This is a genomic window from uncultured Mailhella sp. (assembly GCF_944324615.1).
Lineage (GTDB): Bacteria > Desulfobacterota > Desulfovibrionia > Desulfovibrionales > Desulfovibrionaceae > Mailhella.
The window spans coordinates 1-57,501 of the sequence record NZ_CALUWY010000011.1; the positions used below are offsets into that span (position 1 = coordinate 1).

Consider the following 57,501-nt stretch of genomic DNA (forward strand, 5'->3'; position numbering starts at 1 on the left):
CGTCGTCCCTTCCCCAGGTCCGGCATACCGGACGCGCATTTTTTTTGCAGGGCGGGGCGTTTGGGGGAGATGGGGGGGCGGAGCCTGTCTGTTTCCCTCCGTTTTCCGGAGTCGGGCTTTTTTTGAGAAAAAACGGGAGGCGGGGAGCGCGGCCCTGTGTTCCCCTGCCGCACCCATGGAACAGAGCCGGGAAGCCGTTCTGCGGAGGGTGCGGGATACCGCGCGGCCCCGGCGCAGGCCCTTATGCTGCGCGGAGCATGCAGACAGGGCACGGGAGCGGTGCAGAGTGCAGGAAGGGCGGAGGCCTGCCCGGAGGCCCGGCAAAGAGGGCGCGATAGCGTATGCCGGGGCTCCATCAGTCAGGGAAGACTCAGGGGCGCCCGTCGTCCCTTCCCCAGGTCCGGCATACCGGACGCGCATTTTTTTTGCAGGGCGGGGCGTTTGGGGGAGATGGGGGGCGGAGTCTGTCGGATTTTTTCTTCTCTCTTATATAAGGATGGGAACCGGGCTTCTGCAGGACTTTTTTCTGTGCCTGCATTTTTTCCGGCAGGGCCCCCCCACGGGCGGGAGCCTTCCGAACGCTGCTTCTGATGACCTGCGCCTGTCCGGCCCCCAAGGATGCGGGGGCTTTTGTCTCCAGAGCCGTAAGCGGAAGCAGAAGAGGGATCCCACGGGGCGGGAGCCTTCGGCGGCCTGTTCCGTCTGTGCCGGAAGCCGGTCCCAGGGCCGTAAAAACGTCAGGCCGGCGGTATACCGTTTTTTTCCGTGTCTTCCGGGCAAAAGGCGGGCCGTGCAGGGCGCGGACGGCCGCGTTTTCCGGCAGAAAAGGGGGCGGAGCGGGGGAAAAGCAGGGGAAGGGGGATGCGGCCCTGTCCGCAGCGCGGGAAAAAGGCCTGCAAAGGGGAAAAATACCGAGTCCTCGGCGTGCACGGCCCTGTGCGGCCGACAGAGAGGCGGATTTTTCCTCCCTGTTTCATAATAACGCGATAATATCCTGTATCAGCATGAAAAAATATTGGTGATCCGCAAAGAATACGGGTATACCGATGCCGGTATTTTCAGAAAGGGGAAGGTAATTTCATGTATATGTTTATACGCAAAATAATTCAATAATTACAAAATAATAAAATCTAACATCTTTATAATTTACAATGCTCTTAGTAAAATATATAGGTTTATTGATAATAATGGAAAAACGGAATGTTTTTGGGGGTGCTCTTATGGTTCTGAGAGATTTTTCCTTCCTGGTTCAGGACGTGGTGATCAGTGCCCCGTGCGGCATTCAGATGCTTGCCCGTCAGGTGGGCAAGACCTATCCGGCCCTGATGCGGGAGGTGAATCCCTACGACAGGGGCGCGAAGCTGGGCGCGGATACGCTTTTGCGCATCATGGAAGTCAGCCGCGACGTGCGGCCTCTGGAATACATGGCGCGCCTCATGGGCATGCGCCTGGAACGGGCGCAGGGGAAGCCTTCCGGGGAATGAATCAGCGCCGGGCCACGCGGCGGGCCGTCACATAGTAGCGGTCCCAGTAGTTGACCTTCAGCGATTCGATGCGGACGCGGGCCCGGGGTTTGGGGCTGTGCACAAAGTTGCTCTGCCCGATGTAGATGCCGGTGTGGTAGCCGGAGCGGGGGATTTTGAAGACCACGATGTCGCCGGGGCGGAGATTGCTGCGCTTGATGCGCCTGCCTGCGGAGGCCTGATCGCGGCTGATGCGCGGCACGTCGATGCCGTTTCGGGCGCAGACCCAGTAGACGAGGCCCGAGCAGTCAAAACCCCGGGAAGGAGAGGAGCCGCCGGAAACATAGGGCCGCCCGAGCTGACTTTTGGCGGTGGCGGCAATGGCCGCGCCGCTGCCGGTGACTGCGCGGTTCTGAGTATAGGTCGGGCGATAGGTCTGCTTGCCGCAGCCCGTCGCAAGAGTGGCGACAGCCGCGCACAGAAACAGCAGGAAGAATCGCCGGAACAGGGAAAAGGCACGAATCGTCATCATGGCGTGGCAGACCCTCCGAAGGTGAAAGGGTATTCATCCCTTTTAAGCCATGCGAAAAAAAGTTGCAAGTCGGAATGCAATACGGATGATGAAGGCATAAGCGTGAATATATGCGTACTCTGGGGAACGGCGGAGTGAATTATTATTCCGCATTTTTTCTTTCTGTTTCTATAACATTGAAATGTATTATTTTTTATTGTGTTTTTCTTGACGGAAAGTATCAAACATGGAATACACTGATACCGGTGTTTTTGTATCATTTCCTTAGGAAAGCGTCAGAGTGCTGAACAGACAGAAAGGTTTTTGGAACAGCAAGGAGGTTTTTATGGTATCAGAGCTTTCCACACTTATTCATAATCTGGTTCTTGACAATCCCGTGCCTGCCAAAGATCTGGCAAAGGCCATAGGCAAGCCGTACTCCACGCTTCTGCGTGAGGTGAATCCCTATGATACGGGTGCGAAGCTCGGCGCGGAAACGCTGTTGCAGATCATGTTGCAGACGGGCGATACCAAGCCGCTGGAATACATGGCGGGCAAGCTCGGCTATGCGCTGGTGTCGAGCAGAGCGGAAGCGCCGCATGTCACGCCCGGCGCATTCCAGGCGCAGCCTTCGGGCGGACAGATGGGCGTTTCCGTACTGGAAGGCGGTCAGAGCGGCGAGAGGGAACGCAGAATCTGACGGGGCAAGCCTTCTCCGTCTTCCTTCAGGAAGGCCCGCCCTGGAAGCTTTTCTGCCCGCAGACGGAAACATCCGTGCGGACGCGGCGCGTTACGCGGTTTTTCCGGCTCTCTGCGAAAAACAGGGGGGGGCGCGTGGCCTGCTCAGGAGAGGCGCTCCGGGCACGCAGGTCTCACGGAGTGAGGCCGGGCGCCTGTACGCAGAAAAGAAGAGGGCGGGACAAGGTGTTGTGACGTATCCGACACCATGACCCGTGCCGGCGGCCTGCCGGCGCTTTCAGGGAAATGCTTTGAGCCGCGCCGGAGCGGTGCGAAGGGCGACTGGGGGTGAAGACGGATGAGATGCCGTTTCCGCCCCCTGTCCTTTTAAAGGGTTCTGCCTTCAGGGGCGGGCCGCTGTGCCGGGCGGGTCGTCTCAGGCATCGTTTTTCCGGCCCCGGCCGGAACAGCGCGGGAAAGGCGCGCCGCCCTCCGGGAAGCGGGGGCAGGCCCGGCCGGAACTTGACAAGGGGGGCCTTCCGGTATAGAGTCATTGTTCAGCAACGATTTCAGGGAACCGGACGGCGGTCGCGCCGCCAACCCCGCCAGGTCCGAAAGGAAGCAACGGTAACGGTTGTTGCCGGGTGTCCGGTTCCCAAAAGGGCGCAGAGCTTTCTGCGCCCTTTTGTTTTATCCGGATGCCGGGCAGGGGCCCCTGCGGCAGAAGGCGCGGGCCCCGTCGGCAGACGTGGCCGGAAGGCGCTCTGCCCGGGAATTTGGGCCTGGCACGACGTGCCGGGGGGCGTTTCATGCCGCTTTTTCCGGGGTGCGGAAGCGCCTTCGGCAGAAAAATGAAAAAAGTGGTGGAAAAAGACTTGCCAAAGCCCGGCGTTTTTTATAGAAGAACAGCTGTGCCCAGGTGGTGGAATTGGTAGACACACTATCTTGAGGTGGTAGCGCCGAATGGCGTGGGAGTTCGAGTCTCCCCCTGGGCACCAGTCAGCAAGCAGGAGCAGCAGACGTAAGTCTGCGGCTCTTTTGCGTTAATGCGCCTTTTGCGGAGCCGGGCACGGCCCGCATGTCCGGGAAGGGCGGCCGCTTCTCTGTCTGCTCCGGGCATCGCTTCCCTGCGGGGCGTGTCCCGGAGGCAAGGCCGGGCTGTTCCCCGGGCCGGGAGGCGCGCCGAAACGTGCCGGGCCGTTTTCCGGCCGTCAGGGGCGGTATGGGGCCGTGTTTTTTGCCGGAGAAAAGGCGGACCCGGCTCCGGGAAGGAACGTTCCGTGCGAGGGGACGTTTCCCGCCTTTTTCGCGCCTTGTTTTCCCCACCGCCTGTCCATGTTTTTCCGCCTTTCCCGTTCCGGGAGGGCGGCTTTTTTGTACCCGGAAGGGGGAGGCGCCCCGGGGACAAGCGCGCCCGGCGGCGGAAGCCGTTTTTTTACCCTGAAAAAAGTGCAATAAAACATATTGGAATTATTTGTGAAAATTATTATGGCACGCATTTTGCTTAAAGAAAAATGCCAGTTTCACAAGATGTCCGAGGTTGTTTTATGCAGACGCTATTCACCCCTGTTTCCATCGGCGCGCTGACGTTGAAGAATCGTTTCATGATGTCGCCCATGGAAAACGGCATGGCCCATGTGGGGGGCATGGTCAGCGACAGGCTGACGGAGTTTTTTGCCGAACGTGCGCGCCGGGGCGTGGCCCTCATCATGACCGGTTCCGTCGCCGTTTCCCCGGAAGGGGCGGGGCTTCCGGCGCAGATAGGCATTTATGACGACCGCTTCGTGCCCGGTCTGACCAGTCTCTGTGCAAGAATCCATGCCGAAGGCGGCCGCATAGGGGCGCAGCTGTATCATGCCGGCAGGCAGGCCACGGAGGCGACGACGGGCCTTTGCCCCGTGGCGCCCTCGGCGCTGCCCTGTCCTCTTCTCGGCAATCATCCCCGTGCGCTTGAGGCTTCCGAACTGCCGGATCTGGTGCGGAAGTTCGGCGATGGCGCGCGCCGCGCCGTAAAGGCGGGTTTCGATCTGCTGGAAGTGCACTTCGCCCACGGCTATCTGCTGGCGAGTTTTCTTTCCCCGCATTCCAACAGGCGCACCGACGAATACGGGGGCAGCCTCGAAAACCGCTGCCGTTTCCCCCTTGCCGTGCTCCGGGAGGTCATCCGGGCGGCGGAAGGCCGGGTACCCGTGACCATACGCATTTCCGTTTCCGAATTTCTTGAAGACGGACTCACGTTTGAGGAAGTGAAGAAGATATGCCTTCTGGCGCAGGAAGCGGGCGCGCAGGCGGTGAGCGTCACCGCAGGCTGCTATGAATCCATCCATACCAGCATTCAGCCCATGTTCGTGCCGCAGGGCTTTCTCATTCCCTATGCCGCAACGCTGAAGAAGCTGCTTTCCGTGCCCGTCATCGTGGCGGGCAGGCTCAACGACGCGGCGCTGCTGGAACGCTGCGTGGCCGAAGGTCTGGCCGACATGGTGGCCGTGGGGCGCGGCCTCATTGCCGATCCGGGCCTGGTGGAAAAAATACGCGACGGCAGGCCGGAGGATATCCGCTACTGCGTGGCCTGCAATCAGGGCTGCTGCGACGCTCTGTTCCGGGGGGAAAGCGTGGGCTGCATGCTCAACGCCCGGGCCTCCTTTGAGCGGGAACGCCGCATTCTGCCGGCAGAAGTGAAAAAGAACGTGGCCATCGTGGGCGCAGGCCCGGCAGGCATGGAGACCGCCCGCGTGGCCGCCATGCGCGGCCACAACGTCACGCTGTTTGAAAGGGGCGAGACGGGGGGCAAGCTTTCCCTCATCGCAGCTCCGCCGGAAAAGGACAGTTTTCTTCTGTTCTCTTCCTATCTGAAGACGCAGCTCGACAAGGCCGGGGTGCGCATCATCCGGCGCGAGGTGCGTTCGCCCGAAGACATTGCCGAAGTCTCCCCCGACCATGTGGTCATCGCCACCGGCGCGCAGCAGACCATTCCGCCCATCCCCGGCGCGGATCTGCCGTGCGTGATGCCTGCTGAAGACGTGCTGGCAGGGCGGCGTTTCCCCGGGGCTTCCGCCGTCATCATCGGCGGGGGGCTCGTGGGGGTGGAGACCGCGCATTTTCTTGCCGCAAAAGGGGTGAAGGTGACCATTCTGGAAAAGCTCGACGCCGTGGCCCGCGAGGCGGGCGCCACCTGCGTGGAGCATATCCATGACATGCTGAAGAAGTACGCCGTCGATGTGCGGACCGGCGTGAACATCGAGTGCATCACGAAGGAGGGCGTCCGCACGTCGGAAGCCTTCCATGCCGCGGAAGCCGTGGTCATTGCGGCAGGCTATGCTCCCCGCACGGGCCTTGCGGACGCCATGCGTCGGGCCTTCGGTCAGGTTTCCGTCATCGGTGATGCGCGCGGCAGTGCCAACGTGCTTCAGGCCGTGCACGACGGTTTCCTCTGCGCCTCGCAGCTGTAGTTTCACAGTCTTTCCGCCGGGCCTCTTCCGGCCCGGCCGGCAGCGACGCCCCGGCTCCGGCCGTACCGCAGGGCGGGTCGTCGACGTGTTCTTTCATGACGCCGGATGTGCCGTGCACGGTCCGTGCGTCGCCGGGCGCTTCGCGGCGAAGCCGCCCCAACCCTGCCCCGGCAGGTTTTCAACAAGGAGCTGTTCCATGATTATTGATTTCCGTGTGCGTCCTCCGTTCAAGAGCAATCTGAACCTCGCCATCTTCGGCCATGCCTGGGACAAGCCCGAACGCCCCGAGGAGGAAATGTTCAGCACCATGGGCCGCGAAGCCATTCCTTCCGCCGATCAGCATTCCGTGCCGCTGCTCATGGAGGAAATGGCGGAAGTGGGCGTGACAAAGGCCGTGCTCATGGGGCGTATCAGCGAAACGGGCGTATCCCACGGCGGTTCGGTGAATGCCGACTCCCTGGAACTGACGAAGATGTATCCCGATATCTTCCAGGCCTTTGTGGCCATTGAGCCGCGGGATCCCCATGCCGTGGAAACCATTGAGGAATATGTGGGCAGAAAGGGCTTCAAGGGCGTGTGCATCGACCCGAGCTTCAGCACGCCCCCTCTGCATTCCGACGATGCCGAGATCGACCCCGTCTATCGGTACTGCGAAGAACACGGCATCATCGTTTCCATCATGCAGAGCGGCATTTATGTGCCGGACATGAGCTATGCCGATCCGCTGCGCATAGAACGTGTGGCCATACGCTTCCCGCGCCTGACCATCATCGTGCCCCATGCCTGCTGGCCCTTCATCGACGGGCTCATGGGCGTGGCCATGGTGCACCGGAACATTTACCTTCTGCCCGACTGCTACGCCTATCTTCCGGGCATGTGCGGCGTGGACAACATCGTGAACGCAGGCAACCACATCCTCAAGTACCGCATGCTTTACGCCAGCAGCTACCCCGTGCGGGGCATAAAGCAGAGCTACGAACTGTGGACCCGGCTCGGCTTCACGGATGAGGCTCTGCGCCTGAACATGTACGAGAACGCCGCGCGGCTGCTGCAGCTTTAGACTGCCGCACTGTCCGGCATGCCGGAGAGGCGCGGTGCGCACCCCGCGCCTTTTCTCCGGACGGCCATGGACTTTCCCGGCCATGGCCGTCCGGAGACCGGCGGCCGCAGGATAAAGGAAATCTAGCCAGGGGCGCGGCTTTCACGTTATCATCCGGTTTCGTGGGGGGCTTTTCCCCTGCGTTCCGCTCTTTGGAGAAAAGACATGGACGCGATTTTGGAACTTGCCGAATTTATCCGCCGGACCACATTCAGCGACATACCCGGGCGGGTGCTGGAGCACGACAAGCTCATCATCATGGATACGCTGGGCGTGGGTCTTGCCGGTTCTTCCGCCCCCGGCGTGGCGGAACTTGCCCAGTGGGCGAAGGAAATGGGCGGCCCCGCGCGCAGCACCATGCTGGTGTTCGGGGAAAAGGTGCATCCCATGTATGCGGGCATGGTCAATGCGACCATGTTTCAGGCCCTGGACTTCGACGACACCAACGACGACGCCTTCCTGCATTCGCACTGCACCTGCCTTTCCACGGCGCTCGCCGTGGCGGAGAGCCTGGGCGGCTGTTCGGGAGAGAAGCTCCTTGAGGCCGTCATTCTCGGGGCGGAAGTCATGGGCCGCATCGGTCGTTCCTGCACGGGCCTGGCCCGCTTCACCCATACCGGCACCATGGCCTATTTCGGCGCCACGGCCGTGGCGGGCAAGCTTCTGGGGCTTTCGGTAGAGGAGCTTGTGGACGCCTTCGGCATCATGTACGCCCAGGTGTCCACCACGCTTCAGTCCAATATCGACGGCGCGCTGGTGAAAAGAATGCATCCCGCCTTCGGCGTGCGCGGGGCGCTCACCGCATGCATGCTGGTGAAAAAGGGCTTTACCGGCGCGAAAAACGTGCTTGAGGGCCGCTACGGCTACATGAATCTTTACGAATCGGGGCAGTACGACCGCAAGGCCATGCTGGACGGTCTCGGCAGCGACTGGGATGTCATGAACATCGGCATCAAGCCCTTCCCCTGCGCCCGCGACTGCGCCGGAGCCCTGGAATGCGGCATAGCCCTGCGGGAGCAGGGGAAGGCCGATCTTGAGCGTATTCGTTCCATTCACATCGACATGCCGGAAATCACCTGGTCCGTGGCCGGAAAGCCCTATGCGGAAATTTCCGGCAACATCGTGGTGGAAAGCATCCTGAGTTCCGCATGGTGCGGTGCTCTGGGGCTCTGCCGCGGTACGGCCCGCCTGGAGGACTTCACGCCCGAGGGCACGCGCGATGCCGCCGTGGCCGCCGTGGCCGCGAAAACGACCATGAGCGTGGACAGAAGCGCCCCTCCCATGGACATGACCCCCGTGACCATGACCATCACCTATGTCGACGGAACCACGGCCTCCCATACCTGCCGCAGACTGACGGGTATGCCCGACACGCTTCCCGACATGGAGAGCATGCAGCGCAAGTTCCGCGACTGTGCGGAACATGCCCGCATGCCGTTCGGCCGCGAAAGGCAGGACTGCATCATCGACATGGCGCTGAACCTGGAACAGTGCCCCGACGTGGGCAGACTTGTGGAACTCATGTGCGCTGAAAAGCGCTAGAATATGGAGCAGAAGCCCTCCCGCCCGGGCATGGAAATGGCGGAACCGCATCCCTTCCGGAGCGGTCCGCCGGGCGGGGCATATCCTTTCAACCTGCAAGGGAGCACCGCATGGGAATTGAAATCCTTCACGACAGATGTCTGTCCTGCGAATGCTGCGTCAGTGCATGCCGGCGTTATATTTTCAGGATGGGGGGCAAGGGAAAAATAGAAATAGATCAGAACCTGCTTCCGCTGTGCATGCACTGCGGCCACTGCACGGCCGTGTGCCCGGGCGAGGCCATAGTGCTGGACGGCGTGCCCTCCGCCTCCTTGCCGGAACTTCCGGCAAATCTGGGCCTTTCCCCCGACGCGCTCATGCTCTTTCTCAAGAGCAAGCGCTCCGTGGGAGCCTATTCCTCGCGGGAGGTGCCCCGGGAAGTGCTGGAAAAGGCCCTGGACGCGGCCAACTACGCGCCTTCCGCAAGAGGGGCGCATCCCGTGCGCTGGGTGGTCATTACCGAACCTGCGAACAGGGAACGCCTGCTTCAGGAAATGCTTCCCTACTATGAACATGCCGAAGATGTCACTTCGCGCAGTCATTACGAAAATTACCTGAAGGGCGTGGATTCCCTGCTGCGTTACGCGCCCTGCATCGTACTGGCCTGTGCGCCCGAACATGTGTACGGGGAGGCGGACTGTGTTTCGGCCGCCACCTACCTTTCCCTCGCCCTGTATGCGCAGGGCGTGGCCTCGTGCTGGGCGGGCAGCATTCTTGCCCTCACCCGGCAGGGAAGCCTGAAAAGCGTTGCCGTGCCCGAAGGCTGTGAAGCCTATGCCGCGCTCATGGTAGGCTACCCGGACGAGAACTTCCTCAAACTGCCGCACAGGCCCGATCCCGTGGTGACCTTCATGTAGGCACACCCCTGCTGCCGGGCGCAGGGCGGAATACGCCGCCGCGCCCGGAAAGGCATGCTCACGCCCGGCCTTTCCGCCTGCCGGGCGGAAACGCTCCGGCGGACGCGAAGAGATGCGTCCGCCGGAGTATTTTTTATTGTGCGCGGCGCTTTCCCAAGGCTCCGCAGGGCAGAGGCGCTTGTGCCGCATTCCGGCCGGGACCGCCGGAGAAGGGCGCTCCCGGTCTTTTTCACTCCTGGTTGTCGGAAGGCCAGCTCAGGCCGTGCTGCTTCATTTTCCGCAGCACGGTCTTCTGGTCCACGCCGAGCACTCTTGCGGCCTTGCGGGAGGAGCCGCAGCTCCGGATCACTTCCCGGAGCAGCGCCTTTTCGCATTCCTGCACGGCCGCGCGCAGCGTGGGGAATTCCGTCTGGCGCGGGGCCTTGTAGTTCTGCCGTATCTTCGAGGGGAGATAGTTGGGGCTGACGATGGAATACGGGCAGAAGGTCAGCGCCTGTTCCACCGTGTTTTCCAGCTCGCGTATGTTGCCGGGCCAGGGATATTCCATGAGCATGCGTTCCGTCATGCGGGAAAAGTACTTCTTTTCCTTGTACTTTTTTTCAAACTTTTCCGCAAAGTGGCGGCACAGGGGCATAATGTCGGCCTTTCTTCTGCGCAGAGGAGGGATTTCTATTTTTATCACGTTGATGCGGTAGTAGAAATCCTCGCGGAAGCGGCCTTCCTCCACCAGCTTTTCCAGATGCTGATTGGTGGCCGTGATGAAGCGCACGTCCAGATTGATGGCCTTCTTGCTGCCCAGGCGCATGATGGAACGGTTCTGGAGCGTGCGCAGAAGCTTCACCTGTACCGTGGGCGACAGGTCGCCTATCTCGTCCAGAAACACCGTGCCCTTGTTGGCCATTTCCAGAAGCCCCATGCGCGAGGTGGTCGCGCCCGTGAACGCCCCCTTCTCATAGCCGAACAGCTCCGATTCCAGAAGATTTTCCGGGATGGCGGAACAGTTGATGGGCACATACGGCCCGGAACTGCGCGGTGAAAGCTTGTGAATGATGCCGGCTATGCCGTCCTTGCCCACGCCGGATTCGCCGATGAGCAGAACGGTGGCATCCCTGTCGGCCACGCGGGAAACGATTTTCATGACGGCCTTCATTTCCTCGCTCTCCACGATGAATCCGTCCGAATGATAGGAGGACTGCAGAAGATGCGAGGCTATCTGCTGGGCCAGCAGCGCGTCCTGCGCAAACTGCATGGCTCCCTTGTAGATGTTGAAGGCGATGATGAAGGCGATGTCTCCGTTTTCGTCCAGAATGGGATAGGTGGCTATGTCCGCAAGTTCCCCCGTGCGGGTGAGCACGTCCTTCTGACAGATGGGCTTGTGGGTCTTCAGCACCTGTTCCATGTTGCGGCTGGTGGAATAGCCCAGTTCCGACATGGTCACCGTGTTGTTCATGAGCACATCTTCCAGGCGTTCGACGCCGATGGCCTTCATGCCCGAAGGGTTGATGTAGAGCACGTCTCCCCGGGCGTTGAGAATCCAGACGCCGAAATTCTGAGCGTCGAGAAGTGTCCGGAAGCCGGAAGAAAAAACGGTGTTGAACTGCTCTGAGTCCGTCATGGCGACGCTCCTTCCTGAAAATGAGGTATTTCTGCCTCAGAATATTCCCTTGTTCCATTGTTAAGCAAGATGTTGCGGCAGATGGGGAGGGCCGGGGAGAAGGGGGAGAGAAGGCCCGCGGAAGGATATAAAAATAATAAAAGAATAAAGGTACTTTTATAAGGTGGAAACCGCCTTCTCCGGTAGGGTGAAATTAACATGCCCGGAGGGGCTTGTCAAATTTGCCTCATCCAGGAGGAGGACATAAATGCTTCACTTTGAGAGGAAAAATCATTTATTATAAGAATAATAACAGGTTAATAATCACTGACAAGTGAGGCAAAATTGTCCATGCTTAAAAAATTTCCTTAAAAACAGGGACATTTTTTGATTCGTTCAAAAAGTGACAAACGCTTTTTTCCCGGAAGGAAGGCGAATTCTTTCGCAGGTTCCGGGGAAAAGGGGCAGGGAAGGGCGTTTATTGGCACGGAATTTGCACAGTCCAGGGTAAAGCCGCGTGTGGAAGCCCTGCCATAACGAAACTGGCCGGGCGGGCCTCCGCCCGGGGCTGCTGTGCGGGAGTTCAACCGGAACAGGAGGAGACTGCGGAACATTGCTTGTATCGTTCATACCGTCCAAGGTGTTTCTTGTCCGTTTTTTCTGGAGGTAGGCGTGTTACATCTCATCACCAAATATGTGGATCGGTGCGTGATTCTGCTGGGAGTAGCGTCTCTGGGCATACTGGTTTTCGTGGCGTTTCTCCAGGTGGTCATGCGGTATGTGTTCTCCCATGCACTGCCGTGGCCGGAAGAACTGTGCCGGTTCATGTTCATCGCGCTGGCCTATGTCGGCATCGCGCTCACCATGCGCGGTGACAGGCATCTGTGCGTGGATCTGCTGCTCACCTACAGTCCCCGCGGCGTGCAGAAGATTCTCCGTCTGTTTTCCCTGGGCTGCACGGCGGCCTTCATGCTGCTGCTCGGGTATCTCTCCTATCAGATGATATGGGAGGTGAAGGCCATGAACTATATGGCTTCCTCCATGCCCGTGCCCATTTACATAACATGGATACCCATACCGCTTTGTATATGGCTTTCGGCGTTCTATGCGATCCTCAACATGATCGCCGTGCTGAAAAATGAGAAAACAGGAGACTGAGCGACATGGATCCATCCCTCATACTTCTTTTCTGTCTGCTGCTCGGGGGGCTCGCCCTCACGCTGCACATAGGCACGGCCATCGGCGTTGCGGTACTTGCAGCCTGCTGGTACAACGACATTCCCTTCGCTCTGCTCGTGCAGAAATGCTACGATACCTTTGATTCCTTTCCCCTCATGGCTCTGCCGTTCTTCGTACTTGCCGGCGATATCATGCAGCGGGGAAGCATGGCCCGCGCGCTGCTGGATTTTGCAAGCACGCTGGTAAGGCACATCACCGGCGGTCTTTCCCTGGTTTCCGTGCTCACCTGTCTGTTCTACGGAGCGCTCTGCGGTTCTCCGCCCGCCACCACGGCGGCCGTCGGCGGCATACTCATCCCGCCCATGGAAAAGGAAGGCTATTCCAAAACCTTTGCAACTTCGGTGAACAGCGCCTCGGGCTGCCTCGGCGCGCTCATTCCCCCGAGTACTCCCGCCATCATCTTCGGTGCGACGGCAGGCTGTTCCATCAGTGACCTGTTCATCGGCGGCATATTGCCCGGCATCGTCACCGGCGTGGCCTTCATGGTGATTTCCGCCTGGATATCCGCAAGGCATCACTACGGCATCAAGGCTCCCAGGGCCACGGCCCGGGAACGCCTCACCGCGGCGTGGAACGCCAAGTGGGCGCTCATCGTTCCCTTCATCGTGCTCGGCGGCATCTACACGGGCATCACCACCCCCACCGAAGCCGGTGTGGTGGCGGCCGTGTACGCACTCCTGGCAGAAACCTTCATCAACAAGACCATGACGCCCCGGAAGGTGGTGGAAATCTTCACCTCCACCATCAAGACCACGGGCATGATCTTCTACGTCATCATCATGGCCACCGCCATGGGTATTCTTCTGGTCAGCCAGAACGCCGACGCCGTGGTGGCCGACATGTTCGCCTCCATATCCACCAACGCCCATGTGCAGTTCTTCCTGGTGGCCACGCTCATTCTCATTCTGGGCACCTTCATGGAACCCGGTTCCATCATTCTGCTCATGACGCCCATTCTCCTGCCCGTGGTCGCGGCCTGCGGCATGGATCCCGTGCACTTCGGCGTCATCATGGTCTTCGGCACCGTGGTGGGCAACATCACGCCGCCCGTGGGACTCAACCTCTATGTGGGGTGCGGGCTCAGCGACATTCCCTTCGCCGCACTGAGCCGCGCCATTCTGCCCTACGTCTGGGTCATGCTGATCATCTACTATGTGCTGGTGTACATGCCCCAGTTCGCCCTGTTCCTGCTCTGATCCAACCTTATGAGGAGGTCATCGTGAAACATCTTACCCCTTCCCTTATTGTCGGCTGCATGGCGGCCTTCGGCCTGGTTCTGGGATACTCCGCCCCCGCCCTGGCGGCGAAGCACGTCAAGATCACCACCCACGGCAACACCTCGCATCCTCTCGTGGTGGCCATGGAGGAGATGAAGAAGTTCATTGAGGAAAAGACCGGCGGCGAGTATGTGCTCGACATCTACCCGAGCTCCAAGCTCGGCACCATGGAAACCTGCTATCAGGGAATGCGCCTCGGTACCGTCCACATGGTGGTGGAAGGCCCCTCCAACATCTGCAAGTTCGTGCCCGCCTTCAAGATCTTCGATCTGCCGTATCTGTTCCCGAATCAGGACATCGCCGATGAGATACTCTCCGGCCCCGTGGGCAAAAAGCTTCTCGCCGATACCAGCAATCCTTCCGTGACCATGCTCCGCTTCCTGCACTACGGTTCCCGCGTGCTGTTCACCACCACTCCGGTCAACAGTGCAAACGACCTCAAGGGCAAGAAGATACGCGCCTCCGGTTCCCCCGTGCACATCGCCGCGCTCGAGGCCTTCGGCATCAGCTCCGTGCCCATGCCAGTCACGGAAATCTATACCAGCCTTCAGCAGGGCGTCATCGACGGTACGGACGTGGATATTCCCGGCCAGTTCACCAACCGCTGGTATGAAAAGGCCAATCATGCCTTCATGAGCCGCCACATCTATGTGCCGCATCTGCTCATGGTTTCCACCGCATGGTGGAACAAGCTCCCCCAGGACGTGAAGAAGGTGTTCGAGGAAGCGGCGGACATGTACTGCAAGCGTTCGCGTGAGCTGCTCATTGAAAACGATGTCACGAGCCTCGACGCCATGAAGGAAAAGGGCCTCGTGGTCACGGAAATGAAGCCCGAGGAAGTGGCGCTCTGGAAGGAGGAGACCAAGGACCTGTACAAGCAGTTCCCGGATATTCCCGCCGATCTTCTGAACAGCATCCGCGCCGAAGTCGCCAGACTTGAGAAGTAGAAGACACACAGGCATCGGACGGAAACCGGCCCTTTTCCGAAGGGCGGGGCCGATTTCCCCACCGCCTGCCCATGTTTTTCCGCCTTTCCCGTTCCGGGAGGGCGGTTTTTTTTGTACCCGGAAGGGGGAGGCGGCTGTTTTTCCGCTGGTTGCATGTCGACAATATTCATTTTTTTTCCCGGAGGGCCGCATCCGGAAAAAGGCCTTTCTCCACGCGGATTTCGCGGCTTTTGGGGCGCGTTTTTTCCCCCGTGAGCGGGGGGAAGAGGGCGGTTTTTCGTCCAGAGAACTTGGCGGAAGCGTTGACAAGAAGAGGGATGTGTTTTTTAACGACTTATACTAATACTCTAATGAAATAAGGTAATAGGGCCATAAGGCCGTCTTTTTTTCAACCAGGAGAAGGGAAGGCATGACAAGAGAACAGGAACTTGAGATCGCCAGTTATCAGGACGCATGGTCGAAGCTTTACCTGCATCTCGCCACGGCGGCGGACCGGGAATTCGGCATCGACGGGGAACCGCTGCTGCGTGCAGCCGTGCGCCAGTTCGGCATCGACCGCGGCCTCGCCCAGCGCGAAAAGCATAAGAAGGCCGGGCTCAAGCTCAACATGGAAAACCTTTTCGGGCACGGCGATCTGCCCGGCGATCCGCGTTTCCGCCGCAACAAGATACGCCTCACGGCGCAGGAACGCTTTTCCGAAACTCTGGTCTGCCCCATTGCGGAAATGTGGCGCAGCATGGACGGGCTGCGTCTCGGCCGTCTCTACTGCGAGGAATTCCATCACGCCAAGTTCGGCGCCTACGCCCCCCATTCCCAGACGAACCTGAGCCAGACCCTCACGCAGAACGATTCCTTCTGCCGTTTTTCCGTGTATCTGCGCCCCGGCAACCTCACGCCTGAGGAGAGAAAGGAAGCCTTTGCCGAATTCGACCCTGATTTTGATCCCGCCAGGGTGAAGCCTCTGGAACCGGTGACGGCCCATGACGGCTTCACCATGCTCTGCGTGCGCATCGTTCAGAACATCGTGGTGGTGATGCTCGACGCCTACGGCGAACGGGGCGAGGCCTGCATGCGTGCGGCCGTGCGCGAGTTCGCCGCCGACTTTGCCGGCTATCTCAAGGCCCGCGCCGCCGCGCTGGGCAGAAGCTTCGACCGCGCCTTTGCCGTGGCCAACACGCCGCTCGACTTTGCGCCCGACGGCCCCGGCGCCGCCATCTGGGCCTGCTACAGCGACCCGCGGCCGAGAAAGCTCTTTGAAGAAGAATTCTACAGCGCCTTCGGCATTCCCTTCGGCGCGTAGCGTGCACCGGCCTCCTGCGCCCTGAGCGGCGCGGGAGCGCCTGCCCGGGGGGCCCCTCCGGGCGGAAATGCCGCCGGGCCGCAAGATCCGGCCCACCTGTTTCTCGTGCCCGAGGCACGGCCCCGTCAGGGGATGAAGGACCCGGAACGCCCTCTCCGCATGGGGCGGGGAAAAGGGTTCCGGACAGGGAGAACCGCCCCGGAAGGCGTGTTTCTCCATACTGGAGGCTTCCATGTACCTATTTGAGAACAATCGCTTTTCCCGCCGCACCTTCCTTAAAGGCATGGCCGCGGGAGCGGCTGCGGTGACCCTGTGCGGAGTGCCCGGTCTTGCTCTGGCGAACGCCCCCAAACGGGGCGGCACGCTCCGCGTGAGCGTGAGCCGTGAGCTGAAGTCTCTGAACCCCTACCGGCATGTGAACCTTTCGGAATACATGCAGGGCGAACTCATGTACAGCGGGCTTGTCAAGCTCTCCCACGAACTCAAGGCCGTGCCCGATCTGGCCGAAAGCTGGGAAAGCTCCGACGCCGTGACCTGGCGCTTCCGTCTGCGCAAGGGCGTGCGCTTCCAGAACGGCAAGGAAGTCACCGCCGACGACGCCGTGGCCTCCATCCGCAAGGTGCTGGATCCGGAAACCGCCTCCCCCGGCCGCAAGAACATAGGCCCCATCACCTCCGTGGATGTGGAGGACAAGTACACCGTCCGCGTGGTGACGGCCTATCCCTTCTCCTTCCTGCCGCAGTCCATGGCCTACCCCTGCATGAAGATCTGCCCTAAGGAAGTGCTGGAAGGCGACTATGCCTCCCTCGCCACAAAAGGATGCGGCAGCGGCCCCTTCAAGCTGCGTGAATATGTGCCCGGCACGCATGTCATCTTCGACCGCAACCCGGACTACTTCGACGGGGACAAGCCCTACCTCGACGAAGTGCAGATGCTCATCTTCCCCGATTCCGTGGCGGAAACCAACGCGCTGCTCACCGGTCAGAGCGACTGGGTGCTCGAAGCCAACATCAGCCAGCTTGCCAAGCTCAAGGAAGCGGGCATCGTGGTGACGCGCACGGGCAGCGGCCAGTTCCCCAGCGTGGTGTACGGCTGCGACATGAAGCCCTTCACGGATATGCGCGTGCGTCAGGCCATAAGCCTTTCCCTCGACAGGCAGATGGCCCTCGACATGTGCCTTGAGGGCTTCGGCCGCATAGGCAACGACAACCCCGTTTCTCCGGAATATCCCTTCTACCATCAGCTTCCCGAACGCAAGCAGGATCTGGACAAGGCCGCCCGTCTGCTCTCCGAGGCCGGATTCCGCTCTGGCAGCACCATTCCCATGTACATTGCCGCCGTGCCCGCGGTGCGCGGCAAGCTCGGCATCGTGCTGCAGCAGTGCGCGGCCCAGATCGGCGTGAAGATCAGGCTGCAGCATGTGGATTACAGCACCTTCCTCGACCAGTACTGGAAGAAGGCCAATTTCTATGTGGGCTTCTACAACATGCAGTCCTGCGAGGACGCGCTCTTCCAGCTGCTCTACACCTCCGACGCCTCGTGGAACGAAACGCGCTGGAACAACAAGAAGTTCGACCAGCTCGTGCTTCAGGCCCGCCAGCAGCTTGATCCGGAAAAGCAGCGCAAGGCCTTCGCCGACTGCCAGGAACTGCTGTATGAGGAAGTGCCCTCCTGCGTGCCCTTCTTCCTCGACCTTGTCTCCGCCTATCAGAGCAAGGTCAACGGCATCGTGCGCAATCCGAGAAATACCTTCTTCACCATTGAAAACGTCTGGCTGAGCTGACAGCCCAGGCCCGGAGGCGGGCGCATGCGCCCGCCCCCGCCGCGCCCGGCGCCAAGGGCGGAAAAGGGGAGAACATGAGTCCGGTTTATATCCTGAAACGCTTCTGTTTCATGCTTGTCACACTTTTTTGCATTTCCATCATCATTTTCGCCATCACCATGGTTCTTCCCGGCAATCTCGCCCAGGTCATCCTCGGGGAATTCGCCACGGATGACGCGCTGCGCGCTCTTGAGGAACAGATGGGCCTGAACCTGCCCTTCTACGAGCAGTACGGCAGATGGATATGGGGCGTGCTGCACGGCAACTTCGGCCATGCCCTTTCCATGGATCAGCCCATACTGCCCCTGCTGCTGTTCCGTCTGAAGAATTCCGCCATTCTGGCCGCCTTCAGCATCGTGATCGTGACCATCATCGCCATTCCCCTCGGCGTGTTTGCGGCCCTTCGCCGCAACAGCGCCGTGGACCGCATCATACAGGTGAGCTCCTACATCGGCATTTCCGTGCCGGAATTCGCCACGGGCTCGCTGCTCATCATCGCCCTTGCCGGCCCCGTGCTCAACCTCTTCCCCTCCGCAGGCTACGTCCCCTTTTCCGAAGACGTGCCGAAGGCCCTTTCCCACATCGTCCTGCCCGTGATGACGCTGGTCATCGTGCTCATCGCCCACATCATGCGTCAGACCCGTTCGGAAATGATACACGTCATGCAGTCCGACTATGTACGCAGCGCCCGCCTGCGCGGCCTGAGCAACACCATGGTGGTGTTCAAGCACGCGCTGCGCAACGCGCTCATGCCCACCATCACCGTGCTTGCGCTGGATGTGGGCTACCTCATCGGCAGCGTGGTGGTCATCGAGGAAGTCTTCGCCTATCCGGGCATAGGCCGCCTCATCGTCTACGCCGTGACCAGCCGCGACGTGCCGCTGCTTCAGGCCACCGTGCTTACCGTGGCCTGCGTGTACTGCCTGGTCAATTTCCTGGCCGACCTCGCCTACGGTCTGGTCAATCCGCGCATCCGTTATCATTCCTAGGGGAGCAGGAACATGTCGTGCATTCGTACCGTTTTTTCCACGCTGCGGCGCTATCCTTCGGCCATGGTGGGCAGCGTGCTGGTTTCCATTCTTCTCATCGTGGCGATTTTCGCGCCCTTCATCGCGCCCCATGATCCGCTCAAGCTGAACCCCCGGGAACGCTTCGCCCCGCCCAGCGTGGAACACGTCATGGGCACGGATGAATACGGCCGCGACGTGTTCAGCCGCATCATCCTCGGCACGCGCACCTCGCTGGGCATAGGCCTCAGCGTCACCCTGGTCTGCGCCGTGGCCGGCGGGCTCATCGGGCTGACCAGCGGCTACCTCGGCGGCCGCGCCGACGAGCTCATCATGCGCGCCATGGACATACTCATGGCCTTCCCCGGCATTCTCTTTGCGCTGCTCATCCTTTCCATGCTGGGTTCGAGCATCGTCAACGTCATTGTGGCCATCAGCATCACGGGCATACCAAAAACCGCGCGCGTGGCACGAAGTTCGTGCCTCAACGTGCGCGGCGAGGAATTCATCGAGGCGGCTAAGGCGCGGGGTGAACGCACCTGGTACATCCTTCTTGTGGAACTTCTGCCCAACGCCGTGCAGCCCATCATCGTGGAAGCGAGCATCAAGGTGGGCTTCGTCATCCTCACGGCCTCTTCTCTGAGCTTCCTCGGTCTCGGCACGCAGCCGCCCACCCCCGACTGGGGTCTCATCATCGGTTCGGCGCGCGAGTACATCTTCGAGGCGCCCATGCTCATCGTGTGGCCCATACTCGCCATTGCCTTCACCACCATTTCCTTCAACCTCCTGGGTGACGGTCTGCGCGACATTCTCGACCCGCGCGAACTGGGGAGGGTGTGATGGCCGGTCCCATTCTTTCTCTGGACGACGTTTCCATTTCCTTCAAGACCATCAACGGCAAGGTGCGCGCGGTGCGCCATGTCTCTTTGGAGGTGCGGCGCGGGGAATGCTATGCCCTCATCGGCGAATCCGGCTCCGGCAAGAGCACCCTGGCCTTTGCCTCCATGGGCTACCTGCCCGCCAACGGCAGCATTGACAGCGGCCGTATTCTCTTCAACGGCGAGGACATCACAGGCTATAACCACGCCCAGCTGGAGAAACTGCGCGGCAAGCATGTGGGCATGGTGTTCCAGAACCCGCACACGGCCGCCAACCCCTGCTATACCATAGGCGAACAGCTCACCGAAGGCATCATCTATCACGAGGGCATCAGCCGCGCGGAAGCGGAGGAGCGCGCCCTTGCCATGCTTGAGGCCATCAATATCCCGGATCCGAAGCGCATTCTCGAACGCTACCCGCACCAGATTTCCGGCGGGCAGAAGCAGCGCATCACCATTGCGCAGGCCCTGCTCAGTCACCCCGACCTCATCATCATGGACGAGCCCACCACGGCGCTCGACGTGACCACGGAAATCCAGTTCCTGCGCCTTCTGGAAGACATACGCTCCCGCATGGACGTGGCCATTCTCTACATCACCCACGACATGGGCATCGTGGCCCGCCTTGCGGACAGGGTGGGCGTCATCTACGCCGGGTCGCTGGTGGAGGAAGGTTCGCGGGAAACCATGTTCCGTCATCCTGCGCACCCCTATACCCAGGGGCTCATGCACAGCATTCCCAGCATAGAGATGGACAGAAAGCACAAGGGCTATTCCATGCCCGGGCTTCTGCCCAACCTCATTTCCCTGCCTCCGGGATGCGCCTTTGCGCCGCGCTGCTCCGTGGCCGGGGAATGCTGCTCCTCTCTGCCCGAGGTGCGCCTCATTCCTTCGGAAGACGGTGTGGAACACCGCGTCTTCTGCCATCACGCAGGGGCGCCTCTTTCCTTTGCCACGGGCACGGTGGAGGAGTGCGTGTGCCACGACGAGGAGGGCGTGGCCTGTTCCGAGCCGCTTCTCGAAGTGCGGAACCTTAAAAAATACTATGAGCACAGCACCTTCACCGACAGGCTGCTCCGGCGCGCGCCCCGCTGCGTGTACGCGCTGGACGACGTGTCCTTCTCCATCATGCCCGGGGAAACGCTGGGCGTGGTGGGGGAATCGGGCTGCGGCAAGAGCACCCTCGGCAAGACCATCCTGCGCCTCACCGAGGCCACGGGCGGTTCCATTTTCTACAAGGGGGAGGACATCACCCACAAGCACAGCCAGAGCCTGTGCAAGTCCATACAGATCGTGTTTCAGAGCCCGGATTCCTCGCTGAACCCGCGCCACAGCCTCTACACCATCCTTTCGCGTCCGCTGCTTCTGCACGGCATAGCCTCCGGCCGCGCCGAGCTGGAAAAACGCTGCTTCCGGCTGCTCGACATGGTGTCTCTGCCGCGCACCTATCTCTACCGCAAGCCCCATCAGCTGAGCGGCGGCGAAAAGCAGCGCGTGGCCATTGCCCGGGCCTTTGCCGTGCATCCCTCCTTTGTGGTGTGCGACGAGGTGACCTCGGCGCTCGACGTATCGGTGCAGGCTTCCATCATCAACCTGCTTCAGGATCTGCAGCGGGAGTTCCAGACCTCCTATCTGTTCATTTCCCACGACCTTTCCGCCGTGCGCGAGATATCCCAGCGCATTGCGGTGATGTACCTCGGCAGACTCGTGGAAGTGGGGAGCACCGATCAGGTGTTCCAGCCGCCGTATCATCCCTATACCAAGGCTCTTCTGTCCTCCATTTCCCTGCCCTGCATCCCGCAGCCGCATCAGAGCATTCTTCTGGAAGGGCAGATTCCCAGCCCGGCGAATCCGCCTTCGGGCTGCCGCTTCCGCACGCGCTGCTACCGCACCCAGTGCGAAGCGTGCGCCTCCGTGCAGCCTGACATGGTGTTCAGGGACGGGCACGGCCTGGCCTGTCACCTTGACCGCGCCGTGCTTGAGGCCGACACGCCGGTGTTCCCGGAATCGTTTCTGTCCTGACGGAGAGTGCCGGAGGAGAATCCATGGAACAGACCGCAGACTTCATGAAAAGGCATGAAAAGGACATGTTCGAGCTTCTGCGCGTCCTTGTGGACATGCGCACCGGCACGGACAACAAGCACGGCATAGACGCCATGGCCGCCTTCCTTGCGGAGTATCTCTCCGCAAGGGGGCTGAAGACGCATATCGTGGAACAGCAGGACGCGGGCAACATCCTTGTGGCGGATGTTCCCTGTGCGGAAGAGGCGCCGCGCCGCATTCTGCTTTCCGGCCACATGGACACGGTCTTTCCCGCAGACAGCCCCTTCCACCGCCTCAGCGTGGAAGGGGACGTGGCCCGCGGTCCGGGCACCTGCGACATGAAGGGCGGCCTTGTGACGGGCATATTCGCCATGCTGGCCCTGCTGGAGCAGGGCTGCGGCGCCTCCATGCCCATGCGCTTTCTTTTTTCCCCGGACGAGGAGCAGTCCTCCCGCACCATGCGCGCCTTTCTCAGAAAGGAGGCCGCCCGGGCCGCCTTTGCCCTGGTGTTCGAGATGGCCGGGCCCGATGGCGAGCTTGTGCGCACGCGCAAGGGCAAGGTGGCCTTTTCCGCCCGCATACGGGGCAGGGCGGGGCACGCGGCCTTCATCACGAAGGGCAAGGTGAGCGCCCTGCGGGACGCGGCGCGGAAAATCGAGCTTCTGGAAGAGATGAACACCGAAAACGTGGTCGGTGAGGATTCCCTCAGCGTGAACGTGGGGCGCCTTGAAGGGGGACTGGCCTTCAACGTGGTGCCCGAAGAGGCCCGCCTCGACGTGGAGGCGCGCTGCAACAGCCTGCGCCAGCGCGACGAGGTGGAGGCGAAGATGCGGAGCATTCTGCTCACGCCCCAGGTGGAAGGCACGAAAACGGTCATTGAGCGCGAGGTGTTCAGCCCGCCTCTGGAGGCTTCGGCCACAGAGAAGCTGTATGCGCTGGCCCGGGAGGCGGCGCAGCAGGCGGGGCAGAGCGTGGGCGAGGATTTCCGCCCCGGCTGTTCGGAAGCCTCCTTCCTTGCCGAGGCGGGCATTCCCGTGCTGGACGGACTGGGCCCGCGCGGCGGCTGCGACCATTCCACCCGCGAATATCTGCTGCTTTCCTCTTTGAGGGAAAGGGCGCTTCTGAGCGCGCTTCTTCTTAAAAAGGCGTGGGAGCGCGGCGTGTCCGGGCCCCTGCGCTCTGGTGCATGAAAAGGAGAACCCATGCGGGAACAGAGCATGACCGGGGCCGTGGCGGCATACGCCCTTGCCCTTGACGTTGAGGATATCCCCGAAGAGGTCCGCGCCCATGCGCGCATCCTTGCGGCCGATCATCTTGCCTGCGCCTTCGGCGGAAGCGCGACCCCCCTTGCCGCCTCCGTGGCCGCGTATGCCCGTTTCATGGGCACGGAAGGGGATATCCCCGTGCCCGGCATGAAGGAGAAGCTTTCCCCCGCCATGGCGGCCTTTGTGCAGGCGGGCTTTGCCAATGCGCTCGATTACGACGACACGGGCTCGCGCGGGCATCCCGGAGCCAGCATCTTTCCCGCCGTGCTGTCCCTGGCCTCCCGTCTCGGCGCTTCGGGCCGCGAGGTTCTCGCCGCCCTTGTGGCGGGCTACGAGGTGAACGACCGCGTGGCCCGGGCCACGCTGCCTTCCCCTGCCTGCTATGCCAGGGTGCACGCCAACGGAAGCATTCAGGCCATAGGCGTGGCCGTGGCCTGCGGCAGGCTCATGAAACTCGGCATGGATGAGATGCTCAACTGCATGGGCATTGCCGGGGCCACGGCTCCGGTGCCCCATGCCGGAAAGTTCGGCTGGGAAGACAAGTCCATCACCTCGGTGAAGGACAACGTGGCCCTGCCTTCGGAAAACGGCGTGCGCGCCGCCGTGCTTGCGGCAAACGGCTATGAAGGGAGCGAATCCGTGCTGGACGGGGAGGTGGGCTTTGCCGCCATGATCGGGTCGGACCGCTGCGATGCCGGCGTGCTCTGCGATTTTTCCTCCTTTTCCCTGCCGCGCGTCTGCCTCAAGCCCTATCCCTGCTGCCGCTGGATTCACCCCGCGCTGGATGCGCTCTCCCTTCTCATGGCAGAGGAGCCTTTCCGGCCGGAGGATGTGGAATCCCTCCGTGTGGACACCACGCCTCCCGTGGCCGCCCGCTTCGGCAGGGTGCGGGCGCGCACCTTCCTCGACATGGAATTCAGCACGCCCCTCACCCTTGCCCTTGCCCTGCACGGCGTGCCGCGGCAGAGCTGGTTCGAGCGCCGCTTCTGGGATGCTCCTTCCGTGCGGGCCTGCGCCGCAAAGATCACCCTTTCCCCCGACGAGGGGCTGTGGAAGCGTTTTCTGGAACTCGGGCGCAATTCCTCCTGCGTGCCTGCGCGCCTCACGTTGCGCCTGAAGAACGGCCGCTGCCGGCAGGCCCTGTGCGACACGGCCTCAGGTTCGCCCGAAAAGCCCCTTTCCCCCGATGCGCGCAGGGAAAAGTGGGCGGGCCTTCTTGCCCCCATGGGGCAGGAGAGGGCGGCGCGCCTTGTGGAAACGGCCCTGCGTTTTGACGAACTGGAAGACATACGGGAGCTTACGGCGCTTTTTGGCGCGTAAGGCTCCGGGCGGCAGGCTGTGCCGTCTTTTTCGCCGGAGAGCGGCCCGTGCCGCCTGAGGCGAGGCTTCAGCACTGATAAGGATACATCATGACAGAGCAGCTTTTTGACGCCATAGAACGCAGGGCGGAGAAGTTTCAGCGCCTTGCCGACAGGATATGGGACTATGCCGAACTCGGCTTTACGGAAACGCGTTCCTGCCGCGCCGTGACGCAGGCGCTGGAAGAGGAGGGCTTTACCGTGGAAAAGGGCATTGCCGGCATGCCCACGGCCTTCCGGGCGAGCTTCACCCACGGCGAAGGCGGCCCGGTCATCGGCTTTCTTGCGGAATACGACGCTCTGCCCATGCTTTCCCAGCAGGCCGGGGCGGTCACGCCCTCCCCGGTGGTGGAAGGCGGGCCCGGGCACGGCTGCGGCCACAACGCCATGGCCCCCATGCAGGCGCTCACGGTGAGCGCGCTGAAACAGGTGCTGGTGGAGCGGGACATTCCCGCCACCCTCGTGGTGTTCGGCACCCCTGCCGAGGAACTTCTCGCCTGCAAGGGCTTCATGGCCCGCGACGGCGTGTTCGACGGGCTGGATGCCGTCATCGACTGCCACGCCAATTCCTTCCTGGGCACGTCCTTCGGGCTGCAGAACAACGCTCTCTTTTCCTTCCTTGTGGAATTTCACGGCAGAACGGCCCATGCCGGAAGCCGCCCGTGGGAAGGCCGCAGCGCCGCCGACGCGGTGGAACTCATGCACGCGGGCACGGAAAGACTGCGCGAGCACATGCTGCCCGAGCAGCGGGTGCACTGGGCCACGCTGAGCGGCATTTCCGCGCCCAACGTGGTGCCGGACTACGCCCGCACCTGGTACTACATACGCAGTCAGGATCCGGTGATTCAGGATCTTTACGAGCGCATACGCCTCTGCGCGCGCGGGGCCGCCCTCATGACCGGCACCACGGAGAGCATCACCTTCCTTGCCGCCTGCCATCAGCGCTACCCCAGCGAGGCCCTGGCCCGCGCCCTGTACGCGAACATGCTCAAAGTGGGCGTTCCCGAATACAGCGAGGAGGAACAGAATTTCGCCCGCGCCCTGCAGCATTCCCTCGGCGCGCCGGAAGTGGGCATGCAGGTGGAAACCACCCTTGTGGACGCGACCAAGGCTCCCTTCAAGGGCGATTCCAGCGACGTGGGCGACGTGACGCTCAAGGCGCCCACGGCCTCGCTCCAGTTCCCCACCTGGGTGCCCGGGGCCAAGGCCCATACCTGGTCGGTCACGGCCTGCCAGAAGTCCACCATCATGCACAAGGGCCTTGTCACCGGCGCGCGCGTGGCCGGACTCACCGTTCTGGATCTGCTCACCTCTCCCGGCCTTCTGGAAGAGATACGGCGCGAGTTTGCCGCCACGCAGGCCGCGCATCCCTATGTGGATTATCTCGATGCCGGGGCAAGGCCGCCCCTTTCCTGGCATGAGGAGGACATGGCGCAGTTCCGTCCCCTTCTCGACGCGGCCCTCGGTACGGCGGAAAAATAGCGCCTTGCCGAGGCAGGCATGAGATCGCCCCCCTGCCGCGCTTTGTTCTGTGCGGCAGGGGGGCATGTGCCATGGCCTTTCCGTTGCCGGGAAATTTGCGGTATCTGCTTGCTTTTTTGGAAGAAAAGGGCATATTGCCCGCTGTCCGGGCCGTTTTTTGGCCCTTTTTTTCCCTTTTTTCCCGCACGCGCCCGCCCGTCGGGCCGAAAGGAGCACGGTCATGGAAAACAACAGGCACGATTTTGCGTCCTTCAGAAAAATCGACGCGCATTCCCATATCGGTTCCTTCGGAAGCCCCTTCAACGTGGACTTCAACACGGAACTTCTCGCCCGGCAGATGGACGAGTACAACATCGAGAAAACCATACTCTGCCCGGCAGGGGCGCACCTCAACGAGGAACTGAACGCGGCCTGGCACGCCATGCCTGAGCGCATCATTCCCCTGTGCTGGGTGAATGCCAATCTGGGCACGCAGGCGTATGACATGCTTGAGCATTACCTGCGCGACGAAGGCTTTGCCGGGGTGAAGATGCAGCCGCTCTTCGACGCCTTCACCGCCGATTCCCCCATGGTGGACCCCATCATGGACATTGCGCAGGCCTGCCATAAGCCGGTGTTCATCCACTGCGGGCACCCGCCCTTTTCCCTGCCCTGGCAGATAGGCCTGCTTGCGGAACGTCACCCCGAGGTGCCCACGGTGATGATCCACATGGGCCACGGCCACGGCGTGTACATCGAGGGCAGCATCAACATGGCGAAAAAGTACGACAACCTCTTCCTTGAGGTGTCGGGCATGCCCATGGGCTGCCAGATCAGGAACGCCTATGAGACCGTGGGCCGGGAAAGGGTGATGTTCGGCATTGATTCGCCCTTCCATCATCCCAGTGTGGAAATTCAGCGCGTGCTCTCCTGCGGCCTGCCCGACAGCGCGCTGGAGGATGTGTTCTACAATAACGCCGCATCCTTCATGGGCCTGCGCTAGGCCTTTTCCGGCATGGTCGGACAACGAAAAGCCCGCACGGCAGAGTCGTGCGGGCTTTTTTGCTGCCTGTATGCGGCGGAGCGCATTATTTCAGTTTGAACACACGGCGCACCGTGTCCACGGCCTGCATGGTGTATTCGGGGTTGGCGGCCTCGTGGAAACGGTCCTTCATGAAGGATATGGGCTCGTGATTGAAGCGCCGCACCAGCGAGCTTGCCATGATTTCCAGCGCCTCCCGCGTGTTGTCGTCAACGGGGCCTAAGCGGTGCAGGGTCTTTGCCAGTTCCTCCCGCATGATGCTCTCGCCCCGTTCCACCAGCGCCACGATGGTGGGCTGAAGGGTGAGCGATTCCATCCACTGATGGAAGGCGAGGGTTTCCTCGTCCACAATGGCGCGGGCGCGCACGGCTTCCTTGCGCCTTTCGGCGATGTGTTCCTCCACCACTTCCTTGAGGTCGTCGATATCGTAGAGATAGACGTTGTCCAGCGTGTTCACGGAAGGGGCGATGTCGCGCGGCATGGCGATGTCGATGAGGAACATGGGGCGGTGCTTGCGCTTCTTCATCACGTCCTTCATGTCCGTTTCGTGGATGATGGCGTCGGGCGCGCCGGTGGAGCTGATGACGATGTCGGTATCCACGAGATGGGAGAAGAGCTGATCGAAGGGCACGGCCTCGCCGCCGAGGCGGTGGGCCAGTTCCTCGGCCCGGGCAAAGGTGCGGTTGGCCACGCGGATACGCCTGACCCCGGCCTGCCTGAGGTGCAGGGCGGCCAGTTCGGCCATTTCGCCCGCGCCGATGATGAGGGCGTTGTGACTGCCCATGTCGTCGAAGATCTGTTTTGCCAGTTCCACGGCGGCATAGCTTATGGACACGGCGCTGGAGGCCACGCCCGTTTCCGAGCGCACCCTCTTGGCCACGGAAAAGGCCTTGTGCAGCAGGCGGTTGATGATGGTTCCCGCGCTGTGGCTCTGGGTGGCCTTGCGGTAGGCGGCCTTGAGCTGGCCGAGGATCTGCGGTTCGCCGAGCACCAGCGAATCCAGGCTGGAGGCCACGTTGAAGAGGTGGCGGATGGCTTCGTCGTTTCTGTACTGGTAGAGGTAGGGCTCAAGCTCTTCCACGCTTCTGCCCCGGGCCCTGGCCCAGTATTCCAGGGCACGGAGACGGGGCTTGTCCCCGTCGCCCACCACAAGCACTTCCACGCGGTTGCAGGTGGAGAGAATGAGCGATTCGCCGATGTCGCCGCCCGTGGGAATGGCCCAGGTTTCGGGAGAGCAGAAGTTGGTGAGCGCGAATTTTTCGCGCACCTCCACGGCGGCCGTGCGGTGATTGATGCCGATAAGGTGAATGGTGCTGTTCATGATGTTCCTGGCAGAGAGGCTTGTTGGGGGCTAAAAACCGTGTTGTGTGGGGAAGACGGTGTTCACCACGAACATGGAGAACAGCGAGGCGGCAAAAATGACGAGGGCCAGTATGGCGGGCTTGCGTCCGCGCCATCCGAGGGCCTGACGCTGATGGAAGAGCAGTGCGTACACGGCAAGGATGATGAGGGAGATCCATTCCTTGAAGTCGCCGCTCACAAAGGTTCCCCAGCTGATGCGCGCCCAGAGGAAGCCGCAGAGCACGCCCAGGCTGTAGCAGGGGAAGCCGATGAGCGTGGCCATGGCGTTCACCTTGTCGAGGGCTCCCAGAGCGGGCAGATCCTTGCGGAAGCCTTCCAGCGGCGTTTTTCTCTTGATGGCGCCTTCCTGCCACAGAAAGAGCGCTCCGGCTCCTGCGGCCACGGCCATGACGCCCACGCCCACGAAGATGGCGGCAAGGTGCAGCACGAAAAGCGGCCCGGCCATGGTCATGGTGCCCGGCGTGGAGGCAAAGCCCAGGGCGCATGCGCAGAGGAAGAAGGCCCACGGCGCGGCGAAGTGAAGGGCTATGTCCATGTGCTGGCGGCGGGCCATGACAAGCCCGGCGAGTATCAGAAACCAGGAAAGGGGCAGCAGGTAGAAGCCGCGCGACACGGCGCTGAAGGCTCCCGTGGCGAGGGCCGCGGCCAGCCAGAGCGTGTGGGCGGCAAAGCCCGCGGTGCAGAGCAGGCAGGAGAGCTTTTTCACCCGCACGGAGCGGCCGAGCACCCCGGCAAGGGCGGCCACGGTGGCCGGTGCGTACAGGGCGAGGCTGAGATAGGAGAAGATATCAGTCCAGTCCATGGAAGAACTCCTTGGCGGAAAAGGAAAGGGCAGGGGGCAGATGAGGGGCAAGCAGCGCGTCCAGCGCGGAGGCGTCCTTATTAAGGAGTGCCTCCATGAGCTGCCCGCGCAGGGGGCGGGCGCAGAGGGCGCGGAAGATGTCCGCGTCCGCATCGCTTCCGAGGCGCAGGGCGAGCAGCTTCGGGCGCAGGGCCTTCAGCAGCAGGGCCAGCAGCGCGTAGCCGTTTTCCATCCAGAGCTTCAGATCTTCTTTCAGAGCGCGGGCGAGGGCGGGGCTGCAGCCTCCCGTGGAAAGGGCCAGGGTGATGGGTCCGTTTTCCACATGGGCGGGCACGAGAAAGGTGCCGCCTTCGCCGTTTTCCACGGGACCGGCCACGTTGCACGGCACGCCGGAGGCGCGGCACAGGCGGGCGATGGCGGAATTGACGGCCGCCGAGGGCGTGGCCGCAAACACCAGGGTCTTATGTTCCGCATCTTCCGGCCGGAAGACGCGCCTTTCCCACGAAAGCGCTTCGCAGGGCAGACCGGCCACGGCCTTTTCCAGAGCCTTTTCATCAAGCTCCGGGTCCAGCACCAGAAGGGCGGCGGGGCGGCATGCCAGAAGAGAGGCGATTTTGCGCCGCCCTACAGGCCCGGCTCCCACCACCAGACAGCGGGCTTCGGAAAGATCGAGAAACAGGGGATAGTAACGCATGGGCAAAGGTATAGCCTTTACCCGCCCTCCCGTCCAGTGAAGAGGTCACATTTCCGCCGCGGCAGAAAGAGGCGGGCAGGCGCGCCTTCCGCCTGTCCTCTTCCCCCGGGAGGGGCCTTTTGGGCCGCGTTTTTCTTCCGTTTTCCATGCGCGGCCTTCGTTTGCCTTTTCCGGCAGGGCGGAGCGCAGGCACCCTGCCTCCGGGGCGGAGCATGCCTTCTTCCGCGTCTGAGGCAGGGAAAACACTGGACGAACGGCGAAAAAAGAAGTAGGGTTTCCCGTCTTGAATCTCAACGCTGCGGTAAATCGGGCGACTAGGCGACTGTCCGCCTACCAAGGTGGGTATGGGCGAACCCGTGGGTCCGCAAATCATCTGAGGAGTGTACCATGAAAGAAGGCATCCATCCCAAAGTGTACAAGGCCAAGCTTGTCTGCGCCTGCGGCAACGTCGTGGAAGTTCTTTCCACCAAGGGCGAAACCGTGCATGTCGAAATCTGCTCCGCCTGCCATCCGTTCTTCACCGGCAAGCAGCGCTTCGTCGACACCGCCGGCCGTATTGACCGCTTCCGCAAGAAGTACGCCAAATTCGCCAAGTAACGCTGATCCGGCGTGATGTAGCCGGGAACGAGCGGAACCTCCCCAGGCTTTCCTGGGGAGGTTTTTGAGTTTGGGCCATGTCCTGCGGCACAGGCCGCGGGCAGGGCGCCGGGTCGCCTTCCGCACGGGCGCTTTGCCGCAGCGGGGGCGTATGCCGCTCACGGGCCGCCTTTCCTGCCGCGGCCTGAAGGGAGCGCATGTTCTGCATTTTTTTCAGGAAGAGGCATGAAGCACACGTTTTCTTTTCTCCGGCTCCTTGCGCTTGCGGGCGAAAGCTGCGCCCTTCCTCTGGTGGGCGGGCAGGCCGTCATGGAAGGCGTGCTCATGCGCAACGGCGCCTCCTGCGCGCTTGCGGTGCGCCGCCCTTCGGGTTCCATTTCCGTGGAAAGCCGCCGCTGGAGGAGCGTAGGCCCTCAGGGGCTTCGTTCCGTGCGCTTTCTGCGCGGATTTCCCATTCTGGTGGAAAGCCTTGCCAACGGCATCCGCGCCCTGAACCGCTCCGCCGATCTTTCCGGCGGTGAGGACGATTCCGCCCCCATGACGCGCGGCGAGGTGGCCCTCACGCTGCTCATGGCCCTCGGGGCCGCCATTGTGCTTTTCGTGGCCGCGCCGCATCTCATGGCCCTTGTCATGCAGTATGCGGGCCTTGGCGGCGACATGAAGGGCTTTTCCTTCCATGTGTGGGACGGCCTGTTCAAGTTCCTTATTTTTATAGGCTATATCGCGGGCATATCCTTCATGCCCGAGATACGGCGCGTCTTTCAGTACCACGGCGCGGAACACAAGACCATTCATGCCTTCGAGCAGGGCGGCATGGTCACGGTGGAAACGGCCAGGCGGGGCAGCCGCCTGCATCCGCGCTGCGGCACCACCTTTCTGCTTTTCGTGCTCTCCGTGGCCATAGTGCTGCACGCGGTGCTGGTTCCTCTGCTGCTCATGGTGTGGGACCCTTCTTCCGCGATTGTGCGCCATGCGGGCATCGTGCTTTTCAAAATACTGCTCATCGTGCCGGTGAGCGCGCTTGCCTATGAGATCATCCGCTACGCGGCCGCGCTGGAGAACGGCGTATGGGGCCGCGTTCTGCGCGCTCCGGGCTTTTTCCTTCAGCTGCTCACCACGCGGGAACCCGACGACAGGCAGCTTGAGGTGGCCGTTGCCGCGCTCAGGGAAGCGCTCGGGCCGGAAAGCCCCTTTGCCGACCGCTTTGAATCCCCCGACCATACCGTGATGGAGTGACTATGTTTGCGAAACTGGAAAATCTGGAAAAACGCTATGACGAGCTGGAGCAGACTCTGGCCGACCCCGCCGTGCTGTCCGACCCGGAACAGTACCGCAAGACGGCCAAGGCCCGCGCCGACGTGGAACCTGTTGTCCTCGCCTTCCGCGAATACCGCGACCTCCAGAAACAGCTTGAGGAAAACAAGGAACTTCTGAGCGACGAGGATCACGACATCCGCGAGATGGCGCAGGAGGAGATACGCCGCATCGAAAAGGAACTGCCCGACCGCGAGCACAAGCTGCGCCTCATGCTGCTTCCCCCGGATCCGCTGGATGAAAAGAACACCGTGCTGGAAGTGCGCGCAGGTACCGGCGGCGACGAGGCGGCGCTCTTTGCGGCCGACCTTTTCCACATGTACTGCCGTTATGCCGAACTGCAGCACTGGAAGGTGGAAATCATTTCCGAAATGCCCACGGATGCGGGCGGTTACAAGGAAGTCATTGCCCTTGTTTCGGGCAAGCGCGTGTACAGCCGCCTGCGCTATGAATCCGGCACGCACCGCGTGCAGCGCGTGCCCGCCACGGAATCGCAGGGCCGCATCCACACTTCCGCCGCCACCGTGGCCGTCATGCCCGAAGCCGAGGAAGTGGATGTGAACCTCCGTCCCGAGGATCTGCGCATCGACGTGTACCGCGCCTCCGGTGCGGGCGGCCAGCACGTCAACAAGACGGAATCGGCCGTGCGCATCACGCATATTCCCACGGGCATCGTGGTCACCTGCGAAGACGAACGTTCCCAGCACAAGAACAAGGCCCGCGCCATGAAGGTTCTCGCCTCGCGCATTCTTCAGGCGGAGCAGGAAAAGCAGCATGCCTTCGAAGCGGCGGAGCGCCGTTCCCAGGTGGGTTCCGGCGACCGTTCCGAGCGCATCCGCACCTACAACTTCCCTCAGGGCCGCGTGACCGATCACCGCATCAACCTCACCATGTATTCCCTCGACCGCTTCATGGACGGGGAAATCGAAGACATGGTGGAAGCCCTCGCCGCCCAGGCGCAGGCCGACGCCCTGAAGGCCGAGGTGGAATAACACGTTCCGCGGCCGCCCGTGCGGCCCGGCCGGAGGCGCTTTTTTAGCGCCTCCGGGCAACACAGCTCTGTGCGTCTGCGCAGATAAGGAGAACAGGCATGAGTCAGGAGTACGAAGGCGCGCCCGGCGAAGAAGCGGGCGTCACGCTGGAGGAAGAGCTGAAGGAACCGGCCATGTACCGCGTTCTTCTGCACAACGACGATTACACCACCATGGATTTCGTGGTGAACATCCTGCAGGATGTGTTCCACAAGACCCAGCAGGAAGCCGTGGCCATCATGATGTCCGTGCACGAGAAGGGCACGGGCGTGTGCGGCGTGTACCCTAAGGAAATTGCGGAATTTCGTGTGAACCAGGTGGCGGGCCGCGCCAGGGCAGCGGGCTTTCCCCTGCGCTGCACCATGGAAAGGGAATAGGGAAGGCCTTTTTCCCGCACAATCTGCAAAAGCGGGCCTTGTCCGCCCTCATGTTTCATCATCCCGGTTCCGTCCACACGGAGCCGGGTTTTCTTTTTCTGCCTTCCGTTCTTTCCCGTCCGCTCTTGGGCAGGGCTGCTTGCATTCTGCTTTCCGGGCAGGTACAATAGGGGAATGTTTCCAGAAAAAAGGGGTATTCCGCGATGATGGCACGTTCTCTGATGCAGGCACTGGCGCTCGCCGTAATGGAAATGCGGTCGCGCCGTCATGAATGTCTGACGGTGGAACATCTGCTGCTTGCCATGACGCGCGAGCAGCTCGGCCGCGTCATTCTCAAGGGCTGCGGGGCGGATATTCCGGCCCTCCGGCATCAGCTTGAAGAGTATCTTTCGCGCTATCTGCCCGCCACCGGGCCGGAACCTTCCGCAGAGAGCGAAGTCTTGCAGACCGAGGCTCTGGAACGGGTGCTGGAAAGGGCGGTGGCCCATGTGCAGTCTTCCGGCCGCCGCGATGCGGACATAGGCGACGTTCTGGCCGCCATGTTCGAGGAAGAAGACAGCTGGGCGGCGTTCTACCTGCGCCGTCAGGGCGTGGACAGGCTGCGCGTGCTGGAATTTCTGTCCCACGAGCTTCCCGAGATACTGCGGCAGGCCGCGCGCAGGCGCACGCAGGAAACCACGGAACGCCAGGAGGAGGCCCCCCAGGTCTCGGCGCTGGAACGCTATGCCGTGGATCTGGTGGAAAAGGCGAAGCAGGGCCGCATCGACCCCCTGGTGGGGCGCGATGCGGAAGTGGCGCGTCTTCTGGAAATTCTTTCCCGCCGCCGCAAGAACAATCCTCTGCTTGTGGGCGAACCGGGCACGGGCAAGACGGCCATTGCCGAAGGGCTGGCCTGGAAGATAGCGCAGGGCGAGGTGCCGCGCGCCTTCCGCTCCATTGCCATGTATGCGCTGGATCTCGGTTCCCTGCTGGCCGGTTCCAAGTATCGCGGCGATTTCGAGGCCCGCATCAAGGAAGTGGTGAACGAGCTTCGGCAGAAGCCCGGGGCCATTCTCTTCATCGACGAAATCCACACCATCGTGGGCGCAGGCGCCACGAGCGGCGGTTCCATGGACGCCTCGAACCTGCTCAAGCCCGTGCTGGCCGCCGGGGAACTGCGCTGCATAGGTTCCACCACCCATGAGGAATACCGCAATCATTTCGAGAAGGACCGCGCCCTGAGCCGCCGCTTCCAGTGCGTGGACGTGCGCGAGCCTTCGCAGGCGGACTGCCTCGACATTCTGCGCGGTCTTCAGGATCGCTACGAGAAATTTCACGGGGTGAAGTATTCCAGGGGGGCCGTACAGGCCGCCGTGGAACTTTCCGCAAGGCATATTCAGGACAGGCTTCTTCCCGACAAGGCCATCGACGTCATGGACGAAGCCGGGGCCGCGGCCGGGCTCAAGCCGGGGTTCCGCCGGGGCGCGGTGGTGTCCGTGCAGGACATCGAGCGCGTGGTGGCGCGCATGGCGGGCATTCCCGCCCGGAGCGTGAGCCGCGGCGAAAAGGAAAGGCTGCAGACGCTCGGCGCGGATCTTCGTGCCCGCGTGTTCGGGCAGGATCAGGCCGTGGACGCCATTGTCCGGGCCATACTGCGTTCCCGCGCGGGGCTGAGCCGGGAAAACCGCCCGGCGGCCTCCTTCCTGTTCCACGGGCCCACGGGCGTGGGCAAGACGGAACTGGCCAAGGCGCTTGCCGAACTTTTGGACGTGGCCTTTGTGCGCTTCGACATGAGCGAATACATGGAAAAGCACGCCGTGGCGCGGCTCATCGGTTCGCCTCCCGGTTATGTGGGCTTCGAGCAGGGCGGTCTGCTCACCGAGGCCATACGCAAGACGCCCCATGCCGTGCTGCTGCTCGACGAGGTGGAAAAGGCCCATCCCGACGTGTACAACGTGCTTCTGCAGGTCATGGACTACGCCACCCTCACGGACAATACCGGCCGCAAGGCGGATTTCCGCAACGTGGTGCTCATCATGACCACCAACGCCGGAGCGCGGGAAATGGAGCAGTCGCCGGTGGGCTTCTGGTCCACGAGCCGCGCGTCGGACCGCAGCGCCGGAGCCGTGGAACAGACCTTCAGCCCGGAATTCCGCAACAGGCTGGACGCCATCGTTCCCTTCCAGAGCCTGAGCTTCGATCTCATGGCCCGCATTGTGGACAAGACCGTGGCCGCCCTGGCTCCCGGGCTTGCCCAGCACCGCGTCAGTCTCGAACTTGCGGATTCGGCCCGCGAATGGCTGGCGCACAAGGGCTTTGATCCGCGCATGGGCGCGCGTCCGCTGCAGCGCGTGATCCGTTCCGAGCTGGAGGACAGGCTTGCGGAGCTTCTGCTCTTCGGCGGTCTGGAAAAGGGCGGCAGGGTGCGCGTGGAGGCGAAAAGCCCCGAGGATGAGCACCTTACCCTCACGGCAGGAGGGTAGCGTATCCATGGCGGCCCCTCTTGCGTGGATGCCCGAAGGCGGGCCGTTATGGTTTCCCCCTGCGGAACGCGCTCTGGAGGGCGGCCTGCTCATGGCCGGGGGCGATCTTTCCCCCAAAAGGCTGCTCTACGCCTATTCCCGCGGGATTTTTCCCTGGTATGAGGCCGATTCCCCCATTCTCTGGTGGTCGCCCGATCCGCGCTGCGTGCTTTTTCCCGAAAGGCTGCATGTGAGCGCAAGCCTGCGCCGCGTGCTGAACAGCGGGCGCTTCAGCTTCAGCGTGGACAGTGCCTTTTCCCGCATCATACGCGCCTGCGCCGCGGTTCCGCGCCCGGGGCAGGATGGTACCTGGCTTGTGCCCGACATGGTGGAGGCCTATGAGCGCCTGCATGTTCTCGGCCATGCCCATTCCGTGGAGGTGTGGCAGGACGGGGAACTGGCCGGGGGGCTGTACGGCGTGCTGCGGGGCCGGGCCTTTTTCGGAGAATCCATGTTTCATCTGCGGCCGGATGCTTCCAAGGCCGCCGTGGTGCATCTCATTTCCTGGCTTCGGGAACGGGATGTGGCCGTGGTGGACTGCCAGCAGACCACGCCGCACATGCTGCGCCTCGGTGCGGAGGAAATACCGCGCAGGGAATTTCTCGCCCTGCTGCGCGTGCTCTGCCCCCGCTGAGGCGTTCCGCCGCAGGGTCATGCCCCGGCGGCTTTTTTTGCGGCCTTTTTCCGCAGAGGCGTTTCTGCCCGTATCCCGCGCCTTCGTGCCTCTGCGCCGGATTCACGTTTTACCAGCAAGGAGCTTTGTCATGAGCGATGTCGTCACCTTTGAACAGACCCCCCGCGGCTTCACCGTCCATACGGGGCACCCCCTTCTGGGGGACATGCACGCCGATTTTGCCACCGTCGCGCCGGAAAAGCGGCAGGGCACGGCCCGCGCGCTGCTTGTTTCCGCCGCGCTGGACTGCTTCTGCGGCACCCTGAATGCCGCGCTTCTGGCCCGCGACGTGCAGTACCGCAGCATGACGGGCACGGGCCGCGCGGAAAAGGTGCAGCGCGACGGCGTTTCCTACGTCACCCGCATCGACATCGACGTGCGCGTGGATGTGGACGAGGCGGACCGCGAAACGCTGGAACACTGTCTCAGAATCGTGAAGGGCTGCATGATCACCCGTTCCCTCATGCAGGGCATGGAAGTGGAGGTGCACGCTTCCCGCGCGTGAGCGCTCCGGCCTGGGCGTTCCGGGCGGATGCGCGCCGGAGCTTCCGGGCGCCTTCTGCCGGGGAGCCTGTGCGGCGCAGGGCATGCACGATATCCGTGCACTTCTCTTGATTGAAGTGCCGGAGAAAAGAAGGCCGTGCAGCTTTTCCGCAGAGGTTCTGCCGTATCGCATCTTCTCCCTTGCGGAAGCGGGAGCTTTGTTCTAACGTCGCGTTGAAAGACTTCCATTTCGGGAGTCTTTTTCAACCCTGAGGAGGGTATATGAACAGGTTCTTCGCTTTTGCGGCGGCTGGGGCCATGCTTCTGGGTGTGTACGGTCAGGCTCAGGCTCTTCCTGAACCCGACATGTCTCCCAAGTACACCTACGAACTGAAGGATGTCATGAAGGTCGACGGCCGCCAGGGTGTGGCCTGCGACGGCAAGTACATCTATGTCAGCTGCAGCAAGGTGCTCTACAAGTACGACATGGACGGCAAGCTGGTCCTGAAGAACGACAAGCCCTTTGAAACCGGCTACACCAAGGCGGTGAATCACCTCGGCGACATCGACGTGTACAACGGGGAAATCTACTGCGGCGTGGAAAACTTCATGGACGGCGTGGGCAAGGACATTCAGGTTTCCGTGTACGACGCGAACACCCTCAAGTTCAAACGTGCCTTCCCCTTCAACGAAGCCTCCGGTCAGCAGGAAACCTCCGGCATCACGGTGGACCCGGTGAAGGGCACCGTGTGGATGTGCTCCTGGGTGGGCGAGGAATCCGGCCGTTACCTCTATGAATACGACCTGGACGGCAACTATCTGCGCAAGGTGCATCTGCAGCCCGTGCCGCAGTGGGTGCAGGGCATATTCTACTATGACGGTTCCCTCTTCCTCACGGCGGACGACGGCACGGCCGACGACAATGAACCCGACCATCTCTATCGTGTGGACATTTCCTCCGATACCTACGCTCCCGTGATTCTGGAAAAGACCTTTACCGAAACCATCCGTCAGGGTGAAATTGAAGGCCTCTGCGTCGATCCTTCCACCGGCGACCTTCTGGTGCATCAGAACCGCGGCGCGCGCATCGTGCTCGGCATGACCAAGGGCATGTATCCCGGCTACAAGGAAGAAGTACACGAAATTTACCGCTTCAAGATGACCCCTGCAAAGTAAGGTTTTACCCTATGCGTCCCGCCTGTGCGGGGCGGTCATGATCCGAAAGGCTCTGGCTCTGCCAGAGCTTTTTTTTGCGGCCCGGCAGCGCCCTTTTCCTGCTGAGCGCACCTGAACAGGGGGAAAAAGCCTGCGGCGCAGGCCCTGTGCGCGGCGCTGTGCCGCCTGCGTCACGCTTGTGGCTTTTAGGTTTTGCCTTGCTGTTTGTATTATTATGCGATACCATGAGGAATTATTGCTTTTCTCCATAAAGGTACTGCAACATGGAATGGCTTACGCTTGTCAACAACTTCGTCTGGGGCCCGTGCATGCTGGTGCTCCTTTTCGGCACCGGCCTGTATCTTACCATAGGGCTGCGTTTCTTCACCATCCGCAACTTTGCCCGGGGCATGCGCCATGCCTGGGCAGGGCGGCGTCAGGATTCCGAGCACGGGGAAATTTCTCCGTTCAACGCGCTCATGACGGCCCTTGCCGGTGACATAGGCACGGGCAACATCGTGGGCGTGGCCACGGCCATCTATATGGGCGGCCCCGGGGCCTTGTTCTGGATGTGGATGACGGCCCTTGTGGGCATGGCCACCAAGTTCAGCGAAGTGCTGCTCGCCGTGCATTTCAGGGAACGCACCCCTGCGGGCAACTGGGTGGGCGGAGCCATGTTCTTCATTAAAAACGGCCTGGGCCGCCGCTGGATGTGGCTGGGAAGCGCGTTTGCGCTTTTCGGCATCGTGGCCTGCATCGGCACCGGAGCCATGGTGCAGAGCAACGCCATAGGCGGCGTGCTGGAGGCGGGCTTCGGCATTGCTCCCGAACTTTCCGCCGCGGTGCTTCTGCTGCTTTCCGGTCTGGTGCTGCTCGGCGGGGTGAAGCGCATCGCCGCCGTGGCCGGCAAGATCGTGCCCGCCATGGCCCTGTGCTACGCGGCCATGGCGCTGGTGGTCATTGCCATGCACATAGAGGAGGTGCCCGGCATCTTCCTCATGGTGCTGCGCGAAGCCTTCACGCCCACGGCCGCCCAGGGCGGCGCGGCGGGCGCTTCCATCATGATGGCCATACGCATGGGCATGGCCCGCGGCATTTTCTCCAACGAAGCGGGACTCGGCACGGCCCCCATGGCCCATGCCGCCGCGTCCACCCGTTCCCCCATGACGCAGGCCACCATAGGCATGCTTGATACCTTCATCGACACCATCGTGGTGTGCAGCCTCACGGCCTTCGCCCTGCTGGTCACGGGCGAGTGGTGCCATGCCGAAGAGGGCGCGGCCGTAACCTCCGCCGCCTTTGAAAGCGTGCTGCCCGGCGTGGGCGGCATTGTGGTGACGGTGTGCCTTTCCCTGTTCGCCTTTACCACGGCCATGAGCTGGTGCGTGTACGGCGAGCGCTGCGCCATCTACTTCTTCGGCGACAGGGCGCAGCTTCCCTTCCGCGTGGTGTACTGCATTGCCATACCCGTGGGCATACTCATCAAGCTCGACCTTGTCTGGCTCCTGGCCGATACCTGCAACGCGCTCATGGCCATACCCAACCTCATTGCCATCCTGCTGCTCAGTCCCGTGCTCTTCCGGCTGGTGAAGAAGGAGGAGGCCGACTTCCGCTCCGAATGCGCCAGGGACGAATGAGCCTGAACAAAGCCTGACCGCCGGAGGGTTTCCCCCTCCGGTTTTTTGTTTAAAGGGGCATGGCCCTGCGCTTTTCTGCGGAAGGCATGTTTTTGGGGGAAAGAATGCAGGCGGAGAAAGGTGCTGCCTGCAGAAGAAGGGCGGGCTCCGGGCAGAGAACAGGACGGAGCCTGTGCAGGAAGAAAAGATAAAAGAAAAGGCCCGTCAGATGACGGGCCCTTATATCTATATGGAGCGGGAGACGGGATTTGAACCCGCGACTTCAACCTTGGCAAGGTTGCACTCTACCACTGAGTTACTCCCGCACAGTAGGAACAGTGGTCTTTTATAAAAGAAGGCCGGGGCTGTCAACAAAAAAATTTGCAGAACCGATATTTTTTTTGCGGCAGGCTGGAAAAGGCCCTTCGCAGCATACAGAAAGGCCCGGAAAAGGCGGCGGAAGCCCGGGGAAAAGGGGGGGCGGAAGCGTGAAGGCGCAAGGCCCTTTTCTGCCTTGCCGGGCCTTCAGCTGTACGCGGACAGGCGCAGGGGGGAGGAGGGGAACGCCAGCCGCGGGCAAAAAGAAAGGCCGCTCCTTTCGGAGCGGCCGGGGGGGGGGAAGGCGGCCGCAGGGCCGCCCTTCAGGGTTTACTTCCTGGGCTGGTCGTAGTCATAGCCCTTCAGATCGGTGGTAGGAGCGTTTTCCACCTTGGGAGGACGTCCGCCGTTGGGGGAAGCCTTGTATTCAAGCAGACTCTTCCAGTCGGGGCAGGAAGGCGCAAGCTTGCGGATGGGCTTCAGGTCGCGGCCCTTGAGCTGGGGAGAATCGGCCGCATAGCGGAAGGCGCGGTGAATCTGCGTCCAGGGGTTGTTGTCCTTCTTCACGCAGTAGGGTTCGTCTCCGGACATGGGGTTCAGAAATTCCCACACCACTTCGCCTTCGGGGGTGACTTCAAACACATGGCCGTTGTTGGTGGCCGTGATCTGCCAGTTGCCGTTGGGCAGCTTCTGCGCGGCGCTCTGGTAGTCGGAATAGAAGCTGTTGGGATCCTGGGTCTTGAACGACCATACGATCTTGCCGCCGTTGAAGGTGCCGTCGCGTTCTATTTCATAGGCGGCGCTGTGGTTGCCGCTGGGGCGCATGGTGCCGTTGTCGAAGATGCTCAGGTTGCCGTTGGGCAGCCAGTTGCAGTCGTGGGAGCCGAAAAGAATCTGGTCGCCGTTGCGGGCGTAGCCCTGTTCCTTGGTGCCCGCGCCGTAGGCGTAGGGGTTGCCCCAGCGCCAGACCATTTTCTTGGTCTTTCTGTCGATGATGTACATTTCACCCCAGTCGCGGGAGTTCACCAGATACTGGTCCGTCTTGGGGTTGTAGCGCACGGAGTTCCAGTGCGTCCAGTCCGGGCCGGCAAAGTAGGCGGGCATGTAGCCGAAGGGAAGATGATAGTTGGGGTCCCACTGGTCCTTGGCCGTGCCGATGTGATCCTTCACATGGAATTCCCACACGATCTTGCCGCTGGGGTCCACTTCGATGATGGCGTCGGGCCATACGCCTTCGAGCACCTTGCCGTCGGGGTACTTGAAGCCGTCCTTATAGATGGTGGGGTCCTTGGGGTCGCGGCCCTTGGCGATCATTTCATCCCAGTTCATCTTTTCCCAGATGAGCATGGCGGTGTTGCCGTTGGGCAGGCGGTCGAAGCCGTGATGGGCCACCTTGTTCTCGTCGCGGATGGTGTATTCCCACACCACGTTGCCGTCCCAGTCGTATTCACGCAGGGTTCCGTGCCAGCCGCCGAAGGTCACCGGGGAACCGGGGCCCTGTTCGGCGCGCAGCAGGTGGCCGTTGGGCAGAAGCTCGGCCATGAAGGCCTGACGGCCGTGGTTCCATTCGTGCACCACATTGCCTTCGAGGTCGATGAGGTAGGTCTTGGTGCCGCCCAGATGGTTGGTGTAGAGCACATAGCCGCCGTAGGACTTCTCTTTCTGATAGTGAAGAACGCCCAGAGGGCCGCAGATGGCCTCATAGGCCTGAGAAGGGGCGGGGGCGGTGCAGAGCCCCGTGACAAGGGCGGCTCCGGCCAGGAAGGCAACGAGTTTACGCATAGCATTCTCCTCCAGTGTTGAATGTGCGTAGAAAGAGTTAGCTCATTTTTTCACAATTTAAAGCAAAAAGTCAACAATAATTAAAGTAAAACCTATTTAAATGGGGAAACTTTTGTCGAATTCACAGAAAATTCACCCTTTTCCGGCAGTCCCGGGCATAGGCGCGCCTTTTTCCGCACGGCTTCCGCGAAAAGCCGCACAAGGCGGGAAGGCCTGCGGCACAGGGGGTAAGGCCCGCACAGGGGCGGGAAAAGGGGCTTTTGGGGGAAGGGCAGCGCCGTCCGTCAGGGATCTTGTTCCTGAACGGTGCATGCTCCTGCCGCGGCAGGCCTTGCGGGCGCAGGTCACCGGCCCTTTTTCACGGGCAGGCCGCCGGGCGGAAGGGCGGAGAAGCCTTCTGCGCCGGGGCTTCGGGGCGCGCAGGCCGCCTGCGGCCATGCTTTTTGTTACAAAGGCAGTTTTTCCATTGACAGGAGAAGGGGGTGTGCTGAACAATGAAAAAAATTTTCGTTACTTCCTTCAGCAGCTTTCCTCTGGGATGTGAACGCTCCCTCCGGGGAGTGTCTGTCCTCACGGCTCTGCCCGCCGGAGGTGGAATCAGTCGGCGGATGGGCCGGATGCGGATTGAAACATGCCTCAGAAACATAACCTTTTCACCCTGATCTTCCTTGCGCTCCTTCTTTTTTTCTGCCTGCCCGCAGAGTCTTTTGCCGCCAATCCGCCTGACTACGAAAGAGCCAAGGCGCAGCTTGCCCGCCTGAAGGAGTCCCGGCCCGGGGCCAATTCCTGGCAGGCCTGCGCCGATGCCTTCCGCAAGGTGTACGACAACAACCCCAAGTGGAATCTGCGCGTGGCGGCGCTGTTCCGCTGCGGCGTGGCGCTGGAGGAAAAGGCGAAGGTCACCAAGTCGGCGGTGGATGCCAGAAAGGCCGCCTCCGTGTATGAGCAGGCGGCCAGGAAGTTCCCTGCAAGCGCCCTTGCCGACGACGCGCTCTTCCGCGCCGCCGTGGTGTACAACGAGCTTCTGAAGGATCAGAAAAAGGCCATCGTGCACCTTGAGCACATCGCCCGCCGCTATTCCCGGGCGGATCACGCCAAAATAGCGGCGGAATACCGCGAGAAGATGGACGGGGGCAAGGCTTCCTCCTCCGGCCGGAAGACGAAGAGTGAAAAAGCCTCGAACATCAAAAGGCCGGACCGCACGGGTTCGCACATGCTGGCCGCCCAGCTCGGGCTTTCGGTGCGGACCATCATCATCGACCCGGGGCACGGCGGCCGCGACCCGGGGGCCATGCACAACGGCGTGGTGGAACGCGACGTGAACCTCGACGTGGCCCAGCGCCTGAAGAAGATTCTGGAAAAACTGGGCTACAAGGTGTACCTCACGCGAAGCGGCAACAAGGGCATATCCCTGGCGGACCGCGTGAACTTCAGCCGGCGCAACAAGGGCGATCTTTTCGTGTCCATCCATGTGAACGCCTCGGAAAACACCTCCATCCGGGGCCTGGAAACCTATATTCTCGATTTTGCCCGCTCAAGTTCGGCAAGCCGTCTGGCCATGGTGGAAAACGCCGACAGCGGCCGCCTCGGGGACATGGACAAAATCCTCACCGAAATACTCACGGGCGCGCGCACCAGCGAATCGCGCCGCCTTGCCGAACGCATACAGCAGAACACCCTGAGCTATCTGAAGAAGAACGGCGCCTCCACCCGCGACGGCGGGGTGAAGGGCGCGCCCTTCTTCGTGCTGGTGGGTTCCTCCATGCCCAGCGTGCTGGTGGAAATAGGCTACTGCACCAACAAGAGCGAGGCCGCGCGCCTGAAAAGCAGCAAGCACCGGCAGAGGGTGGCGCAGGGCCTGGCCAACGGCATACACGCCTATGCCCGGAGCCTTCTGCAGAAATAGGAAACCGCAGGGACAGTATGGCAACGCCCTGCCGGGGCACAGGGCAGAGCGCATCCCTGAAAGACGCGCCTTTTCCCCGCGAGGCGGGCAATGCCCCATGGTTTTTCCCGGTATGAGCGGGCTGCTTTCCCCGATGTTTTCTGTGTGCGGAGGCGTCGGCATGGTCTGCGCGGCAGGGAAACGGCTTCGGCCATGCAGCATCGCGCCGGAAAGGCGGCAGGTTCCGGCAGAGGGCGTTTTTCCGCGCGGGAAGGCTCTGTATGCTTCCGGGGGACGGCCTTTTCTGAGCGCCGGAGGCGGAAGCGTCCCCGGCCTGTTTTTCCGTCCTGCGCGCCCTGCGGCTTTCCAGAGCACGGAATACGAGAAACGCTGCTTCCTGCGTGGCGGAGGCTCCCCCGCATGAGCGGGCTGCTTTCCCCGATGTTTCTCGCGCGGTAAAGGGGGCCCGGCCTGCCGGGAGAAGGGCCTTGTACGGGCGGAATGCGGCCGGGCTGAGGGGAGTTTTCCCGGCGGGAAAGAAGCGTCGCACATGCGTTTTGGCCGGTATTTCCGCCATGATGCCGTCTTGACAAGTCGTTCGGTCAAGGGGAAGATATGCCATCTTTCCGGGCCCGGAAAGGGGCGCATGATGGCGCTCCGGGCCGTGCGCCCGGCGGAGGTGGGGGAACAGGCCATGGCGTTCATGCGCCTTTTGCCGTGTTCTGCCGGATTTCCGGCGCCTTCCGAAAAGAAAGCGGGGAGACCGGGCGTTCATCCGGGCGCTTCGGCCGCAGTCGGTGCCTGTCTGCAGAACGGGGCATTTTGCCGCCGCTGCAGGGCGCCGAAGGCAGTAAGAATGTGGTCCGTGGAGGAGAATCATGTTTCGCATTGCGGAGATGATTCGCGTCGTTGCGGCAGTCGTGCTGATGCTTGCCTTTTCCCTTTGCGATACGGCGGCCCGGGCGGAAACTGCGGATATGCCGGCGCAGAGCAGGGAGCTTCAGCAGCATGCCGCTTCGGAGCCGGGAAATGCGGATCACATGGTTCTCACCAGAGAGATGCAGCAGGGCTTTGTTTTTGATCCGGAAAATGCGGAGAACAAGGCACTGACCCGGGAACTTCAGCAGCGTTTTTTTTCCGCGCCGGAACCTGAGGACCGCCCTGCGCTGAGGGTGGGCGTGGAGCGTGACTATCCTCCGTTTTCCATGCAGGATGCGCAGGGAAACACCTCCGGTTTCGATTTCGACATTGCCAATGCCATCTGCAGAACCATGAAACGCGAATGCGTCATTGTTCCCATGGCCTTTCATGATATTCTCAGCTCGCTGGAACAGGGGAGCCTGGATCTGGCCGTGGCCGGACTGGCGGTCAAGGCCGACAGAAAGCGCTACATGAATTTCAGCGACAGCTACTACCATTCCCGTTCCCTGTACATCACCGGAAACGGCGTGTCTGTGACCAGGGAATGGATGCAGGGAAAAAGACTCGGCACGCAGAAGGGCACCGCACAGAACGCGCTGGCCGAAAAAATGTGGAAGGGCGTGGCCGAGCTTTACACCTATGCCGATCATCCGGCCATGCTCAACGCGCTGAAGTCCGGGGAAGTGGATGTCGTCATCATCGACGGACTGGCGGCGTACGATTTTCTTCTGAGCAGGGAAGGTTCGGCCTACACCATGCAAGCCCTGCCGCTGGAGCTGGACAGCCCGACGAACAAGGCGTGCATAGGCGTGCGCAAGGACGACGAGCAGCTGCTCAGGGATGTGAATGCAAGCCTTAAGATCATAAGGCTCAGCGGCGAATACAGCCGCATTGCGCGCAAGTATTTCCCCTTCAGCATCTATTGAGCGTACCATGGCCGGAAAATATCGCAGAGTAAGCCTGCACAGGGTCGTATTTCTGACCTTTCTGGTCCTCGTGCTTTCCCTCGCGGGCTCGTTTCTGTATGTGTACAGTACGTTCCATCATATAGAAAACATTTCCGAACTGACGAAGGACAGGTATCTTCCCCAGCTTATCGACAAGCAGCGGATACTCGTCAATATCGAAACGATGCGTCAGCAGCTGGAGCTCATCTACACGTCCGACAGGCCGGATGTGCTGCGGAAGGCCCGTGTCGTTGCGCAGGCGCTCATTGCGGAAGCCGTTTTTGAACAGAGCAGCGAGTTTCATGAGAAGGTGCTGCATCTCAAGCCCGATATCATGCGTCTTCTGGATCTGAAGGAAAAGATTGTTCAGGTCGAAGACGAGCTGCACGAGACGGCACTTCAGCTGGAAAGGACGCTGGGGCGGCTTTCGCTGCGCACGGGGCGGCAGTTCGGGTCCCTGTCCTTCCAGGCGCACGGGCGCATGCCTTCCGACGACGGTTCGGAAGGCGATATGCAGGCATCCGATCTTGATGACATTGCCGGAGTCGACGGCATCTGCAAGGGCAATGCCGCCCGGAAACCCGACTGCATGGCCCTGGAGGAAGGGCGGGAGGCTGTGAGGGCGTACAGGCAGAGCCTCCGCGAGCTGGACGAGCAGGCGTTCGTCATCAAGGAACGCCTGAGGGACGGCCTGCATTCCCTGTTGGATTATGCGGTGACCCGGGAAGTGCTGAAGATAGCTTCGGACATGTCGAAGGTCGAGGACACGGCTTCCCGTGTCCGCATGCGCTTTTTTCTGCTGGGATGCATCGTTTCCGGCCTGCTTCTGGGCATCTGCGTGCTGATCCGCTTCCATATTCTGAATCCTCTGCTCAGCATGGTGGATTTTCTGCGTGACCTGCGGAAGGGCAGAAAACCGGGAGAGCTTTCTCCGGTGCGGATCCGGGAAATGCAGCAGATCATGGACATGCTGCCGGTGCTGCAGAGCGCCATGGAGCGGCTCAACATGCGCACCAGCCTGCTCATGGAGGAGCGCGACGAATACGCCCGCCTTTCCCTGCGGGATGCGCTGACCGGACTCGGCAACCGCTGGGCGCTGGAGGAGAGGAAAAAGGCCGACATATCCGGGCTTCCTCTGGCGGTCATCATGTTTGATATCGACTTCTTCAAGAAGTACAACGACGCCTTCGGGCATCTGGAAGGGGACAACTGTCTCCGTCAGGTGGCGTCCATCGCCAGGGGAAGCCTGCACAGGCATTCCGACGCGGTGTTCCGCTACGGCGGGGAAGAGTTTGTGGTGCTTATTCCCGGCGCGGACTCTGCGGCGGCGCAGATTGTGGCGGAAAGGCTCCGTGAGGGCGTGCGTCAGGCGGGCATAGCCCACCCCGGCGTGCCGGGAGGCATGCTGAGCGTGAGCGTGGGCGTGGCCTGCCGCGGTCTGGGCGAGGCCACAAGCTTTGATACGCTGGTGGATCAGGCGGATCAGGCGCTTTACACCTCCAAGCGGAACGGGCGCGACAGGGTGACGGTTTTTTCCGAATGAGCGCGGGCCTTCCCGCATACCGTTTTCGTTATCTCATGCGCAGGGCCTGCGCCCCTCTCTTCCTGCCCACGTTTCCCGCGTCCCCTTTTCCGTGGGGTGCGTTTTCTGCAGGGCTTCCCTTCCGGTAAGCGGGAACTCCCCCTTGCGGCTCCTTCATAAAGCTCTTTCTCCGGCAACGGAGCGCGTCGCGGCATGTTCCTGCGCCTTTATGGGCCTTTCAGGCTATGCCTGCACGGCAGAGTGCCGCAGAAGCAGGGGCCTGTGCCCTCGCTGTTTCCGCGTTGTTTCTGTGTTGTGCCGTCTCCGGCCGCTTTCGGGCATGGTGAGGCCGTGTTTTTTTGCAGGGCGGGAAGGTCTGCGCCCCTCTCTTCCTGCCCACGTTTCCCGCGTCTCCTTTTCCGTGGGGAGGGCGTTTTCTGCAGGGCTTCCCTTCCGGTAAGCGGGAAATCCCCCTTGCGGCCCCTTCATAAAGCTCTTTCTCCGGCAACGGAGCGCGTCGCGGCATGTTCCTGCGCTTTTATGGGCCTTTCAGGCTATGCCTGCACGGCAGAGTGCCGCAGAAGCAGGGGCCTGTGCCCCTCTCTTCCTGCCCACGTTTCCCGCGTCTCCTTTTCCGTGGGGAGGGCGTTTTCTGCAGGGCTTCCCTTCCGGTAAGCGGGAAATCCCCCTTGCGGCCCCTTATAAAGCTCTTTCTCCGGCAACGGAGCGCGTCGCGGCATGTTCCTGCGCCTTTATGGGCCTCAGGCTATGCCTGCACGGCAGAGTGCCGCAGAAGCAGGGGCCTGTGCCCTCACGGGGCTGTTTCCGCGTTGTTTCTGTGTTGTGCCGTCTCCGGCCGCTTTCGGGCATGGTGAGGCCGTGCGCTCCGACAGCAAGGGGCCTGCGCGAAGCGCTTTTTCCGGGATTCCGGCAGAAAAAAGCCCCCGTCCTTTTCCGGGCGGGGGCTTTTTTCTTATGCGCCGGCCTTGTTATCGGCGGGCATGGTGTTTTCCGGGTTTTCTCCGGGCTCTTCCTTTCTGAGTCCGGGGATGGGGGGAACGGCGCCCTCCTCATCGGTCTTCAGGTGCACGTCGAGCTGCGGGAAGGATATTTCTATGCCTTCCGCCGTGAAGGCTTCGTTGACCTTCACGCGGATGTCGGAGGTGACGACCGTGCTGTCGTTGTACTCACGCACCCAGAAGCGCAGGACGAGATCCAGGGAACTTGCGCCGAAGTTCATGAAGAACGCCGTAGGTTCGGGGTAGAAGAGCACCTTCGGATGTTCTCTGGCGGTTTTCAGCATGAGGTCGAGGCAGTGGCGCACGTCGGAACCGTAGGCCACGCCCACGGCAATTTCCTTGCGCACGCGGCGGTTGTTGTGCGTCCAGTTGGTGAAGGTGCTGTTCAGGAAGCTGGAATTGGGAATGAAGATGATGGCGTTGTCGAAGGTTTCCACCATGGTGGAGCGGATGTTGATCTTCTTCACCACGCCGGTGATGCCGCCCACTTCCACCACGTCGCCCTCGCGTATGGTCTGGCCGAAGATGACGGAAATGCCGCTGGTAAAGTTCTGCACCATGTTCTGGAGACCGATACCGATACCCACGGAAAGGCCGCCGGCGATCATGGAGAGGCTGGAGAGATTGAAGCCCAGGGCCTTCAGGGCGTAGAGGCCGAACAAGGCCCAGAGCAGGCATTTGTAGATGGCCTGTATGGGGGCGAGCAGGGAAACGGAGATGCGCGATATCTGCGTCTGCATGCCGGCCATGAAGGTGTTGCCCACGGCGAGCAGGGCACGGGTGAGGTAGAACGCAATGAAGATGCTGAGTATCTGCATGGCGTTCAGGGAGACGTTGCCGATGTTGAAGCCCAGGGTGGCCATGTTCTGGAGCAGGAAGTAGCCGCCGGGGTAGGCCAGTATCCACACCACGGCCGCCATGACGGCGATGAGCAGCACCACGGGCATGACGAGGGCCATGGCGAGGCTGGCCATGACGGCGATGGTGCCTTCCTTGGGCAGATACGATTCAATGAGGTGTTCCACCTTGAAGATGGACACGCAGAGCATGATGGTCACCGTGACGGAGGTGAAGCACATGCTGATGAGAATGGAAAGGCGCGAGAAGCCGAGAAGGCTGATGACAAGGGTGATCCACAGCTGCACGGTATAGAGCCGCATGATGGCGCGCGGCAGGGGCTGGGCCGGCAGGGGCAGGCGGCGCGTCTTCCACAGGTCCACGGTCTGCACCACGACCCACACCACGCAGATGAACAGGGGGAACGGGTCGAAGTTGAGCAGCACCATACCTATGAGCAGGGGCGGGAACATGGGCCAGAGCGGGGAAAGGCGCGGCCTTTCCGGGTTCTCGAACTCATAGAGGTCCCAGGCAAGCAGCATCTGGCCCCAGCACAGGCACATGGTGCCGAGGGTGGCGACCATCTGATACATTCTGCCGTCGCCCCAGGCGGAAAGGTGAATGGAAATGCCGAGGGCTATCCATATGGCGCTGTTGCGCATGACGCGCCGCACCCCGCCCAGCATGGTTTCCGGCAGGCGGCGGCTTGCGGTGCGGGTGAAGGCAAGGCCGAGCAGCGCGAAGAACAGCAGCGAGGTGCCTATGCGCACGAACACCGTGACGAGGGCGTCCATGGAGCTGGGCAGTTCCGTGGTGATGCGGAGCGAATACAGCTCACGCAGGGAACCCAGATTGCGGAAGTCCTTGCTCAGGGCCACCACGTCGTAGATGTGGCCGGAAGACTGGAAGTAGTAGCTGTTCCAGAGCGAGGGCATTTCCTTCATGATGGCCGTGATGCGGCCCTGCACCGATTCAATCAGCTCCAGAGCGGGGGCGATGATGGTGTCGTAGTTCTTCTGAAGCCTTGTGATGTTCTTGTCGGCTTCCTTCAGGCGGGAGGAAATCTTGCTGTCCACGTCGCTCTGACCGGAAAGGGACTTGTCGAGCAGGGCAAGGGCCTGCTTTTCCTTTTCCAGCTCTTCCTTGGTGTTCATGAGGGGCTTTATGAGCGACTGGGTGCGGTCCTTGATGCGGTGCAGCCTTTCCGCAAGCACCGTAAGGTCGGAGGGCATGCTGCCCTGCACCTGCGAGAGGGCGTCGAGCTTCTGAAATTCCTCTTCCAGCTGGGCAATGCTCTGCTTGGTGCTGGAGGAAAGTTCGGAAAGGCCGTCCTTCAGCGTCTGCGAATGCTCGATGATGCCCGCAAGCTGGGCGTTGTGGGAGGCGAGCAGCGCTTCCCAGGCTTCCTGTACGCTTTTGGCCGCTTCCGCGGCACGGGCCTCTTCTTCCTTCTTGGCGCGGGCGGCGGCCTGCGCCTCGCTTTCGGCGCGGGCCTTGGCCGCGGCCTCGGCCTGCTCCTTGGCGTCGGGCAGGGGAGCGTTCTGCTCCTGCGCTTCCTCTTTCGCCTCCTCGGCGAGAGCCGTCCCGGTCAGAGAAGGCTGGGCAAGGCAGAGAAGGCAGACGAGGGCTGCGAAAAACAGCGGGAAAAAGCGTGAACTGCGCATGGAATTCCTCGTGGGCTGTGGCTCAGCGGGCGCTGAGAGTGAAGGAAAGGGAAACGCTCTGTTCCATGTGGGCCGGGGGCGGGGTGATGGCGCCCGGGCTCTGCACCGCCGCCATGACGGCCGCATCCACCTGCGCGTTGCCGGAAGGAGCGGTGATGCGGCAGTCCTTGACCGAACCGTCGGCCCATACGTCTATGCGTACCACGGTTGTCCATGAGCCGGAAAGCCCCTGAGGCATGATGATGCGCGGCGCGATGGACTGGCGCAGCATTTCGGCATAGCTCGGGGCGCGCTCCACACTCCCTTCCGCCTTTCCTCCGGTGTAGGACACGCCGAGAGAGACCACGGCCTGGGCGCCGAAGGGCGCGTAAGGGTAGGGCGCGGCGTTCTGGGCGGCGGCGCAGAGGGCCGCGTCGGCCGCAGGGGTGACGGAATTCTTGCGTATGGCGCAGCCGGCAAGGGAACCGGAAGGATCAATGGTCAGTTCCAGCACGGCCGTGCCGCGCGCGCCCATGGGTTCCTGCCAGACCTGAAGGATCTGGGCGAGCACCTGGGTGGAATAGCCGCCTATGGTGTCTGCCGTGAAGGTGGCGCCCGCCGAGGGCGCGGGGGTGAGAAGAAGGGCGATGAGCGCGGCGGGCCCCATGCCCCTGAAGAGCGGGGAAAGGCGTTTTCCCGGGAACAAGCGCGAAACGGAGGGCGATGACGTGTTCATAAGACTCCCGATCAGGCCCCGGCGGAACCGGAACCGGCGTGCGAAGAAAGCGGAAAGGCCGCTTTTCCTGAACGTTCAGGAAAAGACAGCCCGGAATGTTTCTGCGAAAAAGCGCAGACCCCGGAGGGTCCGCGCTTTCCCTGATATGTCAGCGTCCCATCATCTGCAGGGAATTGAAGCTGATGACGAGATCCTGCTGCGCCGGTGTGGGCGGCGGGGGCAGGGTTTTGGTGCGTATGATGGCGTTCACGGCCGAAGCGTCGAATTCCGGCCTGCCGGAGGAGCGTTCGATGTGGCAGTCGAGCACGCGGCCCTGCTTGTCGAGCTTGATGCGTACCTGCACCACGATGTTGTTGCGTGAGTAGGTGGGCATGCTCCAGTTGGGCTGCACGGCAAGGATGACCTGCGCGGCGTACACGTCGTAGATGCCGCCGCCGCCCGGGCCGTCGCCTTCGCCGCCGCCACCGCCCACGCCCGTGCGGCCCACCTGCTTTTCCAGGTCGGCCAGAGCGCGGGAAGCGGACGTGCCGCCGCCCTTGCCCGAGCTGTTGGAGCGCGCCTGCTTGCGCACATCGGCCAGAGCGTCGGCCAGGGCGTCCTTGCCGCTGTCGCTGCTCTTGGAAGCCTTGCTGTCCTTTTTGGAAGAGGCCTTGGCATCCGTCTTCTTTTCGGTCTTGGGCTCAGGCTTTTTTTCCGCCTTGGGTTCGGGCTTCTTCTCGGGCTTGGGGTCCGGTTTTTTCTCCGGCTTGGGCTCGGGTTTCTTTTCAGGCCTGGGTTCGGGCTTCTGGGGAATCTGCACCGGGTCCTTCTGAGGCTCGGGTTTGGGTTCCGGCTTCGGCTCCGGCCTGGGTTCGGGCTTGGATTCGTGCCGGACTTCCACGGCGGGTGCCGGGGCTTCATCGGGAGCCGGGGCGGGCGCGGGTTCCGCCTTGGGCCTGGGCGCGGATTCGGTGGACACCACCTGCTTGCCCGTCACGGGGGCACGCGCGCCCAGCACGGGAGAGGGCAGGTTTTCACCGCCCGGCGCACCCATCACGAGGCTGACCTGATACACCGGCCGCGTGATGTCCAGCGGGGGACGCAGCGGCACATAGAGTATGAAGGCCAGAACCGCCAGATGCAGCAGTATGGATAGGAAAAGACTGCTTATTCGCATGGGATTACATATTCCGCCTAGCGGCGGCCCTTCTGGGCGCTGCCGGACTGCGCGGGGGCAGCGGTTTCCGTGCTGGGCATGGCCACCACGCCCAGTTTTTCAATACCGGCGGCCTTGATGCGTCCCATGACGTCCACCACGGTGCCGTAGGGCACGCCCTTGTCGGCCTGGAGGAACAGGGCGCGGTCTTTTTCCTTCACAATGGCGGCGAGACGTTCTTCCAGCTCTTCCAGCTGCACTTCATAGGTGTCGAGGAAGAGCGTGCCGTCTTCACGCACGGTGAGCACGAGATGTTCGGAATCCGTGGGCAGGGTATCCACCTGCTTGGCCTGGGGAAGGTCCACGTCCAGACCGGAATCCATCATGGGCGCCGTAACCATGAAGATGATGAGCAGAACCATCATGACGTCCACGAAGGGCGTCACGTTGATTTCCGAGACAAAGCCTTTTTTTCTGGCCATGGCGCCGACCTACCTGTCGTTGCCGCGGGAGCGGTGCACGTTGACTTCGCGCTGCACGCGGTTCAGGAAAATGCCCGCGAAGTTGATGAGGCGGGTTTCGATGCTGTCGAGCTTGCCGAGAAACATGTTGTAGGCAATGGTGGCGGGCACGGCCACGGCAAGGCCGATGGCGGTGGCGATGAGGGCTTCGGAAATACCGGGGGCCACGGTGGCCAGGGATGCGGACTTCATCTGGCCGATGGCGTGGAAGGAGGTCATGATGCCCCACACCGTACCGAACAGACCGATGAAGGGGGCGGTGTTGGCGGCAGTGGCCAGGATGGAGAGGTTCTTGTGCAGGCGGTCGATTTCCAGACCCACGCCCTGATTCAGGGCGCGGCGCACGGTTTCCACCACCACGCCTTCGTCGGCGCCGGCTTCCTTGCCGTTGTTGAACTCACGCACGCCGTGCTGAGCCACGCCGTAGAGCGGGGAGGAAGGATCGCCGCCGAGGCTCTGCACGGCCTGGCGCAGATCCGCCGCGTCGGTGAAACGGGAAATGCCCGCCGTGGCCTTGCGTTCGGCCGCGGAAAGGATGACCATCTTGCTGATGATGACGGTCCAGCTCAGAATGGAGAGCGCAATAAGAATGATCATGATGATCTGTGCGATGAGGCTTGCGCTGGCGAAGACGGAAAAAATGTTGTAATCCATGGGTGCTCCGAATATCCGATGAGATTGCCGGCAAACATGCCCGCCGGCGCGGAAGAGGGCCGCCTTGTTCATAATCTTGAGCGGCCCTGCATGCAACGAAAAATTGCTCCGTGACCCCGGCGGGGAGTGACATACGGCCGCCTTTGAGCTAGACAGGGAAGGTACCTTGAAGGAGTTTCCCATGTTCTGGCGTTCTGTGTGCTGCGCGGCTTTCGTCTCTATACTGTTTTTGTCTCCGTCCGTCAAAGCCGGGGAAAGCTATTCCATGGAGGGGGCGGTGATGCGCGCCCTTGAGCACAACCCCGATGTGGAGAACGCCCGGTTCACGGTGCAGGCCGCGGAATCCGCGCGCAAGGCGGCGCGGAGCGCCTTCGGCCCGGAACTCGGAGTTTCCTACAGCTATTCCCGCTACAACAAGGACCGCCCCTCCCGCTACGAACCCAACGTGACCACCATGACGGTGACGGCCTCCCAGCCGCTGTTCACGGGCTTCAACCTTCTGAACAGCTATCAGAAGGCGGCGCTGGAAGAGGAGCGGCAGGCCCTGCAGCTGGAATCCCAGCGCCTTTCCGTGACGGCCGCCGTGCAGGAGGCCTTTGTCACCTATCTCAAGGCCATTGAGAGCATACGCAGTACCGAACGTTCCCTTGAGCGGGCGAAAATGCAGCTCAACATGGCCAAGACCGCGTGGAACATCGGTCTGCGCCCGAGGCTCGACGTGCTGCAGGCCGAAACCGACCTTGCCCAGACCGAGGCCCTGCTCATCCAGTATGAAAACGAGCGCGACGTGTGGCTCACGAGGCTGAACACGCTGCTCGACCTTCCGCCGGACGCTCCCACCAACTATGAGGGGGCTCTGGATCTTCTGCCCTTCCGCCGTTCGCTGGAAGCCTGCCTTCAGCAGGCCATGGACCACAGGCCCGACCTTCTCATGGCGAAAAAATCGGTGGAAATAGCCCTGAAGGATCTCGGCATCACCAAAAGTCAGTTCTGGCCGCAGGTTTCGGCCATACTCGGCTGGTCCACCACGGGCAGCCATCTGGACGCGGCGGGCAGCCGCTACACGCAGAAGGATTATGCCTACGGGGAACTGGGGCTTTCCGTGGACTGGACGCTCTTTTCCAGCGGAAGGCGCATGTACCTCACCCAGCAGGCGAAAAGGCAGGTTTCCGCGCTGGAGGCGGCGGTGCGCTCCTCGGTCAACAACTGCGCCTATGCCGTGCGCTCCAGCCTGCTTTCCACCCAGGACGCCTACCGCGCCGTGCAGGTGGCCCGGCGGGCCGTGGCCAGCGCCCGGGAATCCTATGCCGACGCCAAAATGCGCTACGAGCTGCAGTCCGGCTCCTACCTCGATCTGCTCACCGCCCAGTCGGCCCTTTCCGAGGCGGAACTTGCGGAAATCTCCACCCGCGCCGACTGCCTCATCGCCCTGTCGCAGCTTTATGAAACCATGGGTGAACTGCATCCCGATCTGACGGAACCGGCCGGAACCGGCGGGAAAAAGGCTTCGTAGGCGCACCTTTCCGAAGGCGTGCGGAAGCCTGCATCGTCCCTGCGTTTTTTGTAAACATACGCCCCGGCGCGTTCCCGTGCCGGGGCGTTCGTGTCTGCGGGCCGGGAGGGGGGGCCGGACGGACTTTTCAGATGCTGCGCCGGATTCTTTCTTCCATATCCTCCATGATGCAGGCAGGACGCACGTCGAGAGCTTCGGCGATGCGGAAGAACATTTCCAGATTGGGATATTTGTGCCCGCTTTCCAGCATGCTGACGTAGGGTGCGGCAACGCCGAGCCTTTCACTCAGTTCTTCCTGCGTGAGGTGTTTTTCCAGGCGTATCCGGCGGAGCACCGGGCCGAAGGCATCCGATTTTTTCTTCATATCCTTCTGCTAGCCCATTGTGTTCAAAAAAAAAATTAACCTATAGCTTAGAAAAATAAGCAATAGGTTAATAAATCATGTGCGGCGCGACGCATTCTGCCGATCCGTCCTGCTGCGGAATCTACACCGGAAGGAGCTCCATGCATGGAAATGCCGTTTGCCGTGAGTGAAGACGGGCGTCTGGGCTTTGTGTACGCGGACAAGGTGTTCTTCAACCGCGAATGCGTGTTGACGGTAGCCGATATCTACGCGGAAACATACTATGTTTCCGTTGTGCCCCATCAGGAGGACAAGGTGCGGATCACTCTCTGCGACAAGCACGGCGCCCGCATGCAGGAAAGCACGCTGAGGAGCTTCATGAATGATCTTGTGGATTGTCAGGTACGGCTGGATCTGCAGAAGGAATTCGGCGATCTCCGAAAACGGATTGTCGAGTATGCGTTTTCTCCGGTGAGTTAGGTATGTCCGGGTATACGCTTCTTCCCTTCCGTTTCCGCCGTACGGATCAGCACGACGTGCTCATGGTGAACGAATGCGGCGATTTTCTGTTTCTGCCGGAGCAGGTCTTCGAGCGTTTCCTGCGTCATGAACTGCCGGAGGATGACGGACATTTTTTCAGGCTGAAGTCGCATCTGTTCTGCGCCGGAGAGGATATCGAGGTTGCCCTGCACAAGACGGCGGCAAGGTATCGCACGCGGAAATCCTTTCTCCGGGAGTTCACCTCGCTGCACATGCTGGTGGTCACCCTGCGTTGCAATCAGCGCTGTTCTTACTGTCAGGTATCCTGTGCCGGAAAGGATGCCTCCTTGTACGACATGGACGTGGAAACGGCCTTGAAGGCGGTGGACATGATTTTTCAGTCGCCGACGAAGCACCCCAAGCTTGAGTTTCAGGGGGGCGAGCCTCTTCTTCACTGGGAAGTCGTCACAGCCACGGTCGCCTATGCGGAAAAGCTGGCCCGGCGTCTGGAGAAAAAGGTTTCCTTCGTGCTGTGCACCAACCTCACGGCGGCAACGCGGGAACAGCTTGAATTCTGCCGTGAACACAACGTGGCCGTTTCCACCTCGCTGGACGGGGATGCCGCTGTTCATGACGCATGCCGTAAAGACAGGCTGGGCCGGGGAACGTACCGTGTTTTTCTGGAGAAACTGGCACTTGCCCGGGATATCCTGGGCAGGGACAGGGTGGGCGCGCTGATGACGACCACCGCCTTTTCTCTGGATCATCTCAGGGACGTGACGGATGAATACCTGCGCCTGGGCATGGACGGAATATTTCTCCGCTCCCTCAATCCCTACGGCTTTGCGGCAGAAGAGGCGGCGACACTCGGCTATTCCATGGAACGCTTTGTGGAAAAGTATCTGGAAGCTCTCCGCTATATCATGGAACTCAACAGGAAGGTGTTTTTCCCTGAGTATTTTGCCACGCTTCTTTTCTCGCGCATACTGTCTCCCTTTGCCACGGGCTTTGTCGATCTTCAGTCGCCTGCGGGCGCGGGTATAAGCGGGGCCATCTACGATTTCGACGGTTCGGTTTTTCCTTCGGATGAGGCGCGCATGCTTGCCCGAATGGGGGATCGTCACTTCTGCCTGGGAAACGTGAAGACCGACGACTACAGGGAGATATTCGTCACACGCCTGAAGAAGCTGACCTTTGTATCCTGCCTTGAAACAACGTTTCCCTGTGCCTATTGCGTGTATCAGGCCTATTGCGGAACAGACCCCGTACGCAATTATCTGGAGACAGGAAACGAGCAGCGGAACATGACGCATGCGCCCTTCTGCATCAAGCACAAGGGCATACTGACGGGGCTTTTCGACATGCTCCGTCATGCCGACGATACAACCAGGGACATCATCTGGAGCTGGATAACCGGAAACGCGGAGCTGGTGAACAGGTCATGTTGACACTCAAAGGCAGAGCTTCTGAAGCTTTTTCCTCGTTTGTGGGAGAAGTGACCTTTGCAGGAAGGCCCTTTTATGCACGGAGCCGGGCTGTTCTTGTCTGCGAGGAGCTGACGCATGCGGCCATGGGCTACAAGGGATGCATTACTTCCGGAGGGCGGGGATCATGGTTTCATCCGCATCATATCTACGGGGTGGAGCAGCCCGGGCTGCTCCACGAAGGCGACATTGTCGCCATGGACGGAACGGGCACCATAGAGGTGCTGTGGGAGGAGGGCTCTTCCCAGAACTGCCTGTTCCTCACGGAAAACTGCAACTGCCGCT

General features: G+C 61.6%; 46 protein-coding genes, 2 tRNA genes and 1 other RNA gene (1 of these 49 only partly in view). 36 read left to right on the plus strand and 13 right to left on the minus strand.

From position 1 onward, the window contains the following. Positions 1 to 1,220: 1,220 nt before the first annotated feature. Positions 1,221 to 1,484, plus strand: a complete 264-nt coding sequence (locus Q0K07_RS04260; RefSeq protein WP_294556876.1) for a phage regulatory CII family protein — start codon at positions 1,221 to 1,223, stop codon at positions 1,482 to 1,484. A 1-nt stretch (position 1,485) separates the two neighbouring features. Here the strand turns inward: Q0K07_RS04260 and Q0K07_RS04265 are convergent, their stop codons facing one another. After that, the gene (locus Q0K07_RS04265) at positions 1,486 to 1,995 is read right to left on the minus strand and encodes a C40 family peptidase (RefSeq protein ID WP_294556877.1); all 510 of its coding nucleotides are present in this window, start codon (positions 1,993 to 1,995) and stop codon (positions 1,486 to 1,488) included. 325 nt (positions 1,996 to 2,320) lie between these two features. Between Q0K07_RS04265 and Q0K07_RS04270 the strand changes: the two genes are divergently transcribed. The 7 genes from Q0K07_RS04270 (at position 2,321) to Q0K07_RS04300 (ending at position 9,638) form a co-directional block, all read left to right on the plus strand. Beyond that, complete coding sequence (locus tag Q0K07_RS04270; RefSeq protein WP_294556880.1) at positions 2,321 to 2,674, plus strand: phage regulatory CII family protein; 354 nt, start codon at positions 2,321 to 2,323, stop codon at positions 2,672 to 2,674. 546 nt (positions 2,675 to 3,220) lie between these two features. Next, an RNA gene (ffs, locus tag Q0K07_RS04275) (signal recognition particle sRNA small type) lies at positions 3,221 to 3,316 on the plus strand. 249 nt (positions 3,317 to 3,565) lie between these two features. Beyond that, positions 3,566 to 3,650: transfer RNA gene (locus tag Q0K07_RS04280), tRNA-Leu, on the plus strand. Between the two features lie 549 nt (positions 3,651 to 4,199). Next, entirely contained in the window at positions 4,200 to 6,101 is a 1,902-nt protein-coding gene (locus tag Q0K07_RS04285; RefSeq protein WP_294556883.1) for an NAD(P)/FAD-dependent oxidoreductase, read from the plus strand. A 196-nt stretch (positions 6,102 to 6,297) separates the two neighbouring features. Continuing rightward, a complete protein-coding gene (locus tag Q0K07_RS04290; RefSeq protein ID WP_294556886.1) occupies positions 6,298 to 7,161 on the plus strand; it encodes an amidohydrolase family protein in 864 nt (287 codons plus the stop codon). Positions 7,162 to 7,365: 204 nt separating this feature from the next. Next, entirely contained in the window at positions 7,366 to 8,742 is a 1,377-nt protein-coding gene (locus tag Q0K07_RS04295) for an MmgE/PrpD family protein (RefSeq protein ID WP_294556889.1), read from the plus strand. A 110-nt stretch (positions 8,743 to 8,852) separates the two neighbouring features. Beyond that, on the plus strand, positions 8,853 to 9,638 hold the full coding sequence (locus tag Q0K07_RS04300; RefSeq protein ID WP_294556892.1) for a nitroreductase family protein: 786 nt from the start codon (positions 8,853 to 8,855) through the stop codon (positions 9,636 to 9,638). A gap of 229 nt (positions 9,639 to 9,867) precedes the next feature. Here the strand turns inward: Q0K07_RS04300 and Q0K07_RS04305 are convergent, their stop codons facing one another. Further along, the gene (locus Q0K07_RS04305; protein ID WP_294556895.1) at positions 9,868 to 11,253 is read right to left on the minus strand and encodes a sigma 54-interacting transcriptional regulator; all 1,386 of its coding nucleotides are present in this window, start codon (positions 11,251 to 11,253) and stop codon (positions 9,868 to 9,870) included. Between the two features lie 651 nt (positions 11,254 to 11,904). On the opposite strand from Q0K07_RS04305, the gene Q0K07_RS04310 reads away from it, so the two are divergent. The 12 genes from Q0K07_RS04310 (at position 11,905) to Q0K07_RS04365 (ending at position 26,832) form a co-directional block, all read left to right on the plus strand. After that, complete coding sequence (locus Q0K07_RS04310; protein WP_294556898.1) at positions 11,905 to 12,390, plus strand: TRAP transporter small permease; 486 nt, start codon at positions 11,905 to 11,907, stop codon at positions 12,388 to 12,390. A gap of 5 nt (positions 12,391 to 12,395) precedes the next feature. Further along, positions 12,396 to 13,667 (plus strand): TRAP transporter large permease, encoded by a 1,272-nt coding sequence (locus Q0K07_RS04315; RefSeq protein ID WP_294556901.1) that lies wholly within the window; start codon positions 12,396 to 12,398, stop codon positions 13,665 to 13,667. 23 nt (positions 13,668 to 13,690) lie between these two features. Further along, positions 13,691 to 14,695, plus strand: a complete 1,005-nt coding sequence (locus tag Q0K07_RS04320) for a TRAP transporter substrate-binding protein (RefSeq protein ID WP_294556904.1) — start codon at positions 13,691 to 13,693, stop codon at positions 14,693 to 14,695. A gap of 409 nt (positions 14,696 to 15,104) precedes the next feature. Next, a complete protein-coding gene (locus Q0K07_RS04325) occupies positions 15,105 to 15,995 on the plus strand; it encodes an L-2-amino-thiazoline-4-carboxylic acid hydrolase (RefSeq protein WP_294556907.1) in 891 nt (296 codons plus the stop codon). 232 nt (positions 15,996 to 16,227) lie between these two features. Continuing rightward, positions 16,228 to 17,778, plus strand: a complete 1,551-nt coding sequence (locus Q0K07_RS04330; protein WP_294556910.1) for an ABC transporter substrate-binding protein — start codon at positions 16,228 to 16,230, stop codon at positions 17,776 to 17,778. A 74-nt stretch (positions 17,779 to 17,852) separates the two neighbouring features. Further along, the gene (locus Q0K07_RS04335) at positions 17,853 to 18,806 is read left to right on the plus strand and encodes an ABC transporter permease (RefSeq protein WP_294556913.1); all 954 of its coding nucleotides are present in this window, start codon (positions 17,853 to 17,855) and stop codon (positions 18,804 to 18,806) included. 12 nt (positions 18,807 to 18,818) lie between these two features. Then, a complete protein-coding gene (locus tag Q0K07_RS04340) occupies positions 18,819 to 19,664 on the plus strand; it encodes an ABC transporter permease (protein WP_294556916.1) in 846 nt (281 codons plus the stop codon). Beyond that, a complete protein-coding gene (locus Q0K07_RS04345; RefSeq protein ID WP_294556919.1) occupies positions 19,664 to 21,724 on the plus strand; it encodes an ABC transporter ATP-binding protein in 2,061 nt (686 codons plus the stop codon). The genes Q0K07_RS04340 and Q0K07_RS04345 overlap by 1 nt, the downstream gene beginning before the upstream one ends. A gap of 23 nt (positions 21,725 to 21,747) precedes the next feature. Then, positions 21,748 to 22,935 carry a M20/M25/M40 family metallo-hydrolase gene (locus tag Q0K07_RS04350; protein WP_294556923.1) on the plus strand — a complete coding sequence of 396 codons (1,188 nt, stop codon included), beginning with the start codon at positions 21,748 to 21,750 and terminating at the stop codon, positions 22,933 to 22,935. Positions 22,936 to 22,947: 12 nt separating this feature from the next. Next, complete coding sequence (locus Q0K07_RS04355) at positions 22,948 to 24,330, plus strand: MmgE/PrpD family protein (RefSeq protein WP_294556926.1); 1,383 nt, start codon at positions 22,948 to 22,950, stop codon at positions 24,328 to 24,330. Positions 24,331 to 24,419: 89 nt separating this feature from the next. Continuing rightward, positions 24,420 to 25,850, plus strand: coding sequence for an amidohydrolase (locus Q0K07_RS04360; RefSeq protein WP_294556929.1), 1,431 nt, complete (start codon positions 24,420 to 24,422; stop codon positions 25,848 to 25,850). Between the two features lie 220 nt (positions 25,851 to 26,070). Beyond that, positions 26,071 to 26,832, plus strand: coding sequence for an amidohydrolase family protein (locus tag Q0K07_RS04365; protein WP_294556932.1), 762 nt, complete (start codon positions 26,071 to 26,073; stop codon positions 26,830 to 26,832). A gap of 85 nt (positions 26,833 to 26,917) precedes the next feature. Here the strand turns inward: Q0K07_RS04365 and hemA are convergent, their stop codons facing one another. The 3 genes from hemA to Q0K07_RS04380 are packed head-to-tail and all read right to left on the minus strand — an operon-like array spanning position 26,918 to position 29,729. Further along, complete coding sequence (hemA, locus tag Q0K07_RS04370) at positions 26,918 to 28,192, minus strand: glutamyl-tRNA reductase (RefSeq protein WP_294556934.1); 1,275 nt, start codon at positions 28,190 to 28,192, stop codon at positions 26,918 to 26,920. A gap of 30 nt (positions 28,193 to 28,222) precedes the next feature. Continuing rightward, positions 28,223 to 29,035 (minus strand): cytochrome c biogenesis protein CcsA, encoded by an 813-nt coding sequence (gene ccsA, locus Q0K07_RS04375; protein WP_294556937.1) that lies wholly within the window; start codon positions 29,033 to 29,035, stop codon positions 28,223 to 28,225. Continuing rightward, positions 29,022 to 29,729 carry a bifunctional precorrin-2 dehydrogenase/sirohydrochlorin ferrochelatase gene (locus Q0K07_RS04380; RefSeq protein ID WP_294556940.1) on the minus strand — a complete coding sequence of 236 codons (708 nt, stop codon included), beginning with the start codon at positions 29,727 to 29,729 and terminating at the stop codon, positions 29,022 to 29,024. Before Q0K07_RS04380 ends, ccsA begins: the two co-directional genes overlap by 14 nt. A 387-nt stretch (positions 29,730 to 30,116) precedes the next feature. Here Q0K07_RS04380 and rpmE point away from each other — a divergent pair, with 387 nt between their 5' ends. The 9 genes from rpmE (at position 30,117) to Q0K07_RS04425 (ending at position 39,497) form a co-directional block, all read left to right on the plus strand. After that, a complete protein-coding gene (gene rpmE, locus Q0K07_RS04385; protein WP_077073051.1) occupies positions 30,117 to 30,326 on the plus strand; it encodes a 50S ribosomal protein L31 in 210 nt (69 codons plus the stop codon). A 225-nt stretch (positions 30,327 to 30,551) separates the two neighbouring features. Then, positions 30,552 to 31,562 (plus strand): DUF1385 domain-containing protein, encoded by a 1,011-nt coding sequence (locus tag Q0K07_RS04390; protein ID WP_294556943.1) that lies wholly within the window; start codon positions 30,552 to 30,554, stop codon positions 31,560 to 31,562. 2 nt (positions 31,563 to 31,564) lie between these two features. Further along, positions 31,565 to 32,632, plus strand: a complete 1,068-nt coding sequence (gene prfA, locus Q0K07_RS04395; RefSeq protein ID WP_294556946.1) for a peptide chain release factor 1 — start codon at positions 31,565 to 31,567, stop codon at positions 32,630 to 32,632. Positions 32,633 to 32,730: 98 nt separating this feature from the next. Continuing rightward, positions 32,731 to 33,048 (plus strand): ATP-dependent Clp protease adapter ClpS, encoded by a 318-nt coding sequence (clpS, locus tag Q0K07_RS04400; protein WP_294556948.1) that lies wholly within the window; start codon positions 32,731 to 32,733, stop codon positions 33,046 to 33,048. Between the two features lie 203 nt (positions 33,049 to 33,251). After that, positions 33,252 to 35,510 carry an ATP-dependent Clp protease ATP-binding subunit ClpA gene (gene clpA, locus Q0K07_RS04405; RefSeq protein WP_294556950.1) on the plus strand — a complete coding sequence of 753 codons (2,259 nt, stop codon included), beginning with the start codon at positions 33,252 to 33,254 and terminating at the stop codon, positions 35,508 to 35,510. 28 nt (positions 35,511 to 35,538) lie between these two features. Then, positions 35,539 to 36,183 (plus strand): leucyl/phenylalanyl-tRNA--protein transferase, encoded by a 645-nt coding sequence (gene aat, locus Q0K07_RS04410; RefSeq protein ID WP_294557040.1) that lies wholly within the window; start codon positions 35,539 to 35,541, stop codon positions 36,181 to 36,183. Between the two features lie 130 nt (positions 36,184 to 36,313). Then, positions 36,314 to 36,727, plus strand: coding sequence for an OsmC family protein (locus Q0K07_RS04415; RefSeq protein WP_294556953.1), 414 nt, complete (start codon positions 36,314 to 36,316; stop codon positions 36,725 to 36,727). Between the two features lie 260 nt (positions 36,728 to 36,987). Then, a complete protein-coding gene (locus Q0K07_RS04420) occupies positions 36,988 to 37,881 on the plus strand; it encodes a hypothetical protein (protein ID WP_294556998.1) in 894 nt (297 codons plus the stop codon). A 263-nt stretch (positions 37,882 to 38,144) separates the two neighbouring features. Continuing rightward, positions 38,145 to 39,497 carry a sodium:alanine symporter family protein gene (locus Q0K07_RS04425; RefSeq protein ID WP_294557000.1) on the plus strand — a complete coding sequence of 451 codons (1,353 nt, stop codon included), beginning with the start codon at positions 38,145 to 38,147 and terminating at the stop codon, positions 39,495 to 39,497. A 230-nt stretch (positions 39,498 to 39,727) separates the two neighbouring features. On the opposite strand, the gene Q0K07_RS04430 is transcribed toward Q0K07_RS04425, so the two are convergent. Next, positions 39,728 to 39,802 (minus strand) — tRNA-Gly (locus tag Q0K07_RS04430). 322 nt (positions 39,803 to 40,124) lie between these two features. Then, a complete protein-coding gene (locus Q0K07_RS04435) occupies positions 40,125 to 41,576 on the minus strand; it encodes an aryl-sulfate sulfotransferase (RefSeq protein ID WP_294557002.1) in 1,452 nt (483 codons plus the stop codon). Between the two features lie 631 nt (positions 41,577 to 42,207). On the opposite strand from Q0K07_RS04435, the gene Q0K07_RS04440 reads away from it, so the two are divergent. The 3 genes from Q0K07_RS04440 (at position 42,208) to Q0K07_RS04450 (ending at position 46,872) form a co-directional block, all read left to right on the plus strand. After that, positions 42,208 to 43,482, plus strand: a complete 1,275-nt coding sequence (locus Q0K07_RS04440; protein WP_294557004.1) for an N-acetylmuramoyl-L-alanine amidase — start codon at positions 42,208 to 42,210, stop codon at positions 43,480 to 43,482. A gap of 857 nt (positions 43,483 to 44,339) precedes the next feature. Then, positions 44,340 to 45,308, plus strand: coding sequence for an ABC transporter substrate-binding protein (locus tag Q0K07_RS04445; protein WP_294557006.1), 969 nt, complete (start codon positions 44,340 to 44,342; stop codon positions 45,306 to 45,308). A 7-nt stretch (positions 45,309 to 45,315) separates the two neighbouring features. Beyond that, positions 45,316 to 46,872 (plus strand): GGDEF domain-containing protein, encoded by a 1,557-nt coding sequence (locus Q0K07_RS04450; RefSeq protein WP_294557008.1) that lies wholly within the window; start codon positions 45,316 to 45,318, stop codon positions 46,870 to 46,872. A 952-nt stretch (positions 46,873 to 47,824) separates the two neighbouring features. Here the strand turns inward: Q0K07_RS04450 and Q0K07_RS04455 are convergent. From Q0K07_RS04455 to tolQ, 5 genes are all read right to left on the minus strand, one after another. Further along, positions 47,825 to 50,371, minus strand: coding sequence for a mechanosensitive ion channel domain-containing protein (locus Q0K07_RS04455; protein ID WP_294557010.1), 2,547 nt, complete (start codon positions 50,369 to 50,371; stop codon positions 47,825 to 47,827). A gap of 22 nt (positions 50,372 to 50,393) precedes the next feature. Beyond that, positions 50,394 to 51,086, minus strand: a complete 693-nt coding sequence (locus Q0K07_RS04460) for a TonB family protein (RefSeq protein WP_294557012.1) — start codon at positions 51,084 to 51,086, stop codon at positions 50,394 to 50,396. A 148-nt stretch (positions 51,087 to 51,234) separates the two neighbouring features. Continuing rightward, the gene (gene tolA / locus Q0K07_RS04465; RefSeq protein WP_294557015.1) at positions 51,235 to 52,242 is read right to left on the minus strand and encodes a cell envelope integrity protein TolA; all 1,008 of its coding nucleotides are present in this window, start codon (positions 52,240 to 52,242) and stop codon (positions 51,235 to 51,237) included. Positions 52,243 to 52,259: 17 nt separating this feature from the next. Next, on the minus strand, positions 52,260 to 52,703 hold the full coding sequence (gene tolR / locus Q0K07_RS04470) for a protein TolR (RefSeq protein ID WP_294557018.1): 444 nt from the start codon (positions 52,701 to 52,703) through the stop codon (positions 52,260 to 52,262). Between the two features lie 9 nt (positions 52,704 to 52,712). Continuing rightward, entirely contained in the window at positions 52,713 to 53,396 is a 684-nt protein-coding gene (gene tolQ / locus Q0K07_RS04475; RefSeq protein ID WP_294557021.1) for a protein TolQ, read from the minus strand. Positions 53,397 to 53,577: 181 nt separating this feature from the next. Between tolQ and Q0K07_RS04480 the strand changes: the two genes are divergently transcribed. Continuing rightward, the gene (locus Q0K07_RS04480) at positions 53,578 to 54,909 is read left to right on the plus strand and encodes a TolC family protein (protein WP_294557024.1); all 1,332 of its coding nucleotides are present in this window, start codon (positions 53,578 to 53,580) and stop codon (positions 54,907 to 54,909) included. 127 nt (positions 54,910 to 55,036) lie between these two features. On the opposite strand, the gene Q0K07_RS04485 is transcribed toward Q0K07_RS04480, so the two are convergent. After that, positions 55,037 to 55,273 carry a helix-turn-helix transcriptional regulator gene (locus Q0K07_RS04485; protein ID WP_294557026.1) on the minus strand — a complete coding sequence of 79 codons (237 nt, stop codon included), beginning with the start codon at positions 55,271 to 55,273 and terminating at the stop codon, positions 55,037 to 55,039. A gap of 144 nt (positions 55,274 to 55,417) precedes the next feature. Here Q0K07_RS04485 and Q0K07_RS04490 point away from each other — a divergent pair, with 144 nt between their 5' ends. The 3 genes in view from Q0K07_RS04490 to hxsC are tightly spaced (at most 2 nt apart) and all read left to right on the plus strand, a layout consistent with a single transcriptional unit that may run on beyond the window. Further along, positions 55,418 to 55,732: a hypothetical protein gene (locus tag Q0K07_RS04490; RefSeq protein WP_294557029.1), complete on the plus strand. Its 315-nt coding sequence runs from the start codon at positions 55,418 to 55,420 to the stop codon at positions 55,730 to 55,732. A gap of 2 nt (positions 55,733 to 55,734) precedes the next feature. After that, entirely contained in the window at positions 55,735 to 57,180 is a 1,446-nt protein-coding gene (gene hxsB, locus Q0K07_RS04495) for a His-Xaa-Ser system radical SAM maturase HxsB (protein WP_294557031.1), read from the plus strand. Next, a protein-coding gene (hxsC, locus tag Q0K07_RS04500) for a His-Xaa-Ser system radical SAM maturase HxsC (RefSeq protein ID WP_294557034.1) crosses the window boundary here: on the plus strand, positions 57,174 to 57,501 show its 5' end (the start). Its footprint extends 818 nt past the window's final position; 328 of the gene's 1,146 nt are visible here — the first part of the coding sequence; the start codon lies at positions 57,174 to 57,176; its stop codon lies off the right edge, out of view. Before hxsB ends, hxsC begins: the two co-directional genes overlap by 7 nt.

Bases quoted from the DNA above. Each gene is read 5' to 3' on its own strand.
- Q0K07_RS04260 (WP_294556876.1), top strand. From the start codon at position 1,221: ATGGTTCTGAGAGATTTTTCCTTCCTGGTTCAGGACGTGGTGATCAGT.
- Q0K07_RS04265 (WP_294556877.1), bottom strand. From the start codon at position 1,995: ATGATGACGATTCGTGCCTTTTCCCTGTTCCGGCGATTCTTCCTGCTG.
- Q0K07_RS04270 (WP_294556880.1), top strand. From the start codon at position 2,321: ATGGTATCAGAGCTTTCCACACTTATTCATAATCTGGTTCTTGACAAT.
- Q0K07_RS04285 (WP_294556883.1), top strand. From the start codon at position 4,200: ATGCAGACGCTATTCACCCCTGTTTCCATCGGCGCGCTGACGTTGAAG.
- Q0K07_RS04290 (WP_294556886.1), top strand. From the start codon at position 6,298: ATGATTATTGATTTCCGTGTGCGTCCTCCGTTCAAGAGCAATCTGAAC.
- Q0K07_RS04295 (WP_294556889.1), top strand. From the start codon at position 7,366: ATGGACGCGATTTTGGAACTTGCCGAATTTATCCGCCGGACCACATTC.
- Q0K07_RS04300 (WP_294556892.1), top strand. From the start codon at position 8,853: ATGGGAATTGAAATCCTTCACGACAGATGTCTGTCCTGCGAATGCTGC.
- Q0K07_RS04305 (WP_294556895.1), bottom strand. From the start codon at position 11,253: ATGACGGACTCAGAGCAGTTCAACACCGTTTTTTCTTCCGGCTTCCGG.
- Q0K07_RS04315 (WP_294556901.1), top strand. From the start codon at position 12,396: ATGGATCCATCCCTCATACTTCTTTTCTGTCTGCTGCTCGGGGGGCTC.
- Q0K07_RS04325 (WP_294556907.1), top strand. From the start codon at position 15,105: ATGACAAGAGAACAGGAACTTGAGATCGCCAGTTATCAGGACGCATGG.
- Q0K07_RS04330 (WP_294556910.1), top strand. From the start codon at position 16,228: ATGTACCTATTTGAGAACAATCGCTTTTCCCGCCGCACCTTCCTTAAA.
- Q0K07_RS04335 (WP_294556913.1), top strand. From the start codon at position 17,853: ATGAGTCCGGTTTATATCCTGAAACGCTTCTGTTTCATGCTTGTCACA.
- Q0K07_RS04340 (WP_294556916.1), top strand. From the start codon at position 18,819: ATGTCGTGCATTCGTACCGTTTTTTCCACGCTGCGGCGCTATCCTTCG.
- Q0K07_RS04345 (WP_294556919.1), top strand. From the start codon at position 19,664: ATGGCCGGTCCCATTCTTTCTCTGGACGACGTTTCCATTTCCTTCAAG.
- Q0K07_RS04350 (WP_294556923.1), top strand. From the start codon at position 21,748: ATGGAACAGACCGCAGACTTCATGAAAAGGCATGAAAAGGACATGTTC.
- Q0K07_RS04355 (WP_294556926.1), top strand. From the start codon at position 22,948: ATGCGGGAACAGAGCATGACCGGGGCCGTGGCGGCATACGCCCTTGCC.
- Q0K07_RS04360 (WP_294556929.1), top strand. From the start codon at position 24,420: ATGACAGAGCAGCTTTTTGACGCCATAGAACGCAGGGCGGAGAAGTTT.
- Q0K07_RS04365 (WP_294556932.1), top strand. From the start codon at position 26,071: ATGGAAAACAACAGGCACGATTTTGCGTCCTTCAGAAAAATCGACGCG.
- hemA (WP_294556934.1), bottom strand. From the start codon at position 28,192: ATGAACAGCACCATTCACCTTATCGGCATCAATCACCGCACGGCCGCC.
- ccsA (WP_294556937.1), bottom strand. From the start codon at position 29,035: ATGGACTGGACTGATATCTTCTCCTATCTCAGCCTCGCCCTGTACGCA.
- Q0K07_RS04380 (WP_294556940.1), bottom strand. From the start codon at position 29,729: ATGCGTTACTATCCCCTGTTTCTCGATCTTTCCGAAGCCCGCTGTCTG.
- rpmE (WP_077073051.1), top strand. From the start codon at position 30,117: ATGAAAGAAGGCATCCATCCCAAAGTGTACAAGGCCAAGCTTGTCTGC.
- Q0K07_RS04390 (WP_294556943.1), top strand. From the start codon at position 30,552: ATGAAGCACACGTTTTCTTTTCTCCGGCTCCTTGCGCTTGCGGGCGAA.
- prfA (WP_294556946.1), top strand. From the start codon at position 31,565: ATGTTTGCGAAACTGGAAAATCTGGAAAAACGCTATGACGAGCTGGAG.
- clpS (WP_294556948.1), top strand. From the start codon at position 32,731: ATGAGTCAGGAGTACGAAGGCGCGCCCGGCGAAGAAGCGGGCGTCACG.
- clpA (WP_294556950.1), top strand. From the start codon at position 33,252: ATGATGGCACGTTCTCTGATGCAGGCACTGGCGCTCGCCGTAATGGAA.
- aat (WP_294557040.1), top strand. From the start codon at position 35,539: ATGCCCGAAGGCGGGCCGTTATGGTTTCCCCCTGCGGAACGCGCTCTG.
- Q0K07_RS04415 (WP_294556953.1), top strand. From the start codon at position 36,314: ATGAGCGATGTCGTCACCTTTGAACAGACCCCCCGCGGCTTCACCGTC.
- Q0K07_RS04420 (WP_294556998.1), top strand. From the start codon at position 36,988: ATGAACAGGTTCTTCGCTTTTGCGGCGGCTGGGGCCATGCTTCTGGGT.
- Q0K07_RS04425 (WP_294557000.1), top strand. From the start codon at position 38,145: ATGGAATGGCTTACGCTTGTCAACAACTTCGTCTGGGGCCCGTGCATG.
- Q0K07_RS04435 (WP_294557002.1), bottom strand. From the start codon at position 41,576: ATGCGTAAACTCGTTGCCTTCCTGGCCGGAGCCGCCCTTGTCACGGGG.
- Q0K07_RS04440 (WP_294557004.1), top strand. From the start codon at position 42,208: ATGCCTCAGAAACATAACCTTTTCACCCTGATCTTCCTTGCGCTCCTT.
- Q0K07_RS04445 (WP_294557006.1), top strand. From the start codon at position 44,340: ATGTTTCGCATTGCGGAGATGATTCGCGTCGTTGCGGCAGTCGTGCTG.
- Q0K07_RS04450 (WP_294557008.1), top strand. From the start codon at position 45,316: ATGGCCGGAAAATATCGCAGAGTAAGCCTGCACAGGGTCGTATTTCTG.
- Q0K07_RS04455 (WP_294557010.1), bottom strand. From the start codon at position 50,371: ATGCGCAGTTCACGCTTTTTCCCGCTGTTTTTCGCAGCCCTCGTCTGC.
- Q0K07_RS04460 (WP_294557012.1), bottom strand. From the start codon at position 51,086: ATGAACACGTCATCGCCCTCCGTTTCGCGCTTGTTCCCGGGAAAACGC.
- tolA (WP_294557015.1), bottom strand. From the start codon at position 52,242: ATGCGAATAAGCAGTCTTTTCCTATCCATACTGCTGCATCTGGCGGTT.
- tolR (WP_294557018.1), bottom strand. From the start codon at position 52,703: ATGGCCAGAAAAAAAGGCTTTGTCTCGGAAATCAACGTGACGCCCTTC.
- tolQ (WP_294557021.1), bottom strand. From the start codon at position 53,396: ATGGATTACAACATTTTTTCCGTCTTCGCCAGCGCAAGCCTCATCGCA.
- Q0K07_RS04480 (WP_294557024.1), top strand. From the start codon at position 53,578: ATGTTCTGGCGTTCTGTGTGCTGCGCGGCTTTCGTCTCTATACTGTTT.
- Q0K07_RS04485 (WP_294557026.1), bottom strand. From the start codon at position 55,273: ATGAAGAAAAAATCGGATGCCTTCGGCCCGGTGCTCCGCCGGATACGC.
- Q0K07_RS04490 (WP_294557029.1), top strand. From the start codon at position 55,418: ATGGAAATGCCGTTTGCCGTGAGTGAAGACGGGCGTCTGGGCTTTGTG.
- hxsB (WP_294557031.1), top strand. From the start codon at position 55,735: ATGTCCGGGTATACGCTTCTTCCCTTCCGTTTCCGCCGTACGGATCAG.